Source organism: Aquibium oceanicum (assembly GCF_001889605.1).
GTDB lineage: Bacteria > Pseudomonadota > Alphaproteobacteria > Rhizobiales > Rhizobiaceae > Aquibium > Aquibium oceanicum.
In genome coordinates this window covers 54,617-110,209 of sequence record NZ_CP018172.1, presented here as the reverse complement: position 1 = coordinate 110,209, position 55,593 = coordinate 54,617, and the positions used below count along the sequence as shown (strand labels likewise).

Annotated in this window: 55 protein-coding genes and 6 pseudogenes (2 of these 61 only partly in view); 30 read left to right on the top strand and 31 right to left on the bottom strand. The window is 61.8% G+C overall.

The genetic code is table 11. From position 1 onward, the window contains the following. Window positions 1–1,408 (bottom strand): annotated as a pseudogene (locus BSQ44_RS25935) (multicopper oxidase family protein) (it extends 52 nt beyond the left edge of the window). A gap of 565 nt (window positions 1,409–1,973) precedes the next feature. After that, the gene (locus tag BSQ44_RS25925; RefSeq protein WP_072608379.1) at window positions 1,974–4,514 is read right to left on the bottom strand and encodes an SPW repeat domain-containing protein; all 2,541 of its coding nucleotides are present in this window, start codon (window positions 4,512–4,514) and stop codon (window positions 1,974–1,976) included. A 205-nt stretch (window positions 4,515–4,719) separates the two neighbouring features. Here BSQ44_RS25925 and BSQ44_RS25920 point away from each other — a divergent pair, with 205 nt between their 5' ends. The 6 genes from BSQ44_RS25920 (at window position 4,720) to BSQ44_RS25895 (ending at window position 11,585) form a co-directional block, all read left to right on the top strand. Then, the gene (locus tag BSQ44_RS25920; RefSeq protein ID WP_072608378.1) at window positions 4,720–6,333 is read left to right on the top strand and encodes a Mu transposase C-terminal domain-containing protein; all 1,614 of its coding nucleotides are present in this window, start codon (window positions 4,720–4,722) and stop codon (window positions 6,331–6,333) included. A 12-nt stretch (window positions 6,334–6,345) separates the two neighbouring features. Next, complete coding sequence (locus tag BSQ44_RS25915) at window positions 6,346–7,227, top strand: TniB family NTP-binding protein (RefSeq protein WP_072608377.1); 882 nt, start codon at window positions 6,346–6,348, stop codon at window positions 7,225–7,227. Next, complete coding sequence (locus BSQ44_RS25910) at window positions 7,224–8,090, top strand: TniQ family protein (RefSeq protein ID WP_072608376.1); 867 nt, start codon at window positions 7,224–7,226, stop codon at window positions 8,088–8,090. Before BSQ44_RS25915 ends, BSQ44_RS25910 begins: the two co-directional genes overlap by 4 nt. Before the next feature lie 124 nt (window positions 8,091–8,214). Further along, window positions 8,215–9,828 (top strand): Mu transposase C-terminal domain-containing protein, encoded by a 1,614-nt coding sequence (locus BSQ44_RS25905; RefSeq protein ID WP_072608378.1) that lies wholly within the window; start codon window positions 8,215–8,217, stop codon window positions 9,826–9,828. A 12-nt stretch (window positions 9,829–9,840) separates the two neighbouring features. Next, window positions 9,841–10,722, top strand: a complete 882-nt coding sequence (locus BSQ44_RS25900; protein WP_072608377.1) for a TniB family NTP-binding protein — start codon at window positions 9,841–9,843, stop codon at window positions 10,720–10,722. Beyond that, a complete protein-coding gene (locus tag BSQ44_RS25895; RefSeq protein ID WP_072608376.1) occupies window positions 10,719–11,585 on the top strand; it encodes a TniQ family protein in 867 nt (288 codons plus the stop codon). The genes BSQ44_RS25900 and BSQ44_RS25895 overlap by 4 nt, the downstream gene beginning before the upstream one ends. A gap of 455 nt (window positions 11,586–12,040) precedes the next feature. Here the strand turns inward: BSQ44_RS25895 and scpB are convergent, their stop codons facing one another. Continuing rightward, entirely contained in the window at window positions 12,041–12,715 is a 675-nt protein-coding gene (gene scpB / locus BSQ44_RS25890; RefSeq protein ID WP_072608375.1) for an SMC-Scp complex subunit ScpB, read from the bottom strand. 3 nt (window positions 12,716–12,718) lie between these two features. After that, the gene (locus BSQ44_RS25885) at window positions 12,719–13,759 is read right to left on the bottom strand and encodes a DUF1403 family protein (protein ID WP_235633453.1); all 1,041 of its coding nucleotides are present in this window, start codon (window positions 13,757–13,759) and stop codon (window positions 12,719–12,721) included. A 112-nt stretch (window positions 13,760–13,871) separates the two neighbouring features. Here BSQ44_RS25885 and BSQ44_RS25880 point away from each other — a divergent pair. From BSQ44_RS25880 to BSQ44_RS25865, 4 genes and pseudogenes are all read left to right on the top strand, one after another. Further along, window positions 13,872–15,115: pseudogene (locus BSQ44_RS25880) on the top strand (site-specific integrase). Between the two features lie 81 nt (window positions 15,116–15,196). After that, a complete protein-coding gene (locus tag BSQ44_RS25875) occupies window positions 15,197–15,463 on the top strand; it encodes a type II toxin-antitoxin system Phd/YefM family antitoxin (protein WP_072608374.1) in 267 nt (88 codons plus the stop codon). Continuing rightward, a complete protein-coding gene (locus BSQ44_RS25870) occupies window positions 15,460–15,882 on the top strand; it encodes a type II toxin-antitoxin system VapC family toxin (protein ID WP_072608373.1) in 423 nt (140 codons plus the stop codon). Before BSQ44_RS25875 ends, BSQ44_RS25870 begins: the two co-directional genes overlap by 4 nt. A 214-nt stretch (window positions 15,883–16,096) precedes the next feature. Then, window positions 16,097–16,306 (top strand): hypothetical protein, encoded by a 210-nt coding sequence (locus tag BSQ44_RS25865; RefSeq protein WP_072608372.1) that lies wholly within the window; start codon window positions 16,097–16,099, stop codon window positions 16,304–16,306. Between the two features lie 72 nt (window positions 16,307–16,378). Here the strand turns inward: BSQ44_RS25865 and repC are convergent, their stop codons facing one another. From repC to BSQ44_RS25805, 11 genes are all read right to left on the bottom strand, one after another. Then, a complete protein-coding gene (repC, locus tag BSQ44_RS25860) occupies window positions 16,379–17,701 on the bottom strand; it encodes a plasmid replication protein RepC (RefSeq protein WP_072608371.1) in 1,323 nt (440 codons plus the stop codon). 542 nt (window positions 17,702–18,243) lie between these two features. Next, window positions 18,244–18,852, bottom strand: coding sequence for a plasmid partitioning protein RepB (repB, locus tag BSQ44_RS27860; protein ID WP_335623288.1), 609 nt, complete (start codon window positions 18,850–18,852; stop codon window positions 18,244–18,246). A 75-nt stretch (window positions 18,853–18,927) separates the two neighbouring features. Next, window positions 18,928–20,133, bottom strand: coding sequence for a plasmid partitioning protein RepA (gene repA, locus BSQ44_RS25850; RefSeq protein WP_072608370.1), 1,206 nt, complete (start codon window positions 20,131–20,133; stop codon window positions 18,928–18,930). Window positions 20,134–20,406: 273 nt separating this feature from the next. Beyond that, window positions 20,407–21,672 (bottom strand): sensor histidine kinase, encoded by a 1,266-nt coding sequence (locus BSQ44_RS25845; protein ID WP_072608369.1) that lies wholly within the window; start codon window positions 21,670–21,672, stop codon window positions 20,407–20,409. Then, a complete protein-coding gene (locus tag BSQ44_RS25840) occupies window positions 21,669–22,214 on the bottom strand; it encodes a putative pterin-binding protein (protein ID WP_072608368.1) in 546 nt (181 codons plus the stop codon). Before BSQ44_RS25840 ends, BSQ44_RS25845 begins: the two co-directional genes overlap by 4 nt. Beyond that, window positions 22,204–22,908 carry an FkbM family methyltransferase gene (locus BSQ44_RS25835; protein ID WP_072608367.1) on the bottom strand — a complete coding sequence of 235 codons (705 nt, stop codon included), beginning with the start codon at window positions 22,906–22,908 and terminating at the stop codon, window positions 22,204–22,206. The genes BSQ44_RS25840 and BSQ44_RS25835 overlap by 11 nt, the downstream gene beginning before the upstream one ends. A 3-nt stretch (window positions 22,909–22,911) precedes the next feature. Then, the gene (locus BSQ44_RS25830) at window positions 22,912–23,538 is read right to left on the bottom strand and encodes a response regulator (protein WP_072608366.1); all 627 of its coding nucleotides are present in this window, start codon (window positions 23,536–23,538) and stop codon (window positions 22,912–22,914) included. 674 nt (window positions 23,539–24,212) lie between these two features. Continuing rightward, a complete protein-coding gene (locus BSQ44_RS25820) occupies window positions 24,213–24,590 on the bottom strand; it encodes a hypothetical protein (protein ID WP_235633452.1) in 378 nt (125 codons plus the stop codon). 135 nt (window positions 24,591–24,725) lie between these two features. Beyond that, a complete protein-coding gene (locus BSQ44_RS27980; protein WP_235633451.1) occupies window positions 24,726–25,067 on the bottom strand; it encodes a thermonuclease family protein in 342 nt (113 codons plus the stop codon). A gap of 349 nt (window positions 25,068–25,416) precedes the next feature. After that, on the bottom strand, window positions 25,417–25,953 hold the full coding sequence (locus BSQ44_RS25810; protein WP_072608364.1) for a thermonuclease family protein: 537 nt from the start codon (window positions 25,951–25,953) through the stop codon (window positions 25,417–25,419). Then, complete coding sequence (locus tag BSQ44_RS25805; protein WP_072608363.1) at window positions 25,950–26,552, bottom strand: hypothetical protein; 603 nt, start codon at window positions 26,550–26,552, stop codon at window positions 25,950–25,952. Before BSQ44_RS25805 ends, BSQ44_RS25810 begins: the two co-directional genes overlap by 4 nt. A 343-nt stretch (window positions 26,553–26,895) precedes the next feature. Between BSQ44_RS25805 and BSQ44_RS25800 the strand changes: the two genes are divergently transcribed. From BSQ44_RS25800 to BSQ44_RS25735, 14 genes and pseudogenes are all read left to right on the top strand, one after another. After that, window positions 26,896–27,576, top strand: coding sequence for a lytic transglycosylase domain-containing protein (locus tag BSQ44_RS25800; RefSeq protein WP_083535053.1), 681 nt, complete (start codon window positions 26,896–26,898; stop codon window positions 27,574–27,576). 75 nt (window positions 27,577–27,651) lie between these two features. Next, entirely contained in the window at window positions 27,652–27,924 is a 273-nt protein-coding gene (locus BSQ44_RS25795; RefSeq protein WP_235633481.1) for a TrbC/VirB2 family type IV secretion system protein, read from the top strand. 3 nt (window positions 27,925–27,927) lie between these two features. Next, on the top strand, window positions 27,928–28,227 hold the full coding sequence (locus BSQ44_RS25790) for a VirB3 family type IV secretion system protein (protein WP_072608362.1): 300 nt from the start codon (window positions 27,928–27,930) through the stop codon (window positions 28,225–28,227). Between the two features lie 2 nt (window positions 28,228–28,229). Then, window positions 28,230–30,642 (top strand): annotated as a pseudogene (locus BSQ44_RS25785) (VirB4 family type IV secretion/conjugal transfer ATPase). Then, window positions 30,639–31,703 carry a lytic transglycosylase domain-containing protein gene (locus BSQ44_RS25780; protein ID WP_072608361.1) on the top strand — a complete coding sequence of 355 codons (1,065 nt, stop codon included), beginning with the start codon at window positions 30,639–30,641 and terminating at the stop codon, window positions 31,701–31,703. Before BSQ44_RS25785 ends, BSQ44_RS25780 begins: the two are co-directional and overlap by 4 nt. 11 nt (window positions 31,704–31,714) lie before the next feature. Further along, window positions 31,715–32,412: pseudogene (locus BSQ44_RS25775) on the top strand (type IV secretion system protein). Then, window positions 32,409–32,633: a hypothetical protein gene (locus BSQ44_RS27680; protein ID WP_072608360.1), complete on the top strand. Its 225-nt coding sequence runs from the start codon at window positions 32,409–32,411 to the stop codon at window positions 32,631–32,633. The pseudogene BSQ44_RS25775 and the gene BSQ44_RS27680 overlap by 4 nt, the downstream one beginning before the upstream one ends. Window positions 32,634–32,642: 9 nt before the next feature. Then, window positions 32,643–33,652 (top strand): annotated as a pseudogene (locus BSQ44_RS27975) (TrbL/VirB6 family protein). 44 nt (window positions 33,653–33,696) lie between these two features. Next, the gene (locus BSQ44_RS25760; RefSeq protein ID WP_072608359.1) at window positions 33,697–34,392 is read left to right on the top strand and encodes a VirB8 family type IV secretion system protein; all 696 of its coding nucleotides are present in this window, start codon (window positions 33,697–33,699) and stop codon (window positions 34,390–34,392) included. Beyond that, window positions 34,389–35,198 carry a TrbG/VirB9 family P-type conjugative transfer protein gene (locus tag BSQ44_RS25755; RefSeq protein WP_072608358.1) on the top strand — a complete coding sequence of 270 codons (810 nt, stop codon included), beginning with the start codon at window positions 34,389–34,391 and terminating at the stop codon, window positions 35,196–35,198. The genes BSQ44_RS25760 and BSQ44_RS25755 overlap by 4 nt, the downstream gene beginning before the upstream one ends. Further along, window positions 35,198–36,415, top strand: a complete 1,218-nt coding sequence (gene virB10, locus BSQ44_RS25750; RefSeq protein ID WP_072608357.1) for a type IV secretion system protein VirB10 — start codon at window positions 35,198–35,200, stop codon at window positions 36,413–36,415. Before BSQ44_RS25755 ends, virB10 begins: the two co-directional genes overlap by 1 nt. Next, a complete protein-coding gene (virB11, locus tag BSQ44_RS25745) occupies window positions 36,396–37,427 on the top strand; it encodes a P-type DNA transfer ATPase VirB11 (protein ID WP_072608356.1) in 1,032 nt (343 codons plus the stop codon). Before virB10 ends, virB11 begins: the two co-directional genes overlap by 20 nt. After that, on the top strand, window positions 37,424–39,457 hold the full coding sequence (locus BSQ44_RS25740) for a type IV secretory system conjugative DNA transfer family protein (RefSeq protein WP_072608355.1): 2,034 nt from the start codon (window positions 37,424–37,426) through the stop codon (window positions 39,455–39,457). Before virB11 ends, BSQ44_RS25740 begins: the two co-directional genes overlap by 4 nt. 168 nt (window positions 39,458–39,625) lie before the next feature. Further along, window positions 39,626–39,838 (top strand): hypothetical protein, encoded by a 213-nt coding sequence (locus BSQ44_RS25735; protein WP_072608354.1) that lies wholly within the window; start codon window positions 39,626–39,628, stop codon window positions 39,836–39,838. 90 nt (window positions 39,839–39,928) lie between these two features. Here the strand turns inward: BSQ44_RS25735 and BSQ44_RS27665 are convergent, their stop codons facing one another. After that, the gene (locus BSQ44_RS27665; RefSeq protein ID WP_235633477.1) at window positions 39,929–40,099 is read right to left on the bottom strand and encodes a hypothetical protein; all 171 of its coding nucleotides are present in this window, start codon (window positions 40,097–40,099) and stop codon (window positions 39,929–39,931) included. Here BSQ44_RS27665 and BSQ44_RS27660 point away from each other — a divergent pair. Together BSQ44_RS27660 and BSQ44_RS26445 are read left to right on the top strand one after the other, a co-directional pair. Continuing rightward, window positions 40,082–40,588 (top strand): hypothetical protein, encoded by a 507-nt coding sequence (locus BSQ44_RS27660; protein ID WP_235633476.1) that lies wholly within the window; start codon window positions 40,082–40,084, stop codon window positions 40,586–40,588. The genes BSQ44_RS27665 and BSQ44_RS27660 overlap by 18 nt on opposite strands. 139 nt (window positions 40,589–40,727) lie before the next feature. Beyond that, a complete protein-coding gene (locus tag BSQ44_RS26445) occupies window positions 40,728–41,285 on the top strand; it encodes a helix-turn-helix domain-containing protein (RefSeq protein WP_235633475.1) in 558 nt (185 codons plus the stop codon). 40 nt (window positions 41,286–41,325) lie between these two features. Here BSQ44_RS26445 and BSQ44_RS25710 read toward each other — a convergent pair whose 3' ends face one another. The 5 genes and pseudogenes from BSQ44_RS25710 to BSQ44_RS27970 form a co-directional block, all read right to left on the bottom strand. After that, window positions 41,326–41,577, bottom strand: a complete 252-nt coding sequence (locus BSQ44_RS25710; RefSeq protein WP_072608352.1) for a hypothetical protein — start codon at window positions 41,575–41,577, stop codon at window positions 41,326–41,328. A gap of 17 nt (window positions 41,578–41,594) precedes the next feature. Beyond that, window positions 41,595–41,816, bottom strand: a complete 222-nt coding sequence (locus BSQ44_RS25705; protein ID WP_072608351.1) for a hypothetical protein — start codon at window positions 41,814–41,816, stop codon at window positions 41,595–41,597. A gap of 9 nt (window positions 41,817–41,825) precedes the next feature. Continuing rightward, window positions 41,826–44,312 carry a relaxase/mobilization nuclease domain-containing protein gene (locus BSQ44_RS25700; protein WP_072608350.1) on the bottom strand — a complete coding sequence of 829 codons (2,487 nt, stop codon included), beginning with the start codon at window positions 44,310–44,312 and terminating at the stop codon, window positions 41,826–41,828. Further along, window positions 44,312–44,518: a plasmid mobilization relaxosome protein MobC gene (gene mobC, locus BSQ44_RS27655; protein ID WP_235633474.1), complete on the bottom strand. Its 207-nt coding sequence runs from the start codon at window positions 44,516–44,518 to the stop codon at window positions 44,312–44,314. Before mobC ends, BSQ44_RS25700 begins: the two co-directional genes overlap by 1 nt. Window positions 44,519–44,613: 95 nt before the next feature. Next, window positions 44,614–44,694 (bottom strand): annotated as a pseudogene (locus BSQ44_RS27970) (hypothetical protein); the annotation flags it as partial. Between the two features lie 286 nt (window positions 44,695–44,980). Between BSQ44_RS27970 and BSQ44_RS25690 the strand changes: the two are divergent. The 3 genes from BSQ44_RS25690 to BSQ44_RS25680 all read left to right on the top strand — a co-directional run bounded on the left by BSQ44_RS25690 (window position 44,981) and on the right by BSQ44_RS25680 (window position 46,693). Next, on the top strand, window positions 44,981–45,682 hold the full coding sequence (locus BSQ44_RS25690) for a ParA family protein (RefSeq protein WP_072608349.1): 702 nt from the start codon (window positions 44,981–44,983) through the stop codon (window positions 45,680–45,682). After that, window positions 45,679–46,035, top strand: a complete 357-nt coding sequence (locus tag BSQ44_RS25685) for a hypothetical protein (RefSeq protein ID WP_072608348.1) — start codon at window positions 45,679–45,681, stop codon at window positions 46,033–46,035. The genes BSQ44_RS25690 and BSQ44_RS25685 overlap by 4 nt, the downstream gene beginning before the upstream one ends. A gap of 154 nt (window positions 46,036–46,189) precedes the next feature. Continuing rightward, window positions 46,190–46,693 (top strand): helix-turn-helix domain-containing protein, encoded by a 504-nt coding sequence (locus tag BSQ44_RS25680; RefSeq protein WP_072608347.1) that lies wholly within the window; start codon window positions 46,190–46,192, stop codon window positions 46,691–46,693. Window positions 46,694–46,740: 47 nt separating this feature from the next. Here BSQ44_RS25680 and BSQ44_RS27110 read toward each other — a convergent pair whose 3' ends face one another. Further along, window positions 46,741–47,634, bottom strand: coding sequence for a hypothetical protein (locus tag BSQ44_RS27110; protein WP_157894704.1), 894 nt, complete (start codon window positions 47,632–47,634; stop codon window positions 46,741–46,743). Continuing rightward, entirely contained in the window at window positions 47,621–48,160 is a 540-nt protein-coding gene (locus BSQ44_RS25670; protein ID WP_157894703.1) for a hypothetical protein, read from the bottom strand. Before BSQ44_RS25670 ends, BSQ44_RS27110 begins: the two co-directional genes overlap by 14 nt. 547 nt (window positions 48,161–48,707) lie before the next feature. On the opposite strand from BSQ44_RS25670, the gene BSQ44_RS25665 reads away from it, so the two are divergent. Next, window positions 48,708–48,959, top strand: a complete 252-nt coding sequence (locus BSQ44_RS25665) for a WGR domain-containing protein (RefSeq protein ID WP_072608426.1) — start codon at window positions 48,708–48,710, stop codon at window positions 48,957–48,959. Between the two features lie 68 nt (window positions 48,960–49,027). Here BSQ44_RS25665 and BSQ44_RS25660 read toward each other — a convergent pair whose 3' ends face one another. The 8 genes from BSQ44_RS25660 to BSQ44_RS25625 all read right to left on the bottom strand — a co-directional run. After that, window positions 49,028–49,354, bottom strand: coding sequence for a hypothetical protein (locus tag BSQ44_RS25660; RefSeq protein ID WP_072608344.1), 327 nt, complete (start codon window positions 49,352–49,354; stop codon window positions 49,028–49,030). A gap of 65 nt (window positions 49,355–49,419) precedes the next feature. Continuing rightward, window positions 49,420–49,743, bottom strand: coding sequence for a DUF736 domain-containing protein (locus BSQ44_RS25655; protein WP_072608343.1), 324 nt, complete (start codon window positions 49,741–49,743; stop codon window positions 49,420–49,422). Window positions 49,744–50,477: 734 nt separating this feature from the next. After that, entirely contained in the window at window positions 50,478–51,011 is a 534-nt protein-coding gene (locus BSQ44_RS25650) for a hypothetical protein (RefSeq protein WP_072608342.1), read from the bottom strand. Window positions 51,012–51,238: 227 nt separating this feature from the next. Further along, entirely contained in the window at window positions 51,239–51,655 is a 417-nt protein-coding gene (locus tag BSQ44_RS25645; protein WP_072608341.1) for a hypothetical protein, read from the bottom strand. Next, window positions 51,645–51,905: a type II toxin-antitoxin system prevent-host-death family antitoxin gene (locus BSQ44_RS25640; RefSeq protein WP_072608425.1), complete on the bottom strand. Its 261-nt coding sequence runs from the start codon at window positions 51,903–51,905 to the stop codon at window positions 51,645–51,647. Before BSQ44_RS25640 ends, BSQ44_RS25645 begins: the two co-directional genes overlap by 11 nt. Window positions 51,906–52,083: 178 nt before the next feature. Beyond that, window positions 52,084–53,028 (bottom strand): DUF2493 domain-containing protein, encoded by a 945-nt coding sequence (locus BSQ44_RS25635; RefSeq protein WP_072608340.1) that lies wholly within the window; start codon window positions 53,026–53,028, stop codon window positions 52,084–52,086. A gap of 248 nt (window positions 53,029–53,276) precedes the next feature. Next, window positions 53,277–54,323 (bottom strand): DUF7146 domain-containing protein, encoded by a 1,047-nt coding sequence (locus BSQ44_RS25630; protein ID WP_072608339.1) that lies wholly within the window; start codon window positions 54,321–54,323, stop codon window positions 53,277–53,279. Between the two features lie 15 nt (window positions 54,324–54,338). Continuing rightward, window positions 54,339–55,593, bottom strand: the 3' portion of a protein-coding gene (locus tag BSQ44_RS25625) for a strawberry notch-like NTP hydrolase domain-containing protein (protein WP_072608338.1). The gene runs 3,230 nt beyond the window's last position; only the last 1,255 of its 4,485 coding nucleotides appear in the window; the start codon falls outside the window, past its right edge — the gene reads right to left on this strand; it ends in the stop codon at window positions 54,339–54,341.

Below are 55,593 nucleotides of genomic sequence, written 5' to 3'. Positions count from 1 at the left end.
ATCTGGTGATCGGTGACATGGCAATGCAGCATCCAGTCGCCGGGATTGTCCGCGACGAAGGCCACCTCGACGGTATCTTCGGGAGCCATGAGCACAGTGTCCGCCCATTGGCTGTAAGGCGCTTCCGCCCCGTTGCGCGTAAGTACCCGGAAGCTGAAACCGTGAAGGTGCATCGGATGCCACCAGGCAGTAAGGTTGCGCATGGTGATCAGGTGCGTTTTTCCGCGCGCCAGCGACATCAGAGGGGGCATGTCGGCGTGCCCGTCGCCGGTCATCGACGTCCCATTGATGGACCAGAGCGCCTGCCCCATGCCCATCATGCCGCCCATGCCTTGCATCATTCCGCGACCCATCCCTCCGGCTCCCTTCATGCGGCTCATCATGCCGCCCTCAAGGGTCAGGTCATGACGGTCAGGCGCGGAAAGGTCGGGCTCGGGAAGGGGATTCAGCGGCAGGGCAATCGGCTCCGGAAACGTCGTCCGCAGAGGAGCTTCGTCCGAATAGGCCAACACTAACAGCTCGTATTCCAGTCCCTTGTAGAAATCGTCCGTGACCCGGTACCGTCCGCCCGGTACGCCCGTCATGTCGATCATGAGGTCTATGCGCATCGCCGGACCGAGCAAGAGACGGCCGTCTTCCGGCCTGTGCGGCTCGCATGGCTGTCCGTCGATCGCGACGACGAGCGGATCATGTCCTTCGAAACGAAGACCCATGATGCGCGCGAGCGAAACGTTGACGAGTCTGAGGCGAACGCGTTCACCGGCCCGAACGGGTTGGTCGCCGGGAACCGCGCCGTTCAGCGTGGCAATGTTGCCGACGCGGCCGGACATCCCGGCTTCCATCATGTTGCCGAAGCCGGACGCGATCTGACCTTCGGACGTCACCCGCCAGTCCCTCAGGACCCACAGGAGGTCACGGTCGACCGCGACAGTCTCGGTCTCCTCGACGATCAGGACTCCCGCAAGGCCGCGTCCCAACTGCTCGAGGCTGTTGGCATGGGGATGGTACCAGAAGGTTCCGGCGTCCGGCGGGGTGAACTCGTAGGTGAATGTCTCGCCAGGCCGGATCGGTGGCTGCGTCAGCCCTGGCACGCCGTCCATGTCATTTGGAAGGCGGATGCCATGCCAATGAACAGTGGTGTCCTCGTCGAGCCTGTTCTCGACGAGGATGCGGACAGGCTGTCCCTGGCGGACGCGCAGCAGCGGCCCGGGACGACGCCATCGTAGGTCCAGACGTCCGACTCTGGCTTGTCTTTGCCAAGCAATGGCGCGCGGCCCGGAGCTACTGTCAGCCTCCGTTCGTCGATGCCGGCCGCGCGTGAAATTCCGGTCGGCAGAAAGCTCGCGCCCGCAAGAGCAGCGCCTGCCTGGAGAAACCTCCGGCGGAGAATCGAAAAATCAGAATTCACTTTAGAAACCTTCCACGATCACCGCTGACAGCAAGCCGAGGAAGGTCTCGACTGCCATCAGGGATTAGCCTCTGCGCGCGTTACGGCACACAAACGGACGCAGATGCTCGGATCGGCCGCGAAAGCGGCCGATAGCATCAGGCGCTGCCGCGGGTCCTGGGAGGATATGGGTCTGGCAAGGACTCCCGCCCGAGATGGGGAGAGTAGGGGAAGACGTAATGGAGAGATGTCGATGCGACGTCCAACGTCATGATCGAAGGAAGCACGGCAACGACAGGGGCTACGCACACGGGGGGACATGCCATCGGGTCCGCGTCGTCTTGCTCGCCTGGACACGGCGTCACGCAATCACCGGACGCGCTCATTCCATCGGCCATGCCGGACATCTCAACGGCCATCGTGCCGGCCTGGACGGCCGACAAGCTCAAGGCCGACATCGCGACGATCGCGAGCAGCATGGCGAGAAGATGTTTGTACGATCGAGTCATGACAGCGCTATAATGGGGCCCGAGCGCCTTTTGCGCAAGCAGGTTCCAGGCTGTGCGACGTTCGGACCCGCTTCCTGTCAGAATATATAGCGATCCCAGCCGCCGTAATGCTCGGCGCTACGGGCGCCGCGCGGCAGGCTGAGGCCGATCACGAACAGGCCGACGACCACGCTGTTGGCTGTCGCGATCCCGCTAATGCCCAACAGGAACCATGGCGCACCGATCAGCCAGAAGCCGAAGGCGATGTTGATGAAGCGTAGCGGCCGCGCGACTTCTGCCATCGCGATCACGGCCACCGTCAGGATCAAGGCTCCGACCAGGTGGTCGCTGTCGGCCATCGGCGGTTCCGTGCCAAAGACGAGGCGGCTGAACATGAGCCAGACGCCGAGAACCGCGCTGACGACGAGGGTCCAGGGAATGGTGACGCCGCGGGCCGCGTCACACGCCAACTGGCGCGACGGCACGTCGAAACCGGGCCGCTTCTCGTCCTTGCCGCTTCCCGGCAACGCGTCGCCCATGAAGAAGGACCGCCAGAATGGCCGGCCTCGGCGTGTGTTCTGGACCAGGAACTGGCCCATGGCGACCAACTCGTCGAGCGAGTACGGGATCATGATGAGCATGGCAAGCGCCGCCAGCAGGCAAAGCGTGCAATAGGTGCCGATCACAATCGGCTGGATGATGATGAAATAGATCGACACGACGCCCAACGGCACGACAACGAAGCCGAACAGCAGCACCATCCAAGGCATGGTCCGCCAACGCGCGCGTCCCCCCATTAGCCCCATCAGCACCTCGAACATATAAGTTGTGGCGCCCAAGCCGCCGTCGGCGACCGGCCAGGCTTTCGAGACATCCGAGGTGATGATGAATTCGGTGCCGTTCCGGATGGCATCGCCAGCGAAAAACGGTTCCCACACGCCGTCGATATGTCCGAGTTGGTATGCCGCAAGCACGCGCGAAATGACGAATCCGATCGCGCCGAGCGCGATGATCGGAAGGCGCTGCAGATAGGTCGACGGCGAATAGGTCCAACCGGGCGGCATGTCGGAGGAATCCATCATGCCTTCCATACTCATGCCCGGCATCATCGGCACCAGTATGGCGAAAGCTATGACCAGAGCGCCGACGAAGGTGTCGTTGGCATAGACGGCCGCGCTCGGAGTCCAGAAGATCAGCGGCGCAAAGAGCAGCCACACCCCGACAGCCGTATTGGCCCATTGCGCCCAGCTGAAGAGGGGCGACAGGGAGAGTGCTCCGAAGCCCATGATCAACAGGCCGCTGATCAGGTCGCTCCAGGCTGTCAGATTGTTGCGCAGCGACGGCTCCCATAGGCCCCTATCTTCCGTCATGCCCATCACGGCGGCGCTGAAGGTGTCCTCGCCGAACGTGCCGAACACGAAGGGGCTGGTCGCCAGCCAAAACCCGAGCAGGATGTTCAGAAAATGCACCCACTGCATGTCGAAATGCATCTGCCGCATGCTTTCCATGTGCTCGCGCATTATGGCGTGGTGTTTCTCCGAGCGTTCCCCCTTCTTCTCCGGTTTTCCTTCGGCTGCGACCGCCGCAACCCGGGCGGAATTCAGCTTGTTGGCTTTGTACCAGCCGACCGGATCGGCTTTCAGGGCCTCGATCATTTCCGGGAGCGTGTCGCGCAGGGAATGCTTTGGCTCCCAGCCAACGAGGCTCCGGGCGCGCGAGATGTCGAGTTCGTAGTGGTCGTCCGAAATGTCAACCATCCACGGCTTGATGAAGGGATCCTCGTCGAGGATCTCGCCCTCGACCCAAGCTCCGGTCCTGGCCAACGCCTTCGGAATCGCCCGCGTCTCCCAATCCTCGTCGTGAATGAGCCGCGCCACCTCGCGCTGAATCTCGTCAAAGCTGAGTGTCTCCGTCTCTCCCAGAAGCAGCGGCAGCTTCGGCGGCAGATCCTTGCGCCGCTGCACGATCGCGAGCAGCGCGTCGGTCAGGTCGTCCAGATGCAGAAAAGGCTGCCCTGCGTCGAGATCGCCCGGATAGACGTGGCTGACGAGTTGGCGCTCGTATATCCTCGCGATCTGCCGGGACAAGAACGCCGAATGGCACATGTCATCGTAGACGCCGGACGGACGGATCATGACAGTGGGGATGGACTTCCGCTGTTCCCGGATCAGCGCCTCGGTGCGAATCTTCGATTCCCTATAGGGCAGCTTCGGGTCGAGCGGCCAGTCCTCGTCAATCGGTTCTCCCTTCCTCCCGGGCGCATGCACCAGCATCGTGCTGGCGAAAACGAACTGTTCGACCTCGAATTTCTGAAGCCCTCGCAGCAGCCGTTCCGTGCCGCGGACGGTCACCTGCTCGTATTTAGGGTTCGCTTCGCCTGTGAGATCGAAATAGGCGGCGAGATGGATCACCGATGCAATGCGGTTGCCATAGCCTGTGCGCAATCGTTTCAGCGCCGCCTCGACGCTGTCGTCCGAGGTGAGATCGATGCAGATGCATTCGGCCGCGGCGGGCGGATGGGGCGAGGTTTCGCGATCAAAACCGACAAGTGTGAAACGCCTGGCGAGCTTTTCGATGACCGCCGAACCGATGAAGCCGCTGCTTCCGGTAACGACGACAATTTCCTTCTCGCCGGCCATACCTGCTTACCCCTCCGCCTTTCTGTTTGCGGTCACTTCCCGAGGTGTGACTTGGCACTTAATTGTGAGAATGCCCTACAAACGATTCCAGATGCTTAGGCCGGCACTTAATTTGAGAATCAGCAGTTAATTTGATAATCGCTCTTGGCGCCTGGCACTTAATGTGAGAATTCCGACTCTCGGAGTTTTTCACTCGCGAGCCTTCATGAGCGACCCATTTCCCGACGAAATTGATGAGGCGCTTTGGGATGAAGCGTGCCGGCGTGCGGACGCGATCCGCAGCTTTCTCAAACGCAATCCTGAGGGCGCGACGGCCGGAGATGTTGCGGAACTCGCGGCCGAGCTCGGCCTTAGCCAGGCAACTGCATACCGCCTGGTCAAGCTGTTCCGCGCCGGCGGGACCGTTCTGTCTCTGGTGGATCGCAAACGTGGGCGCCCGGAGGGTCATCGTACCCTGGACGAGAAGCGAGAAGAGATCATCCGCGCGACGATCAACTCACACTATCTGAAGCGGACCCGGCCGACGGTTTCGCAGCTGGTCCGTAACGTGCAGGCGAATTGCATGTCGGCGGGGCTCAAGCCACCGCATCGCCGGACGATAGTGACCCGCCTCGATGACATCGACCTGCAAAAGCGTGCCCAGCGCCGCGGCGAACAGAAGATCGTCAAGGCGACGACGCCTGTTCCCGGGGTGTTCGGTGCGTCCCGACCCCTCGAAGTCGTCCAGATGGATCATACGAAGGCCGACGTCTTCGTCGTCGACGAGGAAACCCGGCAGCCCCTCGGTCGACCGTGGCTGACACTGGCGATGGACGTCTGCAGCCGCATGGTGACCGGGTTCTATCTTACGATGGATGCCCCGTCCCGGCTGTCCACCAGTCTGTGCCTTCTACACTCCGTATTCGACAAATCGGCATGGTTGAGAGAACGCGAGGTCACGGAGCCGTGGCCCGTCGCTGGGCTGCCGGACACTGTTCACGTCGACAACGGCGCCGACTTCCGCAGCCGTGCATTCAAGAGAGGTTGTGAGGATGCCGGTATGGCAATCGAATGGCGGCCACCGGGCGAGCCGCGCTTCGGCGGTCACATCGAGCGTCTGATCGGCTCGCAGATGGGAAAGCTGCACCTGCTGCCCGGGACAACATTCAGCAACGAACAGGAGCTGGGAGAGTACGACTCAAAGCGGCACGCGGCACTGACACTGCGTGAACTCGAGCGTTATATTGCACTCGATATCGTCGGCTCCTACCATCAGTCGATCCACGGCACCCTGGGCCGCCCGCCGATTGCGGTCTGGCGGGAGCACGAGGGCGATATCCCGCTTCGACTGCCACAGGATCGGCTCCGCTTCTGGCTAACCTTCCTGCCTGAGCAGGAGCGCACCTTGCGGCCGACTGGGATCCATCTGTTCGGCCTGCGCTACTGGTCGGCGGCGCTGAGCGCCGACGTCGGGCGTTCTGACCGCCGCCTGCTTGTGAAGTACGATCCGCGCGACCTGGCGCGCATCTTCATTCGGCGGTCATCTGGAAACTTCGTGGAGGCGCGCTATGCCGACGTGACCCTGCCTTCGATCACACTGCACGAGGCAGTTACCGCCCGACGCACCCTTCTGGCGAAAGGCCGCCGTGAAGTCGACACCGGCGCCATCGTCCGCACCGCCATCGCACAGCGAGAATTGGTCGAAACAGCCATCAAGAAAACGGCGGCTGCGCGACGCGGGAAGGCTTCTTCGAAATCGAAAGTGGATGATCGGGGATGGGGCTCGCTCCGCGGTGTCGACTCCAGCAAACCTGTACCCTTTGTAGAGGATACAGATTGAGCTGGAGTGAATATGAACGATGGAATCTCCCACCTGACCGCCGGCGCTGCGTCACTGCTTGCCGAAACTGACGAGCGACGCATTCGAGCGATACGATCACGCCGCTGGGTTCTCTACCCGCGCGCCAAGCAGGCGCTCGACCGGCTAAGCGGGCTCCTCGACCATCCGCGCGGCACGCGCATGCCCTCGGTCGCGATCTACGGCGATAGCGGCATGGGAAAGACCATGATCATGAAGCGCTTTCGAGACGAGCACCCGTCGAGTTTCAATCCTCTGACGGGTACGTTGAAGACGCCGGTCCTGGCCATGGAAATGACTAGCCGTCCCGGCGAGCGGCGGTTCTACGCTGAACTGCTTACCCTTCTCGGCGCGCCGCAGCGGCCTCGCGCCGACATTGCCCAGATGGAACAGGCGGCGTTGCGGATCATGGAAGCGATCGGCGTGCAGGTGCTGGTCATCGACGAGGTGCACAACATCCTCGCCGGATCCTACCGCGAGCAACGCATCGTCCTGAATACGCTCCGCTTCCTCAGCAATCGTCTGCAGATCTCCCTGGTCTGCTTCGGCGTCAACGAGGCACGGGAGGCGATCAGCGGCGACGTCCAGCTTGCGCGACGGTTCGAGCAGTTCACCTTGAGCCGCTGGGCTGCGAACGAACAGTTCGAAACCCTGGTAGCGTCGATTCTGCGCAATACCCCGCTGCGTCGGCCTTCGGTGCTTACGCCGAAGTCGCTGCGACGGATCCTACAGATCACAGAGGGCATCACCGCCAGCATCTTCCACATGATCAACAGCCTGGCCGTCGAAGCCATCGAGAGCGGCCGCGAACACATCAACGACGAAGCAGTCGAGAACTGGGAGCCAGAGTTCGATGCCGAGGCGGCATACGCATGATCGAGAACACGCCGCCACGGCAGTTGCCGGTGTGCTTGCCGCCCCATTCTGATGAACTACTGTCCTCCTGGATCAGTCGCCATGCCGCCTTCTACGCGGTCCCTCCGCTTGTCATGCTCAGGCATTGCCTGCCGGAGGCCTCCGCGTTGCGCGCGACCGATCTCCAATTGAGCAGTGATCAGGAAATCCGCCTTGCCAACATGTTTGCCACCGAACCGGCCGTGGTTCGTCGAATGGCCTTCACAAATGTCGCGCAATCATCGCGTCGGCTCATCGCCGCGCGGCCAACGCAGATCTGCACGAGCTGCAGCCCGGCATATACGGAACCGGCGCCGATCCTGCGAAGCCAGCTTTTGGGGTGGCGCATTACGTGCCCTCTGTGTGGAAGCCAACTCCTGGATGCCGTCGGTCGCGAACTCCCCTGCCCTTTCCGGCAGTATTGCGCCGCAGCTCTCCACGGCGAAAGGCTGCTCGATGATGAAGCCGAACGCGACATCCGCACTTGGGCGTCGCCATCGGAAATCGCCCGGCTTCTTCTGATGCGACGGATGACGTGGCCACCGCCGCGCGAAGAGAATCTTTGGCGGTTCAGAGTTCTGGGCGCAATCGTCCCCGACCTCGATCATGTCATTGCCGAGCAACAGGAGAACCTGCCCACACCTGCAAAGCCGATCCTACCGCTTCAACTGCGGCCGGCTCTGCTGGCCGGTGTTGCCATTGTCGAGCGTGCCGGACCGGAGATGCTCCGAATGCTGCGTGGTCACATGATGGGTGACAACAGGGTCCGGTTCACTGACGCCGCCGAAAACATAATAGCCCGAGCTCACCGGTCGAACGTGTCTTCGCAGATGCACTTAATTTGAGAATCCTGAAGCAGCGGTTCTCACAATTAAATGCCAAGCCTCGACCAAGCCGGCGCATTCTTACAATTAAGTGCCAAGCGACATGAGAATTCCGACTCTCGGAGTTTTTCACTCGCGAGCCTTCATGAGCGACCCATTTCCCGACGAAATTGATGAGGCGCTTTGGGATGAAGCGTGCCGGCGTGCGGACGCGATCCGCAGCTTTCTCAAACGCAATCCTGAGGGCGCGACGGCCGGAGATGTTGCGGAACTCGCGGCCGAGCTCGGCCTTAGCCAGGCAACTGCATACCGCCTGGTCAAGCTGTTCCGCGCCGGCGGGACCGTTCTGTCTCTGGTGGATCGCAAACGTGGGCGCCCGGAGGGTCATCGTACCCTGGACGAGAAGCGAGAAGAGATCATCCGCGCGACGATCAACTCACACTATCTGAAGCGGACCCGGCCGACGGTTTCGCAGCTGGTCCGTAACGTGCAGGCGAATTGCATGTCGGCGGGGCTCAAGCCACCGCATCGCCGGACGATAGTGACCCGCCTCGATGACATCGACCTGCAAAAGCGTGCCCAGCGCCGCGGCGAACAGAAGATCGTCAAGGCGACGACGCCTGTTCCCGGGGTGTTCGGTGCGTCCCGACCCCTCGAAGTCGTCCAGATGGATCATACGAAGGCCGACGTCTTCGTCGTCGACGAGGAAACCCGGCAGCCCCTCGGTCGACCGTGGCTGACACTGGCGATGGACGTCTGCAGCCGCATGGTGACCGGGTTCTATCTTACGATGGATGCCCCGTCCCGGCTGTCCACCAGTCTGTGCCTTCTACACTCCGTATTCGACAAATCGGCATGGTTGAGAGAACGCGAGGTCACGGAGCCGTGGCCCGTCGCTGGGCTGCCGGACACTGTTCACGTCGACAACGGCGCCGACTTCCGCAGCCGTGCATTCAAGAGAGGTTGTGAGGATGCCGGTATGGCAATCGAATGGCGGCCACCGGGCGAGCCGCGCTTCGGCGGTCACATCGAGCGTCTGATCGGCTCGCAGATGGGAAAGCTGCACCTGCTGCCCGGGACAACATTCAGCAACGAACAGGAGCTGGGAGAGTACGACTCAAAGCGGCACGCGGCACTGACACTGCGTGAACTCGAGCGTTATATTGCACTCGATATCGTCGGCTCCTACCATCAGTCGATCCACGGCACCCTGGGCCGCCCGCCGATTGCGGTCTGGCGGGAGCACGAGGGCGATATCCCGCTTCGACTGCCACAGGATCGGCTCCGCTTCTGGCTAACCTTCCTGCCTGAGCAGGAGCGCACCTTGCGGCCGACTGGGATCCATCTGTTCGGCCTGCGCTACTGGTCGGCGGCGCTGAGCGCCGACGTCGGGCGTTCTGACCGCCGCCTGCTTGTGAAGTACGATCCGCGCGACCTGGCGCGCATCTTCATTCGGCGGTCATCTGGAAACTTCGTGGAGGCGCGCTATGCCGACGTGACCCTGCCTTCGATCACACTGCACGAGGCAGTTACCGCCCGACGCACCCTTCTGGCGAAAGGCCGCCGTGAAGTCGACACCGGCGCCATCGTCCGCACCGCCATCGCACAGCGAGAATTGGTCGAAACAGCCATCAAGAAAACGGCGGCTGCGCGACGCGGGAAGGCTTCTTCGAAATCGAAAGTGGATGATCGGGGATGGGGCTCGCTCCGCGGTGTCGACTCCAGCAAACCTGTACCCTTTGTAGAGGATACAGATTGAGCTGGAGTGAATATGAACGATGGAATCTCCCACCTGACCGCCGGCGCTGCGTCACTGCTTGCCGAAACTGACGAGCGACGCATTCGAGCGATACGATCACGCCGCTGGGTTCTCTACCCGCGCGCCAAGCAGGCGCTCGACCGGCTAAGCGGGCTCCTCGACCATCCGCGCGGCACGCGCATGCCCTCGGTCGCGATCTACGGCGATAGCGGCATGGGAAAGACCATGATCATGAAGCGCTTTCGAGACGAGCACCCGTCGAGTTTCAATCCTCTGACGGGTACGTTGAAGACGCCGGTCCTGGCCATGGAAATGACTAGCCGTCCCGGCGAGCGGCGGTTCTACGCTGAACTGCTTACCCTTCTCGGCGCGCCGCAGCGGCCTCGCGCCGACATTGCCCAGATGGAACAGGCGGCGTTGCGGATCATGGAAGCGATCGGCGTGCAGGTGCTGGTCATCGACGAGGTGCACAACATCCTCGCCGGATCCTACCGCGAGCAACGCATCGTCCTGAATACGCTCCGCTTCCTCAGCAATCGTCTGCAGATCTCCCTGGTCTGCTTCGGCGTCAACGAGGCACGGGAGGCGATCAGCGGCGACGTCCAGCTTGCGCGACGGTTCGAGCAGTTCACCTTGAGCCGCTGGGCTGCGAACGAACAGTTCGAAACCCTGGTAGCGTCGATTCTGCGCAATACCCCGCTGCGTCGGCCTTCGGTGCTTACGCCGAAGTCGCTGCGACGGATCCTACAGATCACAGAGGGCATCACCGCCAGCATCTTCCACATGATCAACAGCCTGGCCGTCGAAGCCATCGAGAGCGGCCGCGAACACATCAACGACGAAGCAGTCGAGAACTGGGAGCCAGAGTTCGATGCCGAGGCGGCATACGCATGATCGAGAACACGCCGCCACGGCAGTTGCCGGTGTGCTTGCCGCCCCATTCTGATGAACTACTGTCCTCCTGGATCAGTCGCCATGCCGCCTTCTACGCGGTCCCTCCGCTTGTCATGCTCAGGCATTGCCTGCCGGAGGCCTCCGCGTTGCGCGCGACCGATCTCCAATTGAGCAGTGATCAGGAAATCCGCCTGGCCAACATGTTTGCCACCGAACCGGCCGTGGTTCGTCGAATGGCCTTCACAAATGTCGCGCAATCATCGCGTCGGCTCATCGCCGCGCGGCCAACGCAGATCTGCACGAGCTGCAGCCCGGCATATACGGAACCGGCGCCGATCCTGCGAAGCCAGCTTTTGGGGTGGCGCATTACGTGCCCTCTGTGTGGAAGCCAACTCCTGGATGCCGTCGGTCGCGAACTCCCCTGCCCTTTCCGGCAGTATTGCGCCGCAGCTCTCCACGGCGAAAGGCTGCTCGATGATGAAGCCGAACGCGACATCCGCACTTGGGCGTCGCCATCGGAAATCGCCCGGCTTCTTCTGATGCGACGGATGACGTGGCCACCGCCGCGCGAAGAGAATCTTTGGCGGTTCAGAGTTCTGGGCGCAATCGTCCCCGACCTCGATCATGTCATTGCCGAGCAACAGGAGAACCTGCCCACACCTGCAAAGCCGATCCTACCGCTTCAACTGCGGCCGGCTCTGCTGGCCGGTGTTGCCATTGTCGAGCGTGCCGGACCGGAGATGCTCCGAATGCTGCGTGGTCACATGATGGGTGACAACAGGGTCCGGTTCACTGACGCCGCCGAAAACATAATAGCCCGAGCTCACCGGTCGAACGTGTCTTCGCAGATGCACTTAATTTGAGAATCCTGAAGCAGCGGTTCTCACAATTAAATGCCAAGCCTCGACCAAGCCGGCGCATTCTTACAATTAAGTGCCAAGCGACAGGCCGCCTCCTTTCTGGCTCTGCGTGCAATGCGCAGATAGACCTGGCGTGACTGCACGCCTTGAGCGCTCGCGGCCCGTTCAGCCACTGGACCGCGCGCAGCGAGAGATGGCTGTCGGTGGGATGGGCCACGGCCTCGGTCTGCACTATGGTGTCAACCACGACGCGTTATAGCTGACGCTCGCTGACGGCCCCGCTTGCCATGACGAGCGAGATCGTCTCGGCCAGCAGCTGTTCGAGCTTGTCGCCATTCATGCGCTAGTTCCAGTTGGCCATCAAGGAGCGGTCGACTGGTCGCCTGTGCTGGACATGGGGCTATCTAAACCGATTGCGAATCTATTACAGGCGACTAGCGGCGCCGGCGGCAGACGTTTCACTCAGTGGCGATCTCTGGCATGATTTGGCCCGCCAGCAGCTTCTCCTTCGACAGCAGCCCTGCGTCCTCGAGCGACTCGAGATCCGGCAGATCACGCAACGTACCGAGTCCGAACTCGAGCAGGAACTCTTTGGTCGTGACGTAGGTGTACGGCGCGCCCGGCGTCGGGCTGCGCGGACCGGACGCGATCAGCTTGGCGCCGCGCAGATGGCCGATCAGGTCGCGCGAAACATCCTTGCCAAAGAAGGACGACAATTCTCCACGCGTGATCGGCTGAAAATAGGCGATCGCCGTCACCACCAGCACTTCGAACTCGCTGAGGCTGCCGGCGGACTCCCCCTGGCCGATCGCGGCGCGGATGGCGTCGGCATAGGCCGGGCGGGTCAGGTGCCTAAAACCGCCGGCGACGGCGACCAGGTCATAGGGTCGTCCGCGCAATTCTTCGCGAATATCGTCGATCAACAGATCGATGCTGCAGCTTTTCCCCACGATCCGCGCCAGCGCCTCGCGGCCGACCGGTTCGCTCGCCGCGAAGATCGTGGCCTCGACGCGGTGCATCCACTCGCGCCAGCGCGCCTCCGGCGGCAGATGATCCAACTCCCGATCAAACAGGCGGTCGCCTGATCGCTGGTCATCTGATCGGCCTCGCCGCTTGCGCGCTGCTTCAGCCATTTCCTAAAGCCCGTAGATGCGGAACGTTGAGCGGCCGGAGAGCTCACGCACGGCGCCGAGCTCGACCAGGCGATCGAACAGCCGGCGCAGGCCACGGTCGCTCATGCCTGCGATCTGTTGGGACGCGACCATGGCATCGTCGGACAACAGCCTTTCGACCACGGCGTCCGCCGCCCTGGCCCTCAGTTTTGGCGCGACGCCGAGCAGCCGGTCCGCGCGACGCCCGAGCTCGGCAAAAAGATCGATGGCACGCAGCGGGGCGCGCGCCTGCGCGGCAAGCAGAGTGATGACACGCTCAGCATCCGTCTCAATGCTGGTAACCACGGCGCTGGCTGCCGATCGACGCAGGCTAGTTCTTGCGCCCAGGGATGCTTCTCGACCCAACAGCGGCACCGCATGTGCCCAGCCCAGGCGCTGCGCAACAAGAGCGTCGGCGAACCATGCCCCGGCCACGCGTCCGAACCCATGGCGCTCGGCAGCCGCAAAAGCGCCGGTCAATAGTCCAACGACTCCCGCGCTGAAATTCTGGCGAAGCTCGTGCGCCAGATCGCCGATCGCCGCATCGTCATGCGCAATTCCGAAATCATCCAGCACCGTGCCGATGCTCGCCACGGTCAGCAGTTTTTCCGCAGGTGTTCCGGCCAGCCTGCGCCACCCCGAAAACATGCGGCCGGCGGGGCCGACATCGTCGCCGGGCCTTGTCAGCAGAATGGCATCACGCAATTGACCTTCGTCCTCGGCGCGCCCTGCCTGTTTTGTCGTCACCGCGGCCGCCGCAAGGGCCAGCCGCTGCCGCCAGGCGCCGGACCAACGCTCCTGCCGGCGGACCACGGCATCGAGCGCGCCAATGGCGGCGCCGGCGGCGAGCGCGACATCCTCAAGGGCATTTGGCTCCACACCTTTTCCCGCAAGGCTTTGCGCATCCGGGACGGCCCGGCGCAGCCAGGCCGGCACTGGTGCCATCGGGGCGGTCGAAGCGGCACCACCAAGCGTGGTGTGCTGGCGCGAGGTGGGTTGCGGGCGCAGAATCATTAGCGGCAGCATGGTTCACCGCGGCGCTTTTCGCAATCGAAAAGGCAATGAACCGCCGCACCTGTCGTGGCATCATAATGAATGATAATGTTGCATTATCGGTCGTTTGCTCTCTATGTAGGAAATGGCCTCTCTCGTCGATCAAAACCGCGAACGCCGTGCTCGGCATCGCTCCGCTCGATCACAGGAAACGCCGCCGGATGACGACCAAACCGGGCCGGCTGGATCGACCGAGCGCGATCACCTGATCGCCGACGACCTGCCCGACATCGTTGACATCGTCATGGATATGGGCCGTCGGCCGGAAGCGCCGCCAGCGGAAGCCCAAGCGCCCTCCCCTTCCCTGCCGGCTGCAGCCCGCGAGATCGAGCGCCTGCCCGATCATCTTGAAAAACTCGCCGACCGCGCCCGCGACTATGTCGAAGCAGCGAGTTCCGCCAACACGCGGCGTGCCTACGCCTCCGACTGGAAGCATTTTTCCTCCTGGTGCCGGCGCCAAGGTTTTTTGGCCACCCCGCCCGATCCGCAAGTCGTCGGGCTCTACATCACAGCACTCGCATCAGGCAGTTCGGCAGGTACGAATTCAGGGGACAAAAAAGCGGTGTCGACGATCGAGCGTCGTCTGTCCTCCCTCACCTGGAATTTTGCGCAGCGCGGCCAGCCGCTCGACCGCAAGGATCGCCATATCGCAACCGTCATGGCCGGCATCCGCAACAAGCACGCCTCTCCTCCCCGACAGAAGGAAGCGATCCTGCCTGAGGATCTGATCGCCATGCTGGAAACCATTGATCGCGGCACCCTGCGCGGAATGCGGGACAGAGCCATGCTGCTGCTCGGCTTCGCCGGCGGCCTGCGCCGCTCCGAGATTGTTGGACTCGACGTCGGCCGCGAACAGACCGAGGATTCTTCTGGCTGGGTGGAAATCCTCGACAAGGGCATGCTGGTCACGCTGCGCGGCAAGACCGGCTGGCGCGAAGTTGAAGTGGGACGCGGCTCGTCGGATACCACCTGCCCTGTGGTCGCGTTGGAAACATGGCTGAAGTTCGGGCGTATCGCGCATGGCCCATTATTCCGGCGCGTCACCGGGCAAGGAAAGAAGGTCGGTGCCGAGCGCCTCAACGATCAGGAAGTCGCCCGCCTCGTCAAGCGGACCGCTCTCGCCGCCGGTGTCCGCGGCGATCTGCCGGAGAGCAAGCGTGGCAAGCTGTTTGCAGGGCACTCACTTCGGTCAGGCCTCGCTTCGTCTGCCGAAGTCGACGAACGCTACGTGCAAAGCAGCTCGGTCATACCTCGGCGGAGATGACGCGCAAATATCAGCGCCGCCGTGACCGCTTCCGAGTAAACCTCACCAAGGCCTCGGGGCTCTGAAAAGCCCCTCCCCTGCCCTGTTGCGGCCGAATGGGCAAGCTCATATAGTCATGATAGTCAACGTGGTCATGGAGGTCAACGATGCTATCTGCTCCCAAAGAAGACGCCAGCTGGACGGTCGCCGGAGCAAAGGCACGGCTGTCGGAGGTCATTGAGCGTGCGCAGTCTGCACCTCAAACAATCACCCGGAACGGTAAGCCAAGCGTGGTTGTCGTCTCGGCCGAGGAATGGCAGCGCAAGACGGTGCGAAAGGGCACACTTGCGGAGTTCCTGATGGATTCGCCGATGCGCGGCGCCGAGCTTGACCTCGAGCGTCAGCGCGACGAACCACGTGATCTGCAGCTGTGAACGTGTTGCTCGACACGAATGTCCTCTCCGAGGTGACGAAGCCTGCCCCCGACCCAAGAGTCTTAGGATGGCTGGACCAACTCGATGAGGACCATTCGTTCATCAGCGTGGTATCGATTGCCGAAATCCGGCGCGGCGTCGCCCTCATGGACGCAGGGCGGAAACGCGAGGCTCTAGCCGAATGGCTAGCGCGAGATCTCCCACAGCGTTTCGAGCATAGAGTGCTGCATGTTGACGAGACGATCGCTCTGGTCTGGGGCGATCTGATGGCGCTGGCGAAGCGGCACGGTCGCGGCCTTTCATCCATGGATGGCCTGATCGCCGCGACAGCGACGGCGAAACAGCTCACCTTGGCGACCCGCAACACGAAGGATTTCGAGGGTTTTGACTTCGAGCTATTCGATCCTTGGACTGCATGAATCCCGGCCGACACCACGGCCATCTGGGACATCTGCGTGTTCATCTACGCGGCTCCCTCAGGGGTCGAGGATCTTCTCGACAGGGTGAAGCGGAACGGCTTGTTCAGCAAATTCCGAGAGGCCACGAATGTATTCGCGCGAACGCAATACCTATCGCGCACCCTGATCGTAGCCGGGATCGGCCAAAGGAATCGTAAACGCGGGGCGCGCCGTCGTGGAACAAAGAATCGTCGACAGCCGGGACGATTTCGCACAATGGGCGATCGATCGGGCCAATGCGATCCTGACAGATCAGGGTTCGAATCTGGCCACCGCTTCCCGCCGCGGAGACGAAGCTCAAATCGGCGAGACGGCTCAGGCGCTGGGTCAAGCAATCGTGGATGCGCTGCTTGAGGCGTTCGACGGTCTAGTGGGCGACAGATGAGCTCCTGGCTTGATCCACGCACGCGGCCGTGCCACCGATCAGCCGTCTGTGGACGCACCGATACATCCGCCATCACGATTTCGGCCTGCGCAAGCTTCTGAGAAGCGCTTCCGACACCTCGAGCCGCCCTTCCCTGTTGTCGCCATCGCCATCGTCCGGCGACCCGCCTGGGGTCTGCGCGGCCGCCTTCTGGGTATCCAGTTTCGCGCGCAAGAGCGCCATCACCATCGGCCAGGCCGAGAATTTCCCGTCGCGGGCTCGATCGGTCAGGCTGCGTAAATAGCCGCCGGCGCTATTGATCTGATCAGCGCGCTGATAGATCGCGGCCAACGTGATCGCCGCTTGGCGTTCGCCGAGCGCATCGCAGGCCTCTCGCCAGGCGCTGGGGCTGACCCCCAGCATCGGCCGGGCGACCTCCGCCGCCGCCAGAAAGTCGCGCCAGTTGTGGATTTCGCCATCCTTGGCCAGCTCGCGCCAGTTTCCGCAGGCGTCCAGCACGATCCCCAAGGGCAATTCCCGTTTGGGCAAGCTGTGCAGGTTGTCGTTTTCCGCAGCGTTGCCGCCCGCTTCTTGCTTATTTCCTGAGCCGTTTTTAGATTCAGATATGGAGTCTGGGTTTGAATTTTGTATGTGGCGACCGGAATGGGACTCATTGGCGTCCGGATTCTGTGTTTTCGTGAAAGATTCCAGTGCGTCACGGATTTCAATCCAAAGCAGATCCAGGTCCTCGCAGATATCCTCGATAAGTTGCCGTGGGGCGGTTCGCGGGAGCCGGCCGATAATCCCTTGATAGGTCCGAGTCATCTTGCCCCAATTGCCTGCAACCCCCTCCTCGATGCCGGCGTCGATCATCTTCACGATGTCCCGGCGCAACAAGGTCAGGCGCTCTCTGGCAGCCTTATAGGCGCGCTTTTCGGTCTGAACCGTCTCAGCCAGTTCGGCGAACTCCCCGGCACGCGCGACGATCGGCGACAGATCGAAGCCGTAGGCCTGTTCGATCTGCCCGCCCCGACCCTTGCGTGCAAAGCGTTTGCCGTTTGGGCTGTCCCGGCGGATGATCAGCCCACAATCGACCAGGACGGCCAGATGACGCCGCAATGTTGTCGCCGGCATGCCATTCGCGCGGGCCATGAGCTGCTCGTTCGACGGCCAGACGACGAGTTCGCCTTTGGCCGAAAGCTCCATATCCCGATGGAAAGACAATAGCGCGTTGAGAATCGCCAAGGAGCGATCCGTGGCGCCGATCATATCCTTGGCTTCACGTATGGATTTGAAGACATGCCATTTCTGAACGCTGGCGCCCTCGGGCATGGCGTTCGCTGCGACCTGGCTGGCCATCATGGCAAGCGTCACCGGCCGCCGCCCAAAGGGCGTCGTTGTCATATGCGTCTGCATTTTCCTTCACCTGTCGTTGGGCAAAAGAAACCTGCTCGCCGAAACGACGCCGAGACTCTTGACAGTGATTCGCGGATTTGCGATTCTCGATCTTGTCAGAGAATACGAGAAGGGCTTCCGCGCGGTGACGTTCGGGGGCCTTTTTCTATTGCTGGTTCGATCTCCGTTATCTATTTTCCGATTTTCTGAAGGCCTCGTAGAGGCTGTCCAGATTCCTGGCGAGCCATTCGCCAAAAGGCTTGGCTCCCTTGTCCTTGAACTCGAGCGAGAGACCGCCTGCCCGGGATTGACAGCGACTACGAGTGATCGATCCTCTGGAGCCCAGACCTTCGATCCAGGAATGACACGTGCTTTTCTCGGGGTCCTAGTGCTCTTTAGAAAACTCAAAAGAAGATTGAACCCTTGCTCGCTGTCTTGAGCCTTGGCGAACTCGTCGGCCTCGACAAACTCGACCGATCTTTCCGCGTTCGTCGGATTCTGAACCAACTTCTTCAGTTCTTCCCAGCGGTCTCGGCCGACTCCCTTGGCAGCACCAACAGCGCTCAGAACGGGCTTAGGTATCCCCCGGCGACAGACAACATGCGCGAGAGCAGCGTATCATCCACGGTCAAAGCAGACTTGATGGTGGACCTGGTCATTCCTTGGTCGAGCAATCGCTGCGCGAACAACGCCTTCTCGATAAATGACAGATCGGACCGGGCGGTGTTTTCCTGGCCCTGCGCAATCACGTGTTCGATATCGGCGAGCGGCTTGACCACCGCTCGAACCAGAGCCCCGAGTTCCCGCGCTACCTTGGCCCGGCGATGACCGAACACGATCATGTACCGACCCGCAGCATCAGGATGCGGACGCACCAAGATCGGCGTCGATTGGCCAGACTGCTTGATGGCCTCTCGCAGCTGTGCGTACTCTTCATCGCTTTCGTCAATTCGGTCGGCGACGAATGAGCTATCGAGGTCAGCTGGATCTAGCGAAACCACTGTTTCACCTGCAAGCATCTTCATGCTGCTCTCGGCAAGCTCGTCGAGAGATTGCCGCATCGAACGCGATGCACCCTTCCTCGTATACTCGGATCGAGCTTCCGACGATGATTGTGATCTCTCAGCCTTCAATGAAGCTGTCACGCTTGCGAGGAGGTGTTTTCTAGCCATTCGCACACCGAGGATGACCCGTGAACGTGTTGAAACTGTAAGGCGAATTGCCGATCTGCACGGCTGTCAAGACAATCATCTGCGCCCCCACGCCTTGTGCACAAGGGAGACGATTTCCGCATTTACGGCGTTCAAGCTCTCAATCGCTCGCTCATATGTCGTACGAGTAAACTGACTTTTCTCGACCTCGTAGAGGGTTTGCTTCGTAATCCCCGCATCGGAGACGGCAGTGGACTTGAGCATTTGATTCTTCAACATGCGCTTGTTGAAGAGCGCCTGCAGAAAGCCCACCATTTGGGCCTGAGGGCCGTCGGTGGGCTCGTAGCGCGTAACCAAATAGCGAAACCACTTCAGCCGGACAGTGGCCCCGGCTTCCTTGATAGATTGGAGAATGCCGCCAAGCATCAGCAGGAACTGGCTCATCGACATGACATCGAGCATCTGTGGATGCACAGTGATAAGAACGGATGTCGACGCCGTCAGCGACGTTAGTGTGAGGTAGCCCAGTTGTGGCGGGCAATCGATCACGACGACATCATAGCGATCGTCGACTTCGCTAAGTGCGGTGGAAATGCGCGTAAAGAACAAGCGGCCTTCTGGCGAATTTCGATTCGATGCCGCCAACGGCGTCTCGTACTCGTACTCCTGGAGCTCTAGATTGGCAGGCACGATATCGAGGCCAGGAAAGTTCGTCGGGCGGATAACCTCCTTAATCGACTTCCTGTACTCGTCATACCGTAGCGCTTCATAAAGCGAGAGGTTCTTGTCGAGTTCGGGCTGCACGCCGTGAAGCGCAGACAATGACGCCTGGGGATCAAGGTCAATCACCAGCACGCGATGCCCGGTCAGCGCCAGATACTGCGCCAAATGGGCGGCGGTCGTAGTCTTACCGCTGCCGCCCTTAAAGTTGACCACTGAGATAACCTGAAGCGGCTCGCCAAGTCGACGTTGCGGCACATAACGCTTGAAGTCCGAACGGCCATGTTTGTCGAGGTAGTGACGCAGCTCCAACATCTGCTGTGCCGTATATGAACGCCGCCCGGAACTTGAGACGTCCGGGGCAGGACCCTTGCCCTCGAGGTGCAGCTTCTTAATATGGTTCTGGGTAACTCCAAGAAACTCTGCCACCTCGGCCGACGAGAACCGCCGCAGTCCCTTCAATGCATCCGGAGGATACTGTTCAAGCCGCAGCATGTTCAGTTTGTCGGAAATGAGCTCTCCTTGCTCGAGAATCTCTTCGTCGAACTCAAGCTCAACATCGATCTCTGGCATCACATTCATCGGCGCCCATTTTCGGAATAACGCTTTTCCGCAGCGAACCGCGTCGTAAGCGTGATTAATGGCCGATTCGTACGATCCAGCAAGAAGTTTTTCGTTAACAGAAAGTAAACGTCATCCAACGGCATACGGCGCTCTGGGACAACCGGACAAGGGTTCGCTGAAAACGCCCATCCGTGCAATGACCATGCAGGCGACGCCGAGGAGTATCGCGCCGGGCCTATGCTGCTGAAATAGCAGCAGAACTCTTCGCCTTGCACGGCTGTCAATTCCACCTCATTCGTGACCATCGAAGGGCTCGATCGGAATTGAAACTCGGACTGACGTACCTTTGGAATATTCCGAATTGAGCACCAACGTCCCGTTGAAAGCCGCCGCCATCTGCGCGCAGCCTGTCAGCCCCAGCCCGGTGTGTGGGCCTGCACGCGTAGAAAAGAACGGCGTTTTCGCCCTCGCCATTACGTCGGCTGACATACCCGGGCCATCATCGAGAATCTCGACCACCAAGTCACGCCGCTTGACGAAGCGGCGATCTTTAACTTTCGCGACGACCGTGATCTGGCTTTTCGGCCGGTCTCCAAGCGCGGCTTCGGCATTCTGGACAAGTTCATCGAGGATCAGGCGCATCGGCGCAGCCGGCACCTTTGCCTGAGCGGCGTCCGGGCTGACACGCATATGAAGTTTGCAGGGACCGATCGTGCTTAGCTGATCGAGAACCGTCGCCAGACTTTCCCGACGAGCGTCCCTATTCGCATACGCTATTGCGCCGAGGCCGTTCGTGATGGCTTCCAGCTGCTGGACCGCTTCTCTTGCCGGCACTAGCATTTCGGGGTGCTTTGCGCTCTCTTCGTCCTGATAGCCGAGAAACAGCTTCAAGGCGGTGACACGCGACCGCGTCATGTGCGCGTAGAGCGAAGAGAACGACCGCAGGTGCTGCTCCTGCCTTTTGGTGAAAGCATTCCGCAAATGGATGATCGTATAGCCGACAGCGGCGAGTACCACTGCTACCGCAAACAGAAACCTGTTTCGCGACGCCGCTTCTTGAATATGCGCCGTCGTGTTCAAGGTCTCGGCATGCGCGACAGCGGTCCCGGAAACCTCGAACATCCGCTGTTCCAATTCAGGCATGACCTGAAGTGCGCCTTTGAAGTCCGTGCTGCCTTCGAGAATCGGATCGAGGTGATCGCTCGCCATGGCCTGCAAGCCGCGCAACAACTCAACATCGCGGTCGCCCAAGAATTTCCGGGCATACTCGAGCTTTAGCAGCTGGTCTACATTCGCATTGAGCAGGAAGACCTGGCGTTTGAGATCAGCTTCCATCCGGCCGGTCGCCGCCGCCAGGCGCAGCTCGCCGTGGATGCGAGCAAGATGCTCACGGATCTGCGTCGTCCGCCACTGAACCTCGTACGTCTGACTGTAGTTCAGGTCCGATTCGGCACGATACTGTTCGGATCGGACGAAGGCACCGCCGCAGAGAAGCAGCGCGATACCCAAGCTTGCGAAGGGGAGGGCGGCTTTGAGCCCCGGCGCATACCCGCTCATTCCACTGGCCTGACGGCGACGACGAACCAGACCCAGATCGAATTGCGGGCGGGTACATATTCCGCAGGGAGCTGATCATAGGGCCAGACGAGAAAGATCGGTCCCTGCTCCTCGGGAGATAGCGGCGTGAATTCCTGTTCTGCCTTGCATCTACCAGTCCGGACGTCCGCGCTCACGCAGGCGCGGTCGATCGCGAAGATCGGCTGGTAGCTCTGGATCTCCTCGAACAGGATCTCCGAGGTGAAATTGTCGTACGCGATGAACTGCACCGACTTGTCCCCCTGCAGCCCATGCCTCCGCAGAACGTCAGCGATCCTCGGACCCCGGAACTTGATGGTTTCGCCTTCCTTGGTCCACGGCGTTCGCGTTTCGATTTCGACGTTCTCGAAGTCCGAGCGCAGCCGCTCGACGGGATATCGATCAGAAATCGTCCGCTGACTACCTTCGATGGTCAGGATGCTGGGATCGGAATAGGCGGCGATGGCCGTCGATGCGAAGGCCAACAGCCCCGAGACGGCGCCAAGGAAGGTTTCACGTCGCATGGGCAACCTCCGCATCGAATTGCCTTTCCCCATCGTCGACCGAGTACAGGACGCAAGGGCCACTCGATCCCCTAGGATCGTAGATGAGTTCCTTGTGCGCCATGGCCACGGTGATCGCTTGAACCCCTGCCAGACCATAGAGGTGGTCGTGCAGTTCGAGGAAAACGCGCTCTATCCCCGGTAGTGACGCATTCTGAAGGAGCTCCAGTTCGGCTCCTTCGACGTCCATGACCAGGACGTTGATGCGGTGCTTCGCTATGAAGGCGTCGACGTCCTGCGACGTGATCTCGATGACCTGCTGGTAAGGTCCCTGGTCGGCAAACCCCGACGACATCCAGAAATCCGATCGCCGGAAGAAGGAAACCTTCTGGGGAGGTCCTGCGGCGAGGATACCGTTCGAGAGCAGGACATTGCCGCTGCAATTCAGATCGACAACGCGTTGGGCAAGCTGGGTGGTCTGCGGATCCGCCTCGAAGCTCCAGACGCGAACGTCGTCGACCGACGCTATGATCGATGTGATGACTCCCAACCCGGCGCCAAGTTCGAGGACACGATCTCCGGGTCGAATCGCACGAGCAATCCGTCGCGCCTCGTTGGCCTCGTAGCTGCCGGTCTGCAATGCTCGCCAGATTTCGGCGGAAACTTCTTCGGGAGAGATCGGCACGCGCACGCCGTGGACGGTGAGTTCGGTCATCCGTCAAAGCCCCTTTGGAAGGCGGCCCAATTTCAGCAGCTTGGCGCGCGCCTGCTTATAGTATTTCTCGGCGCTTGCCGGGTTGATCCCGGTCTTGCTCGACATGGTCTCGAAGACCTCCCGTCGCTTCGTTCCCGCCTTGCGGCGCATCATCATTGCGAGAATCTCGTCTTCACGCGGGGTGAGGGTAGGGAAGCGCACATCCGGCTTCGCGGCGTCCAACTCAGACAAGCGAATCGGGGTTTCGCCCCTGTCAATCCGCTCGAGGACGTTGCGCAACTCGCCTGGAGCCAACCCGGTCTTGCAAACATAGCTCCTGGCCCCAAGCAAACGGCAGGCCAAAGCCTCGTCCTCGTCATCCGAACCGGTGACGACGATATGTGCGGCCTCAGGTGCGGCCTCGATGATCGTCTCGACCACGTGAAGTCGATCATGACGAGAAGTGGGGTCGAAGCCCGGCAAGCCGGGGTCCGTTATGACAAGGTCGAACTGATCTTGCTCGAGAAGCTGCCTTGCCAGCGGAAGAGTTTGGGCGCCGGCGACACAACAGTCTCGCAGCCCCGCGCGAAGTTCGGTCATTAGGGCCAAGCGCATCAGATTCTGGTCTTCAACAACGAGGGCTCGGCGCATGAGTCGGTCTCCCGATCAATCGAGTTACCCCGCCGCCCAGCGAGCCGCATTAGACCGGATTCTTCCACTGCACAAAAGGGGATGACGCCATCCCCCATCGCCAAAAACGGGAGGCAAATGCCCCCTTTCAATCAAACTTGATTGCTGACAGTAAGATTCGGCGGGCCTCGCACGATTTGGCAATCCTCCGCATGCGGCGACGGCGATCGTGGAGAGAACCTGATGCCTATCAATCTGACCGGTCGGGTGGTTACAGTCCGACAAGCAGTATCGTTACATAATAGAACACGAACGACTGCAAGACGTCTGATGCGATATTCACGAATGCCATGGTCGATCCTCCTCCATCCTCTTGCTCAGCTAAACCGGATTCGCGGAAAGAAGGCATTGGAAGCGGTGGTTGCTCTTGATCCGGAGGATGGCGAGGACGCTCGTGAGAAACTCATTTACCTGATGGCGCTCATGTCCTCGAACGCCGTCGCGCTGCCGCGGAACGACGTCCAACGCGCCATAGTGACCCTGCGTCCGTTTAAGTCGGACCTTGCAGAAACTCTCGGTCCCGGGTCCGCTGGGGACCGCCATTGAAATTGGCGAAGGCCCACCTGCGACGTACAAGTTTGGAAGCGAGTCGCCACAGCAAATGCTTAGCCGGACAGGCTACCGTGTCGCTACGGCTAGCGGTGCAGATTGAACCAGTGTCGCGTGACATTGCCGTCATCGTGCCGGATATCGAAATAGTAGGGATCCTGGCGCAGAGGGCGAGGCATTGTGACGGCCTGCTCACACCCGTCACGTCCGCCAAATCCTGATGGGCAGGTGTCTCGGATCTGGACGCAGATGTCCTGCTGAGCTGCGCCATGATCCTGGTTACTTGATGCGACGCTCCATCCGGCTGGACATTCCTCATAGGCTTCATAGCCGGGCTTTCCGGTGCCGGCTTCGGGCAGGTGGGCCAAGAGAACCCCCAGCCTTTCATCGCCGAGATGAGCCTGTGCATCGGTGGGTGACAGGCCGGAACGCCGCGCCAAGACGGATTCGACGACGACGCGCAAAGAAGCACCTCGCAGCCCCATTCGCTCGCTTTGGCATGATCGGCGGCAGAACCCCAAGCCGCGGCGGACATGACGGTGGCAATGGAAAACTGCCAGACACAGTGCATGAGCCGTCTCCTTCGATCAACAATCAAGCTAACGGTCGGTTCGCCTGGGACGCGTTCGCGCATCCTCGAATGGGGGCGAGATTTCGAGCTCGCGTTCGGCAAGCAGATTGAAATCAGCGAGCGGACGTCGGGCCAGCGTCCGATCCACTGCCTTGCGTCGCCACTCCGGCATGTCGAGCACATAAGTTGCCCAAATCCCGTGCCGAGCTGACATGGCGTAGTTTTGCCAGGTCAGATAATCGGCCGGGGCCGGCGAGGTCGCCCGAGCCCAACCGACCCGCAGCATCTCGAGAGCCAGATCGCGGCCGCGTACCGAGCATTCACCGACGAGGGCACCGTCAGCAACAGTGGCCTGAACGATGCAGGTCACTGGCGCGCTCCCTATCGCGCGCTTCAACCATGCCTTTGCTAAGGGCCGCACGGAACCGGCTTCGGGATCGTGCTGTCTCCATGGCGACGAGGATCGTAGGCCCACTGCGGCAATTCGCAGGCGTCGATCGAGGCCAGCCGTACCTTGTGCTGGCCTATCGGAAACCAGAGCGTTCGGCCATCGATAACAGATGTCCGGCCCGATACCCTTGTTGCCGGACTAGCGCCTGGAACCGATATGGACTCGGCTGGAGACTGTCTTTGATCGCCTAGGATGTCCGCCGACTGGACCGGATAGGGCAGGGCGGTAATCAGCAGAGCCACGACGCTCGACTTGACGACAATCGAGGTCACGGCGACGTCCCTCCGACGGCTGCGCGTTGACCGAGCAGGAGCGCCGGATGCTGGACATCGTCAAATTGCCAGAGGCCGATCTTCTTTTCCCGGGCGGCCTGCTCCACCACAGCGTACGGGGTGTGATGGGGCAGGCCGCGTTCGTCCAGGGAGGCGAAAGCGAACCCGGAGGAGATCAGCAAATTGGCGAGATCCAGCCGATCGGCGCCGATCGTGGCGTAGCAGGACACAAAGACCGTTCCGGCCGATTGTGCGACCTGCGCGCAGACGGGATGGGTGTCTGCTATGTATGCGGCAAAAACCACCAGGGACGCCTCACCGCAGTCGCGACGAGCGCCCGACTTGTCGGTATAGACGGTACCGCGCAGACAGGCCTGCACGCCGAAGAGACGGAAGTGACGGCCACTGTCCTGCCAGCTGTCTCCGCTTTCGAGCATCACGCCTGATTTCAGTTCAAAATAGCCGTCAGGCGGCGCGGCCGCTGCCGGCATCAAACTGGCGGTCAGCGACAAGAAGAGGGCAGGGGCTTTCATTGTGCCGCAATCCGTGGATCGGCCCACATGCCGTAGCCGCGCCGACCGATGTCCTCGGCCTCCTTAAGATCGGTTCGTGTGGGTGTCCCGTCCGGTCGCTTCGCTACGCGGTGACTGCCGAGCGAGACCAACTGCTCCTCGAACATATCGACGGTGTCGAGGCTACCCGGATAATTGTAGTAGCCGTAGCAGGTCGCATCCTGCGCCTGTGCACCGGTCTCACTCACAAAAGCGCGGCAGTAGATCACACGGGGGGACTGGAGAAGCGTTGCCAGACCCTGACGCGCATAGTCCTCACAGGACCCGGCAAACCCTTCCTTGCGATTGACCATGTCGCCCGTGCAAGGCTCGATCCCGTAGAGATGCACCGTCAGAGTCGCGTCGACGCGGAAGTCAGTCGGCGACACTGCCTTGAATCCGGAAGCTGACGCATAGCCTTTGCGCTCTGACACGTTTCCCTGGCCGTCGTAGTATTCCATGACCAGCACGATCTTCCCCGGTGCCGCGAGCGAACGAACATAGGCTTCGTCCACCGGCCCGGCCGCATAGGCCGGCAGGCATGCGCCGATCGCCGCCACGTACACGGCTGCTCGTCTCATGTGCAGTCGCCTCCAGGTTGTCACCTTGCTCGACATTGACCTGCCTCCTCTCTCTTTGCAAGAAAAAATCACCATTAAATTGACATTGTTTTTTCTCTCGCCTAACCATTCTCGCATCTGTCGTTACAAGGCTTTGGATGCGGACCATGGGAAGCCAAGCGAAATCACCATCGATAGCGCCGCTCCTGGCCGTGACAATTCTCGCGAGTATATGCGTTACGCCGGGCGGAGCAGCATTGGCGTTTGAACTGTCGGCGTCCACGCGTCTCCAGCACCATGACGCTAGAGAAAATTGGCAACAGGATGACGTCCCGTCCTCGGCCGACTCTGTCGCCGAAGCCCGTTGGGCGCGGTTGCCAGACGACTATGTGCTGGGGAGGGTGGCCAGATCGTTCCCCGGCATCAGGCGCTTGAGCCGATCGGCGTGCCAGCATCTGAGGTCTTCGGACCTGAACTCGACGACAATCATTTTGATAGTGGCGCTCTGTCCGGGATTCCGGAGTGCGGACCGTCGCCGGCAACGCCTGCTGAGATCGCCCGACTCGTCATCGAGGCTTCGCAGCGACACAATGTCGACGCCGGATTCGCCGTCGCGGTCGTGACCGCCGAAAGCCGATTCGATCGATTGCGCAATTCGCCCAAGGGCGCGCGCGGGCCAATGCAGCTCATGCCCGCGACGGCCGAGCGATTCGGTGTGACCGATATCTGCGATCCTGAACAGAATATCGATGGCGGAGTCCGCTATCTCCGCGCGTTGACCGACGAGTTTCGCAATCCGCTTCTCGTTGCCGCTGCCTACAACGCGGGCGAGGGACGCGTGCGCGAGCATGGCGGCATCCCACCCTTCAAGGAAACGATCGGGTACGTCGCCGAAGTCCTCAACATTCAGATGGGCCTTGAGGGACGCGGTGCGACTGCGAGCGAACCACGTGACGTTGCTGATGAGCAGCGATCAGGCCCCGCCAAGGGTGTCATCACATCGCGCGAACGCCGCCAATGGGTCGGCGGTGTCATGCATTTTTAGCCGGAGGCCACCATGAACGACCTTTCCTATTCGTCCGCTCCGCGGCCAGTGCCATTGCCGATCGCATTCGCCACGATGCTTGCCATTTGCCTGGTCTTTGCGGAGCCGGCATTGGCTCAATCCTCTGGTGCCTTTGCGCCGCTGGAAACCGCGGTCCAGATGATCGTGGACTTCATCACCGGGCCGTTCGGCCGGCTTCTTGCCATCATCGCGGTCATTGCCCTCGGTTTCCTCGCTTTCGCCGGCCGTCTGTCGTGGTTCACCGCCGGCGCGGTGGTGCTCGGCATCGGTCTTGTCTTTGGCGCACCGGCGATCGTCGACGAGATGATCGCGGCCGTGGGGAACTGAGCCATGGTCGAATTCGCCGACGAGAAGCCTCAACTGACGCCGCTGGTGATCGGCCTCACGCGGCCGCCGATGATGTGGGGCATCCCGCTCAACGCCTTCTACATCATTGTCGGCTTCACGCTCATCGCCTTCCTGGTGAGCACGAGCTTCTGGTCGGCGCTGATCGCACCACTGATCTATCTCGCTCTCTTCGCGCTCTGCAGTCGCGATATCCGGATCCTCGATCTCGCCCAGGTTGTCGGCCGCCGAACGCCTCGGACGCCCAACCGGCTGTTCTGGCGAACCAATTCTTATGGGCCATGACCATGTTGAACGTCGTCGCCGAAGAGCTGGGATTTGGTCGTGAGCGCCGGCGCGAGCGGCCGATGTCGAACCACATTCCGTATCTGCGCCATGTCGCAGACACCGTTATCGGCCTCGAAAGCGGGGCGATCCTTTCGGTGATCAAGCTGGATGGCCTGTTCTTTCAGACTGAGGATCAGGCCGAGCTCAACATGCGCGCAGCTGTCCAGAACACGTTGATCCGTGCGCTCGGGTCGAGCCGCTATTCGCTCTGGTCGACGGTGATCCGCAAGGAGGTCAAGCCTTCGATCGGGGAACCTTCTCTGACGCGTTCTGCGATCTCCTGAACACCCGCTACATGGCGTCACTGCGCGACAAACGCATGTTCACCAACGAGCTCTACCTCACGATTGTCCGTTCCGGCATGCGAGGCGCGCTCGGCGCCGCCGAAGGTTTTTCGCGACTGCTTGATCGCTCCTCCGGCAGAGAAGTCGTTGAGCAGCGACTGCACGAACGCATCAACGAACTCGAAGAGATCGTCGGCAACGTCACGCGCGAATTGCAAAAGTACGGCGCGCGTCCGCTTGGCGTCGTTTACCGCGATGGCGAGCCGTACTCGGAGCCCTGCGCCTTCATCAACACGCTGCTCACCTGCGGCGTCGCGCGCGAGATGCGCCTGCCCCGCATGGGCATCCGCAGCTATGTCGGTACGTCGCGTCTGCATTTCTCGAAGCGGACATTGCAAGCGCAGGGTCCGACCGAGGCGGAGAATCGCTTCGGCGCGATGCTGTCCATCAAGGAGTATCCGCCATTTTCCGGGCCCGGGATGCTCGATGGGCTCCTGCAGATGAACCACGAGTTCATCTGCACCCAGTCGTTCACGCTTGCCGACAAGCCGATCGCGCAGGAGCGCATTTCGCGGCTGCAGCGCCAGATCCACGCGTCGGACGAATCGGGCAGCACCGTCGAGACCGATATCGATTTCGCACTGAACAGCCTGCTCAACCAGGAAGCCGTCTTCGGCTATCACCATTTCAGCCTGTTGTGCCTGTCGCGCGACCTCGCTGGCCTCGACAAAGCGGTCGCCGAACTCGGCTCCTGTCTCACCGACATGAACATCAACTGGCTGCGCGAGGACCTCAACATGGAGGCCTCGTTCTGGCGCAACTGCCGGGCAACCACGCCTACATCGCCCGCTCCTGCATGCTGTCGAGCGCGAATTTTTCCGGTTTCTCGTCGCTGCACAATTTCGCGACCGGTTCGGTTCGTGGCAACCACTGGGGCCTGCCGATTTCGATCCTCGAAACGACGTCGCAGACGCCCTACTGGTTCAATTTCCATCAGCGCGACATCGGCCATTTTTTGGTGACCGGACCGACCGGGTCGGGCAAGACCGTGGCGCTGACCTTCCTGCTTGCGCAAGCCTTCCGGATCTTGCCTGAGCCGCGGGCCGTCTTCTTCGACAAGGACCGCGGTGCCGAGATCTTCATTCGTGCCGTGGGTGGCGACTATGAGGTGCTCCAGCCCGGCATCGCGACCGGCTTCAATCCGCTGCAACTGGAAAACAAGGCCACAAATCGCGAGTTTCTGCATCGCCTGCTCAAGGCCATGCTCGATCCGGCCGACGGCCACGGATTCAGCCAGGAAGAAGACGACACGCTGGAGCGCGCGATCGGGCGCATCTGCCAGGAGCCGGTCGAACAGCGCACGCTCGCCAATCTTTCAGGCCTGTTGATGGGTCGCGCGCGCTCCGACGCCAACGATCTGCAGTCACGTCTACGTCCATGGTTCGAGGGCGAGAAGGCCTGGCTCTTCAATGCGCCGCAGGACGTCTTGTCGTTCTCGGGCCGCCGAATTTTCGGCTTTGACATGACTCACATCCTCGACAACAGGGAAGTGCGCACGCCGGCGCTGATGTACCTCTACCACCGGCTGGACGAACTGCTTACCGGCGAGCCCGTTCTCATCTTCATGGATGAGGGCTGGAAGCTTCTGCAGGATCCGGTCTTTTCCAACTACATCGTCGACAAGATGAAGACGATCCGGAAGCTCAACGGGATCGTCGGGTTCGGGACCCAGTCGGCAGCTGACATTGCACGCTCGCCGCAATCGCACACGCTGATCGAGCAATCCGCGACCAATCTGCACTTTCCCAATCCGCGTGCGGACGAGGAAAGCTACATCCGGCGCTTCGGACTGACCGCCAAGGAGTACGCCTTCATTCGCAACACGCCGCCCGAGCGGCGGACATTTTTGATCAAGCACGGCAACGACTCCGTCATCGCCAGGCTCGACCTCACCTCCATGCCGGATCTCGTGCGCGTGATGTCCGGTCGCAAGGAGACGATCGAGCAATGTGCAGCACTTCGCGCGCAGTTCGGTGACGATCCGGCGAAGTGGCTGCCTGTGTTCTGCGGTTGGGAGCGAGCGGCATGATCAGACGCCTGTCCATCGTTCTGGCCTTTGCAGCATCGCCTGCTTTGGCCGATATCCCCACCATCGACGGCACCGTGCTCGATGAGCGCGAGGATCGCGACGAGAAAACCGGCGAGATCGAGAAGGTCGACGAGGAGCGCTATGTTAACAATCAGAGCGTGACCTGCTCCATGTACCGGCCAGGCCGGAAGGATGATCCGGTTGCAGCGGCGAATGCCAACCCGGCGATCGCCGGCCTGGTTCGTCGGATCGCGCGGGAAGAGGGCGTCGACGAAAATCAGTTCCTCGCGCTCGTCTACCAGGAGAGCCGCTTCAACCCCTGCGCCAAATCTCCAGCGGGGGCAATCGGGCTTGCCCAGCTGATGCCCGGCACGGCTGGCGACCTCGGCGTCGATCCCTACAATATCGAGCAGAACCTGCGCGGCGGCGCGCGCTACTACAAGCAGCAGCTTCGAAAGTACAACGGCAATGTTTCCCTGGCGCTTGCCGCATACAATGCCGGCGCGGGCAACGTGAATAAATATGGTGGGATCCCGCCATTCAAAGAGACGCAGGGCTATGTCGCCAACATAACCCAAAGGTGGCTCCCGGCTTTCGGGGGTTCGGACAAGTCCGGCATTCCGCTCAACTATGGCGGTGGCGGCGCCTATGCGGGCGCCCGGACCAGCACGATGAATGCGATGGGCCTGACCGCTGCGATCGGCGAGGGGTCCGGCGATGTCACGTCCTGGCTGACGCAACTCGGCAACATGGGTTCGGGCACGATCCAGGACAGCTGGGATCATAATTCGGGTGCCCGTAATGCGAATATCGAGCTTATCAACCGGCTGATCCTGCTCGGCACGGCGTTCGCCGATCTCACCAATTCCAGCAATGCCATGACGCTCGGCGACTTGTCCGGCACGAACCGATCGACCCGTTACGAGACGGGGAATGATGACGATGATCGGCCGGTGGCCGGCTTCTGTGATGACCGCGAAGGCTTCGTCTGGGATGCCGACGCAATGGCCTGTGTCCAGCGCATTGATGCACAGGCGGAACTGCTTCTCGAGACTCAGTGATGGAGATCGATATGAAACGTTCATTGGCAATCTTGGGCTTCGTCGGCGTGAGCATAGCCCCGGCTGCAGCCGATATCCCGGTTATCGACAAGACCAACTACGCAGTCGCGCGCGATACCGCCGAAAAGACCGGCAAGATCCTCGATACGAACAAGGAAATCCTCACCACCGTAGAGGAGACACTGAAGGCCGTAACCGGCGACCGCGGCGGCGACGCCGGTCCCTGAAGGATATCGCGATCGGCAACGGCTTTAGCGTCTCCTCCATGCCGTCCTTCGACAGCATCCTGAAGGGTGGGATCGCCGATTTCGGCTCGCTCGATCCCAAGGTCGTGGAAGCCGCCACGCTCTTCATCAATGGTCTTCAACTCGTAAGATCCTTGTCCGGGAAAAGCGACAGCTCGCTTGCCAGCGACAAATCCTATGAGGAGCTGATGAAGACGGTGATGGGCGTCTCGGCTCTGATCACCGGTTCTCAAGCTGCCGTCGAAACGCGCCGTTCCGCGCTCGAAACCGCCGGCGGCGACATCGGCAAGGCCGAGGACATCAAGGGCTCGATTGACCAGAATACGCAGCTCCAGGTTCAGACGGGCCTGACGTTGAACGAAATGATCGGCGTGCTGAACGCCGGTGTGCAGTCGTTGCACGCCGAAAACCAGCGCAAGCTGACCGACATGTCGAACACCAAAAAGGCGCTGCGGTACGAATGAGAGGGCAGCAGTGCATCTCGATTGCTCTGGTGTTCGCACTGGCTGTTCTCGCCAGCGGGTGCGGCACACCGCGCGAGAAGACGGCGCCGTGCAAACGACCGGCCAATTTGTCGAGCTATGCCAGCGCCGGGGACGAGTGCGGCCCGACAATGTCCGTCAATACGGACAGGGCCGCCGCGTTGGCGGCGATCGAGGATCTGGCGTCCGTGGAAGAAGAATAGGGCAGGGCGGTGGACGACTTCATTGGCGAACTGCTGGATCGGATCGACGCGTCGGGGCAGAATTTCTCGCAAAGCGCCTACGAGGCACTGAGCCGGGATCTCGAGCCGCTGCTTCGCTTGCTCTTCGTCCTTGCGGTCCTGTTCTATGGGGTGCAGCTTTTCCTCGGGACGTCACGCCTCAGCGTGGCCGAGATCATCGGCCGGCTGGTGCGTGTTTTCGTCATCCTCGTGCTTGTCGGGACCTGGTCGAACTTCAACGATCTTGTCTATGATTGGCTGACCACGGTGCCGGAGGCGGCCGGCCGCGCCATTTTGGCGGCGTCCGGCACGGGCGTGACCGAACCCACGAACGGGCTGTCGCAAATCTGGGAAACCGCTAACGTCGCCGCCGCCGCCTTCTCGGAGCAGGCGGGTTATCTCTCCGTCCTGCCCGCTTTGATAGGCATCGTCATCATGCTGTTCGCGGGCATCTTCGTCGCGATCGCCCTCGGATTCTGGTTCTTGCGAAGGTGATCCTCTGGGTTCTCCTCGGCACTGCGCCAATTTTCATCTCGTGCTTCTTCTTTGATTCAACTCGCAACTATGCCGTCGGCTGGCTCAATCAGTCACTCCTTTACGCCATGATTCCACTCTTCGTTTACGTGATCGCCGCATTCCTGATCGCGGCGATGGAGCCGGAACTAACAACGATCGACAGCATCTCCGGCGATCGCGAGCTTAAGCTAAGCGACTTCGCTGCCTTCATCATGTTGTGCATCGCCGGCGCGTTCGTGCTTTTCCAAGTGCAGTCTTTGGCGCAAGGCATCGTTGGGGCGTTTGCGACCGCCATCGGTCACGAATCGCGCCGGCACGCCTATCGCGGCGTCTATCTCGGGCGGGAAGCGATTGGCCAGTCTGCGCGCCAGACGCAGGCAGCGGTCCATCGTGTCCAGGCTCGACTTCACGCACCGCGGCAGGGTGGCGCCGGCGCCTCAATGCAGCGCGCGATCACGTCGAATGGAACGCCTCGGCAGACGTGACGCCAGGCTGATGTTGGATCCCGAACAACACGAAAAGGGCAGGGATGGCAGACAAGTCAGAATCCGCGCTGCGGTCCTATTTCCAGCAAGGCGACATCTGGGAGCAGGAGATCATCAAGCGGGCGAAGCGTTCAGCGCGCGTCGCCTGGTTCTTCTCGATTGTCTTTGCCGGGATTGCCCTGCTCAGCCTGCTCGCTGTGGTGCTGATGCTGCCTCTGAAGAGCTTCGAGCCCTATGTCGTCACCGTCGACCGGACCACGGGCTACATCGAGGTAAAGTCCGGCCTGACAAGGCCGGCAAATCTCACCGAGCAACAAGCGATCACGCAAGCCAATGTCGTGCGCTACATCCGTGCCCGCGAAGGCTACGATCCCTACGCAATTACCGAGAATTTTGGAATCGCGGCGCTGCTCTCCGCAGACGAGGCGGCGCGCGAACTGCAGACCCTCTACAGCGCTGCCAACGCGCAGAACCCCACAAAGGTCTACGGGCGGCTGAAACGGGTCCTCGTCGAGATCAAGTCGGTTACGTTCCCGAATGCCAGCACGGCGATCGTCAGATTCTCCACCAACGAACGCAGCGACACGGAATCGATCGTCCGTCACTGGATATCGGTCGTGCGCTTTCGCTATACGGACACGCCAACCCGCAACGAATGGCGCTTCGAGAACCCTCTCGGCTTCCAGGTCTATTCCTACCGCCGGGATCAGGAAACGGTCACCTCCGGAGATGCGCAATGAGGGGCCGCTGCTGGACGGCTGCTCTCATTCTGCACGGCGCGCTATGGCCGGCGATGGCTGCACAGACGCCGAAGGGCGGCTCCCTCGATGCACGGGTCACCAGCGTCACCTATCAGGAGAACAACGTCGTCCAGGTTTTTGCGACCTACGGCATCTCGACCATGATCATCTTCGACGAGGACGAGAAGTTCGAAACGATCTCGCTCGGCGACACGGAAAGCTGGCAGGTCGTCCCGGCCGAGAAAGGCAACATCCTGTTCGTCAAACCGATCGCCAAGGACGTCGTAACGAACATGAACGTCGTCACCGACAAGCGCATCTACTATCTTGAGCTTCATGATTTCGCGCCTGAGGCCGGCCGCAAGGTCTTTGGAATCCGCTTTCACTATCCGGAAAAAAACCTCAACGCCGCCTTGCGGCAGGAGGCCGAACAGCGCGCCGCCTGGCCGAACATCTCGGGCATCGACAAGGCGAACGTCAACATCGACTATTCGTTCTCGGGCGATGCCCGGCTGAAGCCGCTCATGGTCTTCGATGACGGCAACAAGACCTTCTTCAAATTCGACCGACGCGTGCCGGCGATCTTCGCGGTCAATTCGGATTTCTCCGAAACGCTGCGAAACTTCCGCCGGGAAGGGGAGTACATCGTCGTCGACGGGTCAGCGACCCAGTTCACCTTGCGTGATGGCGATCAGTGGATCTGCATCTTCAATCTCAGAAAGCCGGATTTCGGTGCACCTGATCCGGGAATCCTAGGGCCGGTCGAAGATGACAAGGCCAAGCGCCGGCGTCGGAGCGGAAACTGATGAAGCGCTCCCCCGAACTCGAGGCCCTCGGTCAGGGCGACGATCCGGTCATCGCCGACAATGCCGTTCGACGTAAGCAACTCGTCGGTGGCGCCGTTCTGGTCCTGCTGGGCATTGCCGCCGGCTATCTGGTTCTCGCCGGCAGGCAGCCGCCGGTCCGCGACATGCTCGATGGCGATGAGGAGTTCACCACCACGACGTTTCGTCCTCCATCCTTCGTGCGCGAGGGCGAGCCCGAGCCCGAACCTCCGGCGCCGGAAGTCGTGCAAATTCCCCCGCCGCCGGCCCCACCTCCGGTCGAGGAGGTCGATACGACGGAGTTCGAGGTTCCACCGCCGCCCGTGCCAGGCGCACCGCCACCGCCACAGCAGGCGGCCGAGCCGCCGGCGGAAGAGTTCCCAGAGCGGTTTAGATCGAAGCTGGTTGTCATCGACAACGCAGCGTCGCGCGCTGATGGCAGTCTGACCGGAGGCGAGGGTGAGGGGCTCACTGTCGCCGGCGAGGATCGTAGCAGCAAGTTCCTTGCCGCAGCAGCCAGCATTGGGGACCGCAGCGCCAGAGCCCGGAAGATCGAGCGCATCGATGCGCTTGTTCCAGAGGGCACGCTGATCCCCGGCATCCTCGAGACGGCCATCGTCAGCGATCTGCCGGGGCAGGTGAGGGCGATCGTCTCGCAGGACGTCTATTCCTTCGACGGGCGACGCATTCTGATCCCGACCGGCACCCGCCTCATCGGCGAGTACCAGTCCGAGATCACACGTGGCCAGACGCGAATTTTCGTGGTCTGGACCCGCATGCTTCGCGATGACGGCGTATCGGTCCGACTGAATTCGATCGGCGCCGACAGCCTCGGCCGTGCGGGTCTGACCGGGCGCGTTGACAAGAAGTTCCGCGAGCGTTTCGGCGCCGCCATTCTGTTGTCGATCGTTGGCGGCGGCGCCAGCTACCTGACTGGTTACGGCAGCGAGGCTGCGGCCGGGGATAGCGACGATGCCCAGAACGCAGAAGAACTGGCGCGCGAGACGCTCGCGCAGACTTTTTCGGACATGGCCAACCAGGCATTGGGAGATTCCTTGCGAATTCCACCGACGATCAGTGTCAGCCAAGGCGAGCGCATCTTCGTCGTCGTCCGCCAGGACCTCGATTTCTCCGCCCTGTACGAGGATCCCGTCACCGAGGCGCTAAGGGAGATCCGTCGTGAACGCGGTCTCAACTGAGCTTGCCTCCGACAACCGGCACTACTTTCTCTTTCGGGCGCTCGCTCCGTTAAAAGCGTTTCTCAACGATCGCGACGTCGTCGAGATCTCGGTCAACCGACCGGGTCAGGTCTATGTCGAGCGGCTCGGCACGGCCCATATGGAACTCCACGAGATCCCGAGTCTTACCACGGCCGAGATCGTCAACATCGGCGAACGCGTCGCCGCCAGCACCAACCAGTTTGTCAGCCCGGCAAATCCTATTCTTAGTGCCGCACTGCCCACCGGCGAGCGCATCCAAATTGTCTTGCCACCTGCGGCGCCCGACGGCGGCACGCTATCGATCCGCAAGCAGGTCATCAGCGACTTCACGCTCGACGACTATCGCGATCAGGGATCGCTTGATCAGGTGGCGGTCGCCGTTGGTGGACTCAGTGAGACCGACCAAGCCTTGATCGACCAGCTCTCGGCCAGGAACATCTACGGCTTCATACGCACGGCGATCGTCAACCGCGTGTCGATCCTGATCAGCGGCGGTACCTCGAGCGGCAAGACGACATTCCTCAATGCCTGCCTGAAATCGGTCGATCCCGAGGAGCGCATCATCACGCTGGAGGATACCCGCGAACTGTTTCCGCCACAGAAGAACGCGGTCCATCTGCTCGCATCCCGCGGCGACCAGGGTACGGCAAACGTGACGATCCAGTCGTTGCTCGAGGCTTCGCTGCGCATGCGTCCGGACCGGCTGTTCGTCGGTGAGGTGAGAGGATCGGAGGCCTTCGCCTTCCTGCGTGCCATCAATACCGGCCACCCGGGCTCGATGTCGACTGTCCATGCCGACACGCCGCTTGGCGCCTATGAGCAGCTTGCCATGATGGTCATGCAGTCAGGCTTGTCGGCCGCTTACCCAAAGGCTGATCTGATCTCCTATATCCAGAGTGTCATCCCCATCGTGATCCAGCTGCGAAGGGAAGGGGGCCGTCGCGGCGTCTCCGAAATCTTCTTCGCGCGCGGCCGGGCCGATGCGCCATGACCGGGTCGCTCCGCGTCTTCTATTTCGGCTTTTGCCTCACCGTCGCCTTTGCCGTCTGGCTCTTGGCCTATGGTCTTGGTTTGCAGCTGCTATATGGCGATGGTCGCATCCTGCAGGCAACGATCACCACAAATCCCTTTGCCCCGTTTCAGCAGCTGATCGCCTATGGGGACAGCGGCATCCTGCGCGTTGTGGCACTGGGTGCTCTTCTTCCAGCCGCGCTAGTTGCCGGTATCGTGGCCTATGCAGGTCTTCGACCGAACTCGAGCCCCCTTGGTGACGCCCGTTTCCAGACCGCCATGACACTTCGCCGTGATGGATGGTTCAGGAGGAAAGGGAAAATCCTCGGCCGTTTCGGGCGTCTGATCCTGCGCGTGGACGACGATCGGCATCACCTGATCATCGGGCCGACACGCTCGGGGAAGGGGGCCTGCTACGTTATCCCCAATGCACTTTCGCATGAAGGCTCGATGATCGTCACCGACCTCAAGGGCGAGATTTTTCGCAGCACTGCCGGCTATCGCAAATCGAAGGGTAGTCAGGTCTTCCTGTTCGCGCCGGGATCGGAACGTTCGCATCGCTACAATCCACTCGATTTCATCCGGACTGACCGCGGCGACCGCACCACGGACATCCAGAATATGGCCGCAATCCTCGTTCCCGAAATCACCGAGTCCGAAAACTCGATCTGGCAGGCGACTGCTCAGCAGGTCATCGCCGGCGCGATCAGCTACATCAACGAGAGCGTCTACTATGAGGGGCATCGCACACTTGGCGAGGTGACCAGCTTCTTCAACAGCGGCGTCAATTTGCAGGCGCTGATGACCTTCATCAAGGAGCACGAGCCCAATCTATCCCGCTTCACGGTCGAGAGCTTCAACGCCTACATCGCACTGTCCGAGCGGGCCGCGGCATCTGCGCTGCTCGACATTCAGAAGGCGTTGCGACCATTCCGCAACGAGCGTGTCGTGGCAGCGACATCAGTCACCGACATGGACCTTCGCGCTTTGAAGCGCCGGCCGATCACGATCTATCTCGCTCCCAACGTCACCGACATCACGCTGCTACGACCGTTGCTCGCACTGTTCGTGCAGCAGACTCTGGACGTGCTTATGCTCGAGCATCCGGAGCGCTCGGTGCCGGTCTACTTCCTGCTCGACGAGTTCCGCCAGTTGAAGAAGATGAGTGAGATCACGACCAAGCTGCCCTACGTGGCTGGCTACAACGTGAAGATGGCATTCGTCATACAAGACCTCAAGAACCTGGACGAGATCTATGGCGAGACATCCCGGCACTCGCTCATGGGCAATTGCGGCTACCAGCTGGTCTTCGGCGCCAACGACCAGGTAACGGCGGAGGCCGTGTCGAAAGGCCTGGGTAAGCGCACCGTCCGCTACAAGACTGAATCCCGCACGATAGAACTGATGGGCCTGCATCGTCGCACCAAGGTGGAGCAACTGCGCGAGCGCGACCTGATGATGCCGCAGGAGGTGCGACAGATGCCCGGAGACAAGATGGTCATCATGGCCGAAGGGCAGGAGCCGATCTTCGCCGACAAGCTGCGGTTCTTCCGGACAGCGCCGTTCAGCGAGATGGAGAGGTTCTCACAGGCCCATGTGCCGGACGTGCCGGCAACCGAGTTCCTGCCGCCCCGGCCGGTGCCGGCGACAACTGACGCATATGTCGGAGAACATATCGATGCTGCCAAGCCGAAGGAACTACCGGACGGTCCGAAGAAAGCAGCAAAACTTCCCGTCAGGAGGTCGTTGGCTTCAAGTGTCGCAGCTGGGGAGATTGAAGGACAAGCTTCGGTGCCTACCATCAGACGGGCTTCGGTGCGGCGCCCTTCAGGCAACGCCACACCAAGCTCGCTCGACGCCGATTTCGTCAAGGCCGCACGGCGGTTGAAGTCGCTCGCAACGGGGGCCGTCAAACCCGGAAAGCCGCGCGAGAAATCTGGAAACTGGGGACGGATCTTCGACGCCACCGTCCCCGACGAGATCGAGATCGCCGAGGCCGACGCTATGTAGTCGCATAGGCGGTCCTGCCGCCCGAGTCGTCGGCAGTTCGGTCAGGATGAGGACAAGCGGCTCCGTCCTCTCGTGGGAAGCGTTGACCTGGTCCATTCGCGACGACCGATTGAGTTTGGTCGGCCGAGAACAATCCCCATATGAGCGCTTAGACAGAGAGGAGGAGCCATGCGGAACGTTCCCGGTATCACGGTGTTTGAGCCGGCCGAGATCGATGATCTCCAAAGCTGTTTCGACACCATCCTTGAACGACGCGGTGTAGCTCGATCGAGTGAGGTGGCCGATGCCATCGCAAGAGCGCTTGTGCTCGCCTACCAGCGCGGTGTCGCGGACCGCAATGAACTTATTCGACTTGCCGATCTCGCCATTGACGAGCAATAGTCGAACGGCATATTAGCGTTTAGAATCAATCACTTCGTTCCATAAGCTATCTTCTGCGACTGGCTATTGTTGCCGCCCAAAGATCCTGGCTCAACGCTTCTTCTGCAGAAGTACCCAAACGGAAAATGCCTTGCGGTCCGATCGCGGCTCAGCCTTCAAGGCGGCGATGGCCTGCTCGCAGTTGTCGATGAGTACCAGCACACCGGGACGCGTGTAGCGCGACTCGGGATCGTAGTCGGCATTGTGCCGTTCTTCCTGCATGGTCTCGAAAGTATCGGCGAAGACGAGGATGCCGTCCGGGAAATTCTTGGTCGCCGCTCCGACTGTCGAGGACGTTTCGCGCTCGCTTTGGCAAGGCGCCTGGCAGTGGCAATTAATTCCGCCGTCACGTTAGCTTGCTATCTTCTGCTGCTCATCGAAGTGATGGCGGATATGAGGGAATCGTGTCTCCCCGATCCGTGCAAGCTGCTGCCGGACCGCCGTCACAAGGCCAAAGGTTGCTTTCGAAGCGATCGGCTTATCAAGGGCCTTGTAGCGCACATCGATCAGGAGAACCGGATCGCCGTCACGATCTTGGCCGGGAGCAACGTTAACTCCGGTGTAGCCATAGTCAGCCAGACGGTCACGAAGCACTTCCTCGACCGCCTTCTTAACCTTTGGTCGTCTTATAGCCGTTCAGAAGCGATAACGCCACCTGAGCGCCTTCGCGTCACTCTTTCAAGCTGCAGCGCTCAGCGCGTCCATTTTTGACGCTCAGGCCGTCCAATTTAAGGTGGTAAGCCGGTGGATTTCCCGAAAGCACTCATTATACTGCGTCGCTGTTTACTGCGCATTCTGTTCCGTCTCGGCTATGAAGCTGAGAACGGTGGTAGCGCAAAACCTGCGACGGATGCGTTACGGCAAAGGCATGTCGCAGGAGGAATTGGCCGCGCAAGCCGGCCTGTATCGAACCTATGTCGGCCATCTGGAGCGTGAAGTCCATTCTCCCACCGTCGACATGCTGGAGAAGTTGGCAGAGATCCTCGACGTTGCCCCAACCGACTTCTTCATCGATCCGCCACCGCCGATCCCAGACCGTCCGCGAGAAAACGAAGACGGTCGTGATCCCGTGGATGTCATCGTGGGGCGCCGTCTGTGCGCCCTACGCCAATCGCTCGGGCTGAGCCAGCGGAAGCTAGGGGCACTCCTCGGCGTCAGCTTTCAGCAGATCCAGAAATATGAGCGCGGGACGAACCGCATGGCTGTGACCATGTTAGTGCGAGCAGCAGCCGCACTGAACGCACCGATGTCGTTCTTCTTCGAGGGGGTCGGCCCTCAGATCGACCAGCCCGAGCAACCGCTCATCCACGGGAGCAACATGGTGATTGCGCAGGCGCTGGCAAAGATCGAGGATCGCAAGGTCCGCGCAGCGTTTCGAACCCTCATTCGGGCATTGGCACCGGAGTGACTAACAGGCGCAAGGCATCCGCAAAGTCTTCCGGCTACGGCTACGAGATTGTCCAGCCCGATGCGTCGATCGTGATGACGTCGCTTGCCGCGTAGCGATCATTGGCGAGAGCCATCCGGGTTACGCTTTTTCCGTGCTCTACCTTCTGCCAGTAGCCGGCGCGAGGACGTGCAACTTCCGCGCCGTCACAGGCCCTGGCGATGTGTTGGTCGCGCACGCCGGATTTCCGGGCAATCTCCGTCATGGGCATCGACCAGACCAGATCGTGTAACTGCTCGCGGGTCATTTTCATTGGTTGTCGTCGCGCTTCTAGCCGAACACGAACTCTCTGATGGGAGCCATCCAACGATCTGCCATACGATAGAGATCGACAATCCACGCTTCGATGCTGCCAAGCTCGGGACCAAAATAGATCAGTGGAGCTATCACTAGAAAGGCAAGCAAGAGCCAAGTCCCTGGCCAGCCGCTGTCTTTTTCAGACAGATCCTCCGGAGGAGGACCATACTTGTATGCCCAGTTGTCGTTCTTCATGACCAATTCCTATCTCTCGCGATCGTCGCGATCGCGGTCCTGTCGCTCCTCGAGTTCCAGCTCGATCTGACGAAGACGGGGTACATGCTGCTGCGGCGGATCCGATCTGGCAAGCTCCGCGTCGAGGGCGGTCTTCTTTTCGACAGCTCGATCATCGGGATGCCTTGTTCGTTGCTCGGACGGCACCGTCGGCTGCTGCTCGATGATCTGGTCATCGTGCTCCGGCGTCGAACGGTCCTCCCGACCCGGGTCCCGAAGCTGCTCGGCTTCGGCACCTTGGAACCCGCCAAGCGCGCCGTCGGTCCGGCGGCTAGTGCCGGCGTCGATTGAAACGACCCTCTGATCCTTGTCTTCATCCCTGTCGCTTCGCGCACGATCGGCCGCGGCCAGCTCGATCTGATCGATCACACGCTGCAGGTCCTGATCCGATTTCGCGGTTTCGCGCATATACTGGTTGTCGCCATCGACAGCCAATTCTGCGGCCCGGTTGATTTCCCGGTCGAGGCCTGCCCGATAGCTCGCCATGTAGGATTGCGGCAGTTCACCTGCTTCGATCCGATCAAGCCCCTCGCGATAGTGACTGACCTGAACAAGAACCTCGTTCGCTGTTTCCACCGCCTCCAGTCCGAACCGCGCCACGGCCGCATCCCACTGGGCATTGGGATCTTCAGACCGATCGTCGCGCGAGCCGCGCAGCTCCTGCCCACCCTCGCGGTCAACCTGGCGCTCAGTGACCTCGAGGTATTCCCGGCGGATGTCGACCACTTCGCGCGCTGCGGCAGCGATCTCGTCGAAGTTGGCACGATCCATATCATCGAGCGTCTGCTCCACTGACGAAAGGACCGCCTCCACACGATTTTCGTAGGCCTCGAACTCCGGACGCGTCATCTCTCGCATCTGTCCATCCTCACCGTTCACGAACTCGGTCAACTCTATCATATTAGTTATGTTTTTTACGGATTCCTGCGCAACATCTACGAAAAGACGCTCATTTTGAGTGTTCTCAGTCGCTCGTTCCAGACGATGGCTCTGACGTGTTGCGAAGACGCCCTCTCCCGAACCACCCGCCTCATTGGCAAGATCACTCCAGGCCTCGGCCGCTGTTGCCGCGTACTGCCGGCTGCGGTCGGTGGACGCGAGTTGAATGTCGTTCGAGCGCTTGGCCCGATAGCGGCTGTGCGCGGCTGAGCTGGTGCCTTCGTGTTCGGTGCGGCCGCGATAGCTGACCGGCAGGACTTGGTTGCGCGTATACGCCGGTGCGCTGGCAAACTCGCGACGATCGGTCAGCTCCATGTCGATGCCCTGCTCGCGCGCTTTCTCGGCCATAGCAGCGCGCCATTCCCGGAACATCTGCGGACTGGTGACGATCCGGTCCCCGGTCTCGGAACGCATGGTGACGATCGCATGGGCATGAATGTGTGGCCGCTTGCCGCCCTCCGCCATCTCCTTCGGATCGAGCGCAGGATCGTGAACGGCGAATACATAGCGATGCCCCGCGAACTGCTCACCTAGGAACTCGCGGACCGCTCCCTCAAACGCGGTCGCATCCGTGCCGGCCCGCGCCGAGACGATCAGGTGCATGAGGTCCCTGCCCTTGCGGCTGTGCAGTTCCTCGCGCCATTCCTTCTGGACGAGATCGCCGGCCTGCTCGGCGTCGCCGATCAGCTTGCCAGAGTCGTCCCGGACCTCTCCCTCCGCTCCAGCAACTACCTCGCGAACGCGCGCCGTGCCCCACTCAACTCCATTGCCGTAGCCATGGAATCGGAACCGGGCTTCGACATCCCGGCCGGCGTCGGAGTCATCAAACCGCTGTTGAACGATCTCGACGGCCTTGCGGTCGCCGGTCAGGCGCTCGCCCTCTCCATCGCGCAGTACCAAGACGCCGGAGACATGGAGATCCCCCGGAGATCGCTGCCGCGCGGTGTAGACGAAACGGCGATCACCAAACCCCGAGCGCAGGATCTCGCGCAATTGGCCATCCTGGTCGACGTCATCGCGCAGTGATGCAGTATCGATCGAGACATGGAAGACGCCGAGATCGCGGCTGGCGGTGCGATTGTCGAAGAGATGCTCCCACTCTGCCCGCTGTTCGGCGAGTGCATCCTTGCCGAGCACGCGCTCGCCGCGCTCATTCTCGACCGCGACTTTCCCGCCTCGAGACGCATAGCTCATCATCGCGCCGGCTCGTGCGCCGCCACCATAGGATGCCAGCTTGACCACGGCAGGCTGACTGCCGCGCGCCAGCGCACCAAAGCGCGTCCGCATCGAGCGGCCGGCCGCTCCCGCGGCACCACGCGACCCTCGTGCTCCGCTTCCGCCCTGCCGCCGCCGCGCCCGGTCAAAGCCGCCCAGCCCCTCATCGCCAACCCGCGCGACCCCTCCCCTTCGCGGCTCGTCCCAGTCGCTCTTTTCCGACTGACCGAGCTGCAGTTCATGCAGCAGCAGGGCGCGCCGCCGCTCCCACTCCCGTTCGAAGGCGCCGGGAAAGAATTCCATCAGGCGCCCTCCCCGCGTCGGGCAGCCGCAGAGCGCCGTGTCATATGAGCCAGTTCGGATGCGAGCGTGGTCGCAACGCTGTGCGCGTCCTTGATACTGCCTGTGAGGTCGCCCTCGGTAGGCACCGTGCCGGTGTTGATGGCCCTGGCAATCTGGTTGAGGTTGCCGCCGATCGCACGCATGCCGTCGGCGAGCAGGCCGAGCACCAGGCGATCCCCTTCCCGAGGAATGGCCGCACGCCGGCGCCCTCCATCGACAGGGATCGGACAAATGCGGAGACGGTCATCCCGGCTGCGCTCGCGGCCGCCTCCACCGCATCGTACTCGGCAGGCGAGAAGCGGATATGTGCCACCTTCTCCTTCCGTTTCGACGCTTGGAACATGCTGCGAACCATCGCCAGCCACACCTGTAATCGTGGTGGTTGCGGCCGCAGGCCGCGGATCGAGGGCCTGTCCCTCGATCGTCAGGAAAAATGTATCACATTTTTCCGTATCCTGCCAACACTTATGATAGCGATTAATCCGCTCTTTTCGCCGTTTTTCCACTTTTCAATATCTATATGATTGTTTTTTTCCATGTTCGTGTGTTTCTATAACGGTGTGAATCCACGTCCACACGGAAATGGCTTCGTGTGTCAGTAGAAACACATTTTCATGGGAGATGAGCCGATGACCGTCGTGATCGCCGCCATCAACGGCAAGGGGGGCGCTGGCAAGACCACCGCGCTGATGAACATCGCGGGCGAGTATGCCCTGCGCGGTGGAAGCGTCGCCATGATCGACATGGACGCCCGCAACAATCTGATGAAGTGGTGGACGGATTGTCAGGAAAAGGATGCCCAGCCTGAGGGCATCGAGGTGTACAGCCATAAGACTGCTCGGGGGTTCGAGCGCTGGATGGAGGGGAATGCGGCGACGTTCGATCACGTCCTGATTGATACGCCCGGCGAGGACACGTCGCTCGTCGACCCTGTGATTCTGGCGGCCGATCTGGTGATCTCGCCGATCCAGGCTTCCAAACGTGAGGTGATGGGAGCGATCGACAGTTTCGAGAGCATGCTGCGTGTGAATGAGACCCGCGGTCGCAAATGCAGGCACGGCGTGCTGCGGACCCGGATCACGGTGACGGTGCGCCACACGGAACTCTATCGCAAGGTCCGGCCGATCATAGAGGACAAGGTCGGCACCTATCTGTTCCGGACCGAAGTCTTCGAGCGCAATGTCTACAAGGACATCCACAATGGCATCGGCACGCTTCAGATGCAGGAGGTGACGGAAGCAATCGCAAAGGCGCGGCGTGAAACGCAGGCGCTGGTCGAGGAGGTTGACGCCTTGTTGGCGGGCACGGCGGTCGCGGGGCATGCGGCATGAGCGGCGGAGAGAAATTGTCGCTGGACGAATTCGCGACAGCGCCGCGCAGGCAGCGCGTCGCGGCGGGACTCAATCTCGTGCGTCCGCAAAGCGTGGGGCGCGGCGGGGAGGAGACCGTCCCGGATGCGACGGTCGTCGATGATCAGGGTAGCGCGGAGACCGCTAGCGAGGCGGGCAAGGCGCTGCGTCGGATGAAGCGGGCGCGGATGAAGGGAGCCGCCCATTTCGTTAATGTCAATCTCGACAGGGAGACGAAGCGGCGTCTGAAGCTGGCTTCGTTCAATTCCGAGACCTCGATGCAGGTGATCATGGAAAAGGCCATTCGGGAGTTTCTCGACGCGAATGGCTATTGAGGAAGGGAAAGCAGTCCGGTGAGTTGAATTTGAGTCCGAATCCCTGCTAGGAGCGTCACCGATTTGGTTTGGATTTCAGCCGCTCGACGGGGGTTGGCGGCATTTCCAACGTCAGTTTGATCGCAACAGGGACCGGCAGGCGCGCTGCACTCAGATGGCCATCAAGGACATCCAGACCTTCATCGACAACCATGGCCTTGTCGAAACCGAGGATTCCGAGGTCGAAAAGCCGATCTGGCGCAAGCCGTCATTTCAGGGCATTCGCAGCTTGTTGGACATGGAGAGGGGGTTGAGCCGCTTTCTGCGCGAGCGGCGCGATGCGCTGAACCTGAACCGTGAGCAGGTCGGCATGATGATCGGCATTCATCAGGAGATTTATGCGCGCCATGAGCGGGCGGGCGCCAAGCTCAGGGTCACCCGGCTTCTGCATCTGGCCGAGTTGCTGGGATTCTCGCCCTTCGATGCGATCTATGCGGCAGCGCCGCAATTCTTTGGCGACAGTCCGGAGGAGGCGGAGGTCAAAAGCAAGCTCGTGCAGCGTATCCTCGACCTTCCGGCCGCCACTGCACAGAACCTTCTCATGCTTGTCGAGGAATTGTCGCCCGACACTGTGGATGACGGCGCGTCGAAAGCCCCGAAGAGGCGACGAGAGCCTTAAGCTTCTGGAAGAAAAAAGGGAGGCAGGCGACCTGCCTCCCTTTGCCATCAGCGGCGGTGGGTGAGCTTCGCCGCCTTGATGGTGACGCCGAGTTTGAGCTTGATGTCGGCGAAGAACGCGTCGAGACCCTCGAGCTCAGAGGCCGGAACGTCGGTGTGGCTGAGTGTCACGCCGCACGCAATGCCGGGTTCGACTGCATAAACTGTGACGCTGATTTCATCGAGCACCGAATGTGGCCCCTCGTCGATCCAGTGCTGTTCGAAACATGGGCGCATGAAGTAAAGCTCGAACAACGACCGGTCCCTTTCGGATCTATGGCGCTTTGCGTTCTGCTCGATCCAATAGGGAACCTCCTTCTCGACATCGGCGCGCATCGCGTCCAGCATCCCGGCGAGGTTGGCGTGAAGGGTCCGGGCGAACTGCGTTCGGCATTCGTCACGGCCGATCAGAACCTTGCTGCGGATGGCATCGATGGTGTCGAGGGCGATGTAGGGATTGAAGATGCGTGTCATGATGAACTCCTTTTCGTCTGACGGAAAGGCGTTCACGCTGTTGACCAGAGGGGTCAGGGATCGCGAAGCGACCGCCTGCGGCGGCAAGCGGAGGACCCGATTTTCTGGCGATGCCCACTTCGGGCGTCGGCTGAAAATTGGAGGGGCCGTGCAGTCCTTGACGCCGGATGGGCTGGCGCACAATGGGACGTCAGAGGAAGACCCCGCGCCCGAAGGGCGCGTCGATATCCGGCGACCAGCCGGCGGGGAGCGCGAGGGAAAACCCTCGTCTGCGCCAGCGGCCGGTCGATCCGGTCGGTGGCGCACAAGTGGGAAGAGCGGGCTGTCGCGCCGGGCGGCGACGTCAACCTCGGCGCGGCGTGGCTGAGACATGAAAAGATCGAGGCGGCTTTCACCGCCCCCGATCTCCGGGCCGTCAAAGGCGGCCAACCTCGTCGCCGAAGACCGTTTCCGGATCCATGCCGACGCTTTGCCACCACGCCGCCTCGGCTTCCGCTTCGCTGTAGTAGACGTTCTCGACGCTGAACCGGGCTCCGGTGACATCTTCGATCTCGGTGATGATTGTATCGAGACCGCAGAGTCGTTCGGCCGGAACCGGCACCGCGATCGGCACCTCACCGTCCCGGTGGCGCCATTCACCGATGTAGAAATGAAAGTACTCGTTGGTGAGGTCGTCCACTAGATAGTCGTCGAGGAGCGCGATCGGTTCGATCAGCCACGTCTCATAGAACGCCGTCTGGTAGTGGTGCAGATCGAAGAAAGCGTCCTCTTCGTCCTGCGTACCGCGCGCAGCGACACGCGCCCGGTCGGCGGCGAGGATCCTGCGCTGCGCTGCGATCATTTTCGCAAGCTTCGCCGCGAGGGTGTCGTGTACGGTGAGCGCCACTCCGCTGTCGCAGCCGAGGCGGTTGGCGAGAACGTTGATGCGCAAACCTGACAGCTGCGCGATAAGCATGAGAGTGTTGTGTGCCATGTCATGGTCTCCTTCATCTTGATGACGGAGCCACGGCGACGGGCAAGTCGAGCGTCGGGTCAAGGATCGCGCAGCGACCGCCGGAGGCGGCAAGCGGAGGAACCGATTTTCTGCCGCCGCCCTTCTTCAGGGCGGCGGCAGAAAATTGGAGGCGCCGCGCAGTCCTTGAGGCGATGGGAGCGGCCAGTAGACTGGGCCGTCAGAGAGATAGACCCGCGCCCCCGTGAGGGGGCGCGTCCATATCCGGCGACCAGCCGGCCGGGTGCGCGAGGGAATGCCCCTCGTCTGCTTCAGGGGGCCGGTCGAACCGGTCCCTGAAGCAAGCGAGAGGCGATCGTCACCGAAGGCGGAGACTGCTTCGGCAGGCTCCGTGAGCGGCTGCAGGCCGCGAATAGAGCGCGGTCGGCCGCAGGCCGGCTCGCCCATATCCCGCTCTTGCAGCGGATGCATCAGCATCGTGAATCGATGGAGACGGATCGATTCATAGAACTCGTTGGACGGCATCAGTCTCAGACGCGACGATCCGATCATGCAGACTGAAGACGCGATCCATTTTCACCGCATCGATCCTGCGCGCAACATGGCGCGGTTCTATCGCATGTCGTCTATGCCTAGCCTGTTCGGCGACATCTGCCTCGTGCGTGAATGGGGACGGATCGGCAGGGCCGGCCGCATGCGCATCGACCTCTATGAGACCGCGCGGGAAGCCGCCGCGGCACGCCAGGCGCTATCACGCGTCAAGCGGCGACGCGGATACCGCGACGTATCGGCTGATGGTTGAAGGTGGCGGTCAGGCAAGCACAAAAAAGCCCGCGCCGGAGATCGTCCGGCGCGGGCTTTTCGTGACGGCTACTTCGATTGCAGATACCGCAGGAAGGCGGCGAGCGGGCCGTCATGCGGCGGGCGTTCTGCTTCATCGGCGCGGTCTGCATTCAGCTGCGTGGCGACATCGGCGGGCAGCGGCATGAAGCTGTAGCCTCTGGAGAGCGCCGCCATGTGCAGGGCATCGATCGTTTCGTATTGGCGGTCGCTCGTGCCCAGCCAAAGAGCGAGATCCTCACCGGCTTCGTCCGGGAAGGCTTGCAGGAAGAAGGTGCGCAGCGGCGGATCGTAGCCGATGATGGCTTGCGTGTCGGAGCGCCCTTGGCTGGTGACGGTGATGGCGTAGCGGCTCATGGAAGCCTCCTGATCGTGTTGAACACAGAGAGGGCCGGCCCCTTGCGGGGCCGGCCCGTCGCGGCTCACTCCGGGTTGTTCCAGAGGATGACCTTCTTGTTTTCCTCGCCGCCGGGTGCGGGAGCGAGGTTGCCGAAGATGACGCCGAACTCGGGAGCTTCCAGCTTGAACGAGGTCTTGTCCTTGCCGGACCGCTGTGATGTGGAGACCCAGCCGGCGCCGATCTCGAAGCCCGTGCGCTTGTTGATGACCCGGTAGTCCGGGGCGTCCTCGTGCGACTTGTTCGTGTTGGGGACGACGGTGATCGGGGCGTTGACCCGGATCGTGGCGAAGACGCCTTCCATCGAGCCGTCGGGCTTCTCGGTGAGCTGTGCGATCGTGGTGGCCATTGTACTTCTCCTTCGGTTGCATCGGGACCATTCCCGATGGCGTCGAAGGAGAGGGCCGTCCTGCTGCGGGCAGCTCGACCGAAAATTCGGCAAAATTCTATTTTCCGCAGCAAAGCGGACCCGCACTTTCTCCGAGCCGCTTGCGGCGCGGTCTTCAGAAAGTGCCTGGGTCCGCATCAAACAACCGAAATCGAATTTTGCCGAATTTTCGGTCGAGTCTTACCCCTTCAGGGGTTGCCCGCAGTAAGCAGGCGGTCCTCTACAAAGACGACATGACCAGGGAATGGGCCGGATGTGGCCGATGGCGACGCACATCAGGCCCCCACGCATGCACCGCCGGACCGCCGAGCCCGTATCGATGGAGTGACTGGCTCGCCCGCGTCCGCCAGCGCCTTTTCACCGCCGATGCCCCGGGACCCCCCCCCCCGCGCGAACGCCCACGATTGCCGGGCATCGCCGAGACCGCAGGCTTCCCGGATCTCCGCCGGCCGGGCCTCCCCGTCGTGGCGCTCCGGCGCAGAACCTGCCGGCGCCGAGAGCCGGGCTGCCATGGGTGGCTTCGCCTTGGGAAATTTCGAGGCGGTTCGCGGAGCGGGGAACGGGATGCGTCATCCTCTCGAACGACCGGGCGCGCAGTGCGCGAGGCCCGTCTGCAAGGGGTCGGCGCGTCGCACTGCTGAAACATCGGCATCGGCGGTTCAAGCCCAGCGGACCCAGCGGATGCGCGTCGCGGCTCACGCGGTCAGGTCGAGACACTCGTCGGGCGTCATCCGGGTCTCGATCTGCCGACGGATGTCCGGCCCTGCGTCTTCGATCATCGCGCGCCAGTCGGCGGTGTCGTGCAGCGTACACACCGTCCGGCGCATCGTGTCGTAGATGACGCAAGGATTGCCGGCCAGCGCCAGCCGCAGCATGTTGAGGGCGGTCCCCGGCGATTCCCCGTTCCAGATCATCAGTCCGAAATCGGCGCGCCGGGCCATCTCGCGATCCTTCTCCGCATGAACAGCGAAGCCTTGCGCGCCCGCCGGCGGCGGAATGTGGTAAGCAGCCCAGTCGCCGAGATTGTTGCGCGGTTCGGCCCGAGCGTGGAAGACACCGACATGCTCGTATTTATAGCCCGCAAGCAGGCCCTGCATCTCGGCGTCGGCTCCCGGCGCATCGCCGATCAGCACGCCGTGCTCGGCGGCAACGATCGCGCCAATCCTCTCGATCACGGGGGCTGGCAATTCGAAGATATCACGTGAACCGCCCAGGAATATCATCGCCATGGTCGCTCTCCTTTCTCTGGAACACAGCACCCCGGCTCCAGCCCTCCTCTCTCTCACGCGAGCCGGATACCGCCGCAGACAAAGCAGCCCCCTTTGGCGGGAGACATGGCGAGACGGGCGCGGCGGCACGCCGCGCCCGGAGCCCGAGCGGCCGAAGGCCGGCTCGCGTCGCTGTTGATGTCACAATGCTCCGGGACCCGGCGACGTTGTTGGCCAGCTGGAAGACGTCAATCCAGACGGCTGACGCGCTGCCCCGACTGGCGTGCCTCAATAAAGGCGTTGGCGATCCTGGCGACGAAGGCTCTGCTGAAGCGTCCGAGGGCATCGCTGCCAGGTTCAATGTACCAGGAGCGCTCGACGATATCATAATTGTACTCGTCGACAACGATCCAGCACTGCTTGAGATCGCCGAGACCAGCGCGCTTGCATTCGATCTCAGGGACATCCAGCGCCGTTCGACCAGCTTGCGGCGGTTGTGTGGTTATCGCCAGCAACGCCAGATGGGTGAGGCGGTCGTCGCTGCGCATGGCGACAACGACACAGGTCGGACGAACCTTGCGGCCTTCGGTCTCGCCGCGCTCGTGCTGCCATGCCCAGAGATAGGGATAGGCGATGACCTGGCCGGGCAAAAATTCACGGCTCATCGTCATAGCCCTCGCCGCGCGCCAGCCGCTCGAATTCGGCAGCGAAGAGCTTCTGGTGCTCCTCCGGCATATCCGCGACATGATAGGCGCGACGCGGATCGCGGCCGGTGCGCATCCGCTCGTAATGTTCGTAGCTCATCAGCACAAAACGCGGCTTGCGGTGCTTTGTGAGCACAACCGGTTCGCGGCTGGCGGCATCGGTGACGTCGCCAACCTGCTTGTTGAGATCGCCTGTCGTGAATTGCCGCATGGCCATGTCTCCGTGGTGATTTCCATAATATCCAGATTTCCTATATTTGCAAGAAACGCTATCTGCGGATGACGCGAGCGAATTGTCGACGTGGGACGAACCCGACGCCGCGCGGGGGTCGGGTTCGTCGAAATGATGATGGCATAGCGCTCCGGAACGGATCCGGGGAAGACGGCGCTCACGCGCCGTCTCCCGAGAACTCCCAGACCGGGATGCCGAGCCGGCGCGCCTTGTCGCGGAGGTTCGCCTGGATGCCGCCGCCGGGGAAGACGACGACGCCGATCGGCATCACTTCGAGCAGATCGTCGTTGCGCTTGAACGGCGCTTGCTTGCGGGGATATTTGACGAAGTTGGGCGGGAACGGCACGACGGTGACGTTGCGGGTGCTCGCCCATTTGTCGGCGATCAGATCCGCGCCGGTCTTCGCGCCGCCATGCAAGAGAACCATGTCCTCGTACTTGGCGTGGATCTGGTCGAGCTTGTCCCAGATCAGATTGTGGTCGTTGAAGTCGAGCCCGCCCGTGAGCGCGATTTTCGGGCCGTTGGGAAGCAGGATCTCGGTTTCGGCCCGTCTGCGGGCGGCGAGGAAGTCGCGGCTGTCGATCACCGCGGAGGTGAGATTGCGGTGGTTCACTTTGGAGCCGGAGCGGGGTCGCCAGGCCGAGCCGGTCTGCGCCTCGTAGAGGTCGGCGGCTTCGTCGCGCATGATTTCGAGGACGTTGCGGCGCTCGATGTAGGTGATGCCTTCGGCCGTCAGCCGTTCCAGTTCCACCGACTTCACCTCCGAGCCGTCCTGTTCGCGCTGGCTGGACCGTTGTGCCTCCTCGTTACGGTCGAGGCTGCGGGTGACGCGTTCGGCCGCGCGGTGGAAGACGTTGGCGAAGGACCAGAGCAGGTCGTCGAGGTCGGGTTCGAGCCTGGTGTCGCCCAGCATGCCAGCGAAGGTTTCGACGATCCCGGCCAATCCGGTGCGGATCACCTCGTCGTCGGGCAAGGGTCTGGGATCGGGCTCGTCCTGATGTGGACGATGGCCGTACATCTGGAGTTCGAGGATGACGCGGTCGGTCGGCGAGGAAGCGTGGTAGGGCTCGTAGGCGTCATCGAAGGGAAGCTCGTAGGTCATGGCGTGTCTCCGTTGGTTGTGGCCGCGCCCATCGCGGCCTGACAGCGCATCCCGGCCGCGCCCGGGGCGCGGCCGCACCGCAGGCCGGAGCGCAGCGGAGGACGGCGCAGCCGTTGCGGCCGTGGCCCGGGGGTGGCAGGGATCGCCTCTCAGGCAGGCCGCGGGCGCGGCCTCTCCGATGGAACCCTGCCGTGCCTGCGCGCCTTGCCGTGACGCCGCGGCCCTGCCCGCCTACCGGCCCGAACCGGTCATCCGGACGGCAGGAAGCAGCGGGCATCCTCCGGAACGAGCTGATCGGCGAGCCACGCCGCGAGCTGGTTCGGCCCGAGTTGGCGCAGATCGTCGTTGAAATCCCCGAGCTGCGGGCGCAGCACCATGCTCAGGATCCCGGCCTCACCTGCGCGCTGGCTGAGACGCCGGATGCCGTGTCGGCCGGCGGCATCCGCATCGGCCGCAATGTAGAGGCGACGGCAGCCGGCCGGAAAGCTCAGGCTGGAGAGGTGGCTGGCCGAAGTGGCGGCGGCCACCGGCAGCGCCGGCATCACGGTGCGCAGCGAGGCCATCGTCTCGAAACCCTCGCCGGCGGCCATGACCGGGATGGGCGCACCGGGTCGAAGGCCGAGCCAGATGCCGTTGCCCAGCAGGTGACCGAGAGAGCGGCGGGGATCCTCGAGATGCGCCTTCCCTGCGCCCGCTCGGTCGAGCCATGTGCGCTGGATGCCTGTGACGCGCCCGTCGAGATCGGTCACGGCTGCGATCAACGCCGGGAAGGCGGACATCTGGCCTGTCACGAGATCGCGATAGAAGCAGTCCGGATGGAAACGCAGGGCGCGCTCGCGCGTGGGCAAGAGAATGCCGCGCGCAGCGAGATAGCGTTCGGCAAGCGTGCCGGCCAGCGGCTTCGACATGGCGAACAGCCGGCGCGCGGCGTCGGCAGAGCCGCGTTGCGCGGCCGGATGGCGCTGCGCGCCAGGGGAAGGAGCAGCAGGTTCCGGATGCGGTTCGTTCAGGAACCGGCGGGCCTCGTCGGCGACGTCGCGGAATTCGACGAGGCCGCAACTGAGCTCGATCACGTCAAGCAGGTCACCATATTCACCGGTGGCCTCATCGACCCACTTTCCGGCCGGGCCCTTCGGGCTGTCCTTCAGGCGGACATGCATAGACCGCCCGCTTGCATTGCGGACGTCGCCGACAATCCAGTGATTGCCCGAGCGACGTCCATTGGAGAGGTATGCACGGCATACCGCCTCGGCATATTGGCCGAGTCGGCGCGCCAGGTCCGAGGCGGACGACATGAGTGTCCTCCTCTCTCAGATGCCGGCGACATCGATCAGGCGATGGCGCTGCAGGAGCCTGGCGAGGATGGCGGGTCCCTCCTCGGTGGTCGGAACGAAGAAGCGCAGCTTCCAGTTGATCAGCTCGGAGAACAGGCCGATCGATTTGAGCCAGTCGCGCATGTCGGGGGTGAACCCGGCCAGCTCGACACGGTAGTCGTTCATCACACGGACCCGGCGTAGCGTCATGTCGCCGGCAAGGCCGATGATCGAGGATCCGTTGAGCACTGCTTTCCAGGCCTGGTCGGCGCCGATGATCTGCGTCTGATCGATTCCGAAATTGCGGCACAGCCGCGATAGCTCCGATGGTGCGATCAACCGGCCGACGATCGGCCCGCCACCGTCGATTTCCAGGCGGAAGACCTTGCAGTGGTCGCGTGGCAGCAGCTTCCAGATCGGCAGAAGCAAACCGGTCACGATGTGCAGCGTCGAGGTCGTGAACGCGGGGATCGTCGTCAGCTCGGCCTCCCAAGCCTCGGCGAAGACCTGCTTGTCGGCCTCTTCCCAGTTCGTCTCCTTGAGCTGGTTTGCTTCGAAACGGACATCGCCCATCGGCCTGTAGAGGGAAACGCGCGGCACCACGGCCCCGTCTTCGAGCATGATCGAGCGGGTCGGGATCATCACCGCGGCCCGCCTGGACTTCGCATTGACCATGAAGGTGGCGCGGGGATCGAAGGCAGCCATCGACAAGGCCTCCTTGAGCGTCGTCGGCCGGTTTCGGACGAGGCGCTCGATGGTCAAAAGGTGCGACTGCGCGCCGGTCGCCGGATGGGTGTGGATCAGGCGCCGTTCCTTGACCGTCATGCTTTCGGCCGACAGGGTTTCAAGACCCTGGTCGTAGATGCCGGCGGCGATCGCGCCCTCGATGCGCGCGGCGAGCAGCTGCTCGAAGGATTCGAACAACAGGTTCTGCATGGAGATCGTCAGTGCCAGCATGCGGTTGAGGAAGGTGTGCATTGGCGGCAGTTCGTCGCGCAATCCGCCTTCCTCGGTGGTCAGCGACAGGCCGGTGATCGCCTCGAACCGCGTCAGCGAACAGCCGTCGATCTTGCCTTGATGGAGCAGGCCATAGAATTGGCGCAGCGCATCATGGGCATATTGCGATTCCAGATTGTCCTCGGCGCGGAACATGCCCTGCCCGCCGGTCTGCCGCTGTCCGCGGGTGATCGCACCGAGCGTGTCGAGACGGCGCGCGATCGTCGACAGGAACCGCCGTTCAGCCTTCACATTG

Excerpts from the sequence above, each read along its gene's own strand:
- BSQ44_RS25925 (WP_072608379.1), bottom strand. The coding sequence starts at position 4,514 with ATGGCCGGCGAGAAGGAAATTGTCGTCGTTACCGGAAGCAGCGGCTTC.
- BSQ44_RS25920 (WP_072608378.1), top strand. The coding sequence starts at position 4,720 with ATGAGCGACCCATTTCCCGACGAAATTGATGAGGCGCTTTGGGATGAA.
- BSQ44_RS25915 (WP_072608377.1), top strand. The coding sequence starts at position 6,346 with ATGAACGATGGAATCTCCCACCTGACCGCCGGCGCTGCGTCACTGCTT.
- BSQ44_RS25910 (WP_072608376.1), top strand. The coding sequence starts at position 7,224 with ATGATCGAGAACACGCCGCCACGGCAGTTGCCGGTGTGCTTGCCGCCC.
- BSQ44_RS25905 (WP_072608378.1), top strand. The coding sequence starts at position 8,215 with ATGAGCGACCCATTTCCCGACGAAATTGATGAGGCGCTTTGGGATGAA.
- BSQ44_RS25900 (WP_072608377.1), top strand. The coding sequence starts at position 9,841 with ATGAACGATGGAATCTCCCACCTGACCGCCGGCGCTGCGTCACTGCTT.
- BSQ44_RS25895 (WP_072608376.1), top strand. The coding sequence starts at position 10,719 with ATGATCGAGAACACGCCGCCACGGCAGTTGCCGGTGTGCTTGCCGCCC.
- scpB (WP_072608375.1), bottom strand. The coding sequence starts at position 12,715 with ATGGCTGAAGCAGCGCGCAAGCGGCGAGGCCGATCAGATGACCAGCGA.
- BSQ44_RS25885 (WP_235633453.1), bottom strand. The coding sequence starts at position 13,759 with ATGCTGCCGCTAATGATTCTGCGCCCGCAACCCACCTCGCGCCAGCAC.
- BSQ44_RS25875 (WP_072608374.1), top strand. The coding sequence starts at position 15,197 with ATGCTATCTGCTCCCAAAGAAGACGCCAGCTGGACGGTCGCCGGAGCA.
- repC (WP_072608371.1), bottom strand. The coding sequence starts at position 17,701 with ATGCAGACGCATATGACAACGACGCCCTTTGGGCGGCGGCCGGTGACG.
- repB (WP_335623288.1), bottom strand. The coding sequence starts at position 18,852 with ATGGCTAGAAAACACCTCCTCGCAAGCGTGACAGCTTCATTGAAGGCT.
- repA (WP_072608370.1), bottom strand. The coding sequence starts at position 20,133 with ATGAATGTGATGCCAGAGATCGATGTTGAGCTTGAGTTCGACGAAGAG.
- BSQ44_RS25845 (WP_072608369.1), bottom strand. The coding sequence starts at position 21,672 with ATGAGCGGGTATGCGCCGGGGCTCAAAGCCGCCCTCCCCTTCGCAAGC.
- BSQ44_RS25840 (WP_072608368.1), bottom strand. The coding sequence starts at position 22,214 with ATGCGACGTGAAACCTTCCTTGGCGCCGTCTCGGGGCTGTTGGCCTTC.
- BSQ44_RS25835 (WP_072608367.1), bottom strand. The coding sequence starts at position 22,908 with ATGACCGAACTCACCGTCCACGGCGTGCGCGTGCCGATCTCTCCCGAA.
- BSQ44_RS25830 (WP_072608366.1), bottom strand. The coding sequence starts at position 23,538 with ATGCGCCGAGCCCTCGTTGTTGAAGACCAGAATCTGATGCGCTTGGCC.
- BSQ44_RS25810 (WP_072608364.1), bottom strand. The coding sequence starts at position 25,953 with ATGAAAGCCCCTGCCCTCTTCTTGTCGCTGACCGCCAGTTTGATGCCG.
- BSQ44_RS25805 (WP_072608363.1), bottom strand. The coding sequence starts at position 26,552 with ATGAGACGAGCAGCCGTGTACGTGGCGGCGATCGGCGCATGCCTGCCG.
- BSQ44_RS25795 (WP_235633481.1), top strand. The coding sequence starts at position 27,652 with ATGCTTGCCATTTGCCTGGTCTTTGCGGAGCCGGCATTGGCTCAATCC.
- BSQ44_RS25790 (WP_072608362.1), top strand. The coding sequence starts at position 27,928 with ATGGTCGAATTCGCCGACGAGAAGCCTCAACTGACGCCGCTGGTGATC.
- BSQ44_RS25780 (WP_072608361.1), top strand. The coding sequence starts at position 30,639 with ATGATCAGACGCCTGTCCATCGTTCTGGCCTTTGCAGCATCGCCTGCT.
- BSQ44_RS27680 (WP_072608360.1), top strand. The coding sequence starts at position 32,409 with ATGAGAGGGCAGCAGTGCATCTCGATTGCTCTGGTGTTCGCACTGGCT.
- BSQ44_RS25760 (WP_072608359.1), top strand. The coding sequence starts at position 33,697 with ATGGCAGACAAGTCAGAATCCGCGCTGCGGTCCTATTTCCAGCAAGGC.
- BSQ44_RS25755 (WP_072608358.1), top strand. The coding sequence starts at position 34,389 with ATGAGGGGCCGCTGCTGGACGGCTGCTCTCATTCTGCACGGCGCGCTA.
- virB10 (WP_072608357.1), top strand. The coding sequence starts at position 35,198 with ATGAAGCGCTCCCCCGAACTCGAGGCCCTCGGTCAGGGCGACGATCCG.
- BSQ44_RS25740 (WP_072608355.1), top strand. The coding sequence starts at position 37,424 with ATGACCGGGTCGCTCCGCGTCTTCTATTTCGGCTTTTGCCTCACCGTC.
- BSQ44_RS25735 (WP_072608354.1), top strand. The coding sequence starts at position 39,626 with ATGCGGAACGTTCCCGGTATCACGGTGTTTGAGCCGGCCGAGATCGAT.
- BSQ44_RS27665 (WP_235633477.1), bottom strand. The coding sequence starts at position 40,099 with ATGCAGGAAGAACGGCACAATGCCGACTACGATCCCGAGTCGCGCTAC.
- BSQ44_RS26445 (WP_235633475.1), top strand. The coding sequence starts at position 40,728 with ATGCGTTACGGCAAAGGCATGTCGCAGGAGGAATTGGCCGCGCAAGCC.
- BSQ44_RS25710 (WP_072608352.1), bottom strand. The coding sequence starts at position 41,577 with ATGAAAATGACCCGCGAGCAGTTACACGATCTGGTCTGGTCGATGCCC.
- BSQ44_RS25705 (WP_072608351.1), bottom strand. The coding sequence starts at position 41,816 with ATGAAGAACGACAACTGGGCATACAAGTATGGTCCTCCTCCGGAGGAT.
- BSQ44_RS25700 (WP_072608350.1), bottom strand. The coding sequence starts at position 44,312 with ATGGAATTCTTTCCCGGCGCCTTCGAACGGGAGTGGGAGCGGCGGCGC.
- BSQ44_RS25690 (WP_072608349.1), top strand. The coding sequence starts at position 44,981 with ATGACCGTCGTGATCGCCGCCATCAACGGCAAGGGGGGCGCTGGCAAG.
- BSQ44_RS25685 (WP_072608348.1), top strand. The coding sequence starts at position 45,679 with ATGAGCGGCGGAGAGAAATTGTCGCTGGACGAATTCGCGACAGCGCCG.
- BSQ44_RS25680 (WP_072608347.1), top strand. The coding sequence starts at position 46,190 with ATGGCCATCAAGGACATCCAGACCTTCATCGACAACCATGGCCTTGTC.
- BSQ44_RS25670 (WP_157894703.1), bottom strand. The coding sequence starts at position 48,160 with ATGCTTATCGCGCAGCTGTCAGGTTTGCGCATCAACGTTCTCGCCAAC.
- BSQ44_RS25665 (WP_072608426.1), top strand. The coding sequence starts at position 48,708 with ATGCAGACTGAAGACGCGATCCATTTTCACCGCATCGATCCTGCGCGC.
- BSQ44_RS25660 (WP_072608344.1), bottom strand. The coding sequence starts at position 49,354 with ATGAGCCGCTACGCCATCACCGTCACCAGCCAAGGGCGCTCCGACACG.
- BSQ44_RS25655 (WP_072608343.1), bottom strand. The coding sequence starts at position 49,743 with ATGGCCACCACGATCGCACAGCTCACCGAGAAGCCCGACGGCTCGATG.
- BSQ44_RS25650 (WP_072608342.1), bottom strand. The coding sequence starts at position 51,011 with ATGGCGATGATATTCCTGGGCGGTTCACGTGATATCTTCGAATTGCCA.
- BSQ44_RS25645 (WP_072608341.1), bottom strand. The coding sequence starts at position 51,655 with ATGAGCCGTGAATTTTTGCCCGGCCAGGTCATCGCCTATCCCTATCTC.
- BSQ44_RS25640 (WP_072608425.1), bottom strand. The coding sequence starts at position 51,905 with ATGCGGCAATTCACGACAGGCGATCTCAACAAGCAGGTTGGCGACGTC.
- BSQ44_RS25635 (WP_072608340.1), bottom strand. The coding sequence starts at position 53,028 with ATGACCTACGAGCTTCCCTTCGATGACGCCTACGAGCCCTACCACGCT.
- BSQ44_RS25630 (WP_072608339.1), bottom strand. The coding sequence starts at position 54,323 with ATGTCGTCCGCCTCGGACCTGGCGCGCCGACTCGGCCAATATGCCGAG.